The organism is Streptomyces cucumeris (assembly GCF_024295805.1).
In the GTDB taxonomy this organism is placed as follows: Bacteria; Actinomycetota; Actinomycetes; order Streptomycetales; family Streptomycetaceae; genus Streptomyces; species Streptomyces cucumeris.
The window spans coordinates 225,387-280,890 of record NZ_JANCLX010000008.1; the positions used below are offsets into that span (position 1 = coordinate 225,387).

At 71.9% G+C, this 55,504-nt stretch carries 56 protein-coding genes and 2 riboswitches (1 of these 58 running past the window's edge); of the genes, 23 read left to right on the forward strand and 33 right to left on the reverse strand.

Translation table 11 applies throughout. From position 1 onward, the window contains the following. Positions 1–102: 102 nt before the first annotated feature. The 3 genes from NMK44_RS15155 to NMK44_RS15165 form a co-directional block, all read right to left on the reverse strand. On the reverse strand, positions 103–495 hold the full coding sequence (locus NMK44_RS15155; RefSeq protein ID WP_254743136.1) for an SCO2097 family morphological protein: 393 nt from the start codon (positions 493–495) through the stop codon (positions 103–105). A gap of 272 nt (positions 496–767) precedes the next feature. Next, entirely contained in the window at positions 768–1,526 is a 759-nt protein-coding gene (locus tag NMK44_RS15160) for a methyltransferase (RefSeq protein WP_254743139.1), read from the reverse strand. Positions 1,527–1,692: 166 nt separating this feature from the next. Beyond that, positions 1,693–2,205 (reverse strand): SAV_6107 family HEPN domain-containing protein, encoded by a 513-nt coding sequence (locus NMK44_RS15165; protein ID WP_254743142.1) that lies wholly within the window; start codon positions 2,203–2,205, stop codon positions 1,693–1,695. Between the two features lie 213 nt (positions 2,206–2,418). On the opposite strand from NMK44_RS15165, the gene NMK44_RS15170 reads away from it, so the two are divergent. The 4 genes from NMK44_RS15170 to NMK44_RS15185 all read left to right on the forward strand — a co-directional run bounded on the left by NMK44_RS15170 (position 2,419) and on the right by NMK44_RS15185 (position 7,892). Next, on the forward strand, positions 2,419–3,240 hold the full coding sequence (locus NMK44_RS15170) for an ATP-binding cassette domain-containing protein (protein ID WP_374215274.1): 822 nt from the start codon (positions 2,419–2,421) through the stop codon (positions 3,238–3,240). Then, a complete protein-coding gene (locus tag NMK44_RS15175; RefSeq protein ID WP_254743146.1) occupies positions 3,212–5,296 on the forward strand; it encodes a YhgE/Pip family protein in 2,085 nt (694 codons plus the stop codon). The genes NMK44_RS15170 and NMK44_RS15175 overlap by 29 nt, the downstream gene beginning before the upstream one ends. 77 nt (positions 5,297–5,373) lie before the next feature. Further along, a complete protein-coding gene (locus NMK44_RS15180) occupies positions 5,374–5,997 on the forward strand; it encodes a TetR/AcrR family transcriptional regulator (RefSeq protein WP_254743148.1) in 624 nt (207 codons plus the stop codon). 362 nt (positions 5,998–6,359) lie between these two features. Continuing rightward, the gene (locus NMK44_RS15185; RefSeq protein ID WP_254743151.1) at positions 6,360–7,892 is read left to right on the forward strand and encodes a phytoene desaturase family protein; all 1,533 of its coding nucleotides are present in this window, start codon (positions 6,360–6,362) and stop codon (positions 7,890–7,892) included. Positions 7,893–7,916: 24 nt separating this feature from the next. Here NMK44_RS15185 and NMK44_RS15190 read toward each other — a convergent pair whose 3' ends face one another. The 5 genes from NMK44_RS15190 to NMK44_RS15210 all read right to left on the reverse strand — a co-directional run bounded on the left by NMK44_RS15190 (position 7,917) and on the right by NMK44_RS15210 (position 12,485). Continuing rightward, positions 7,917–8,930 (reverse strand): hypothetical protein, encoded by a 1,014-nt coding sequence (locus tag NMK44_RS15190; protein ID WP_254743154.1) that lies wholly within the window; start codon positions 8,928–8,930, stop codon positions 7,917–7,919. A 37-nt stretch (positions 8,931–8,967) separates the two neighbouring features. After that, positions 8,968–9,888, reverse strand: coding sequence for a methylenetetrahydrofolate reductase [NAD(P)H] (gene metF, locus NMK44_RS15195; protein ID WP_254743157.1), 921 nt, complete (start codon positions 9,886–9,888; stop codon positions 8,968–8,970). Between the two features lie 154 nt (positions 9,889–10,042). Continuing rightward, positions 10,043–10,726 carry a thiamine phosphate synthase gene (gene thiE, locus NMK44_RS15200; RefSeq protein WP_254743160.1) on the reverse strand — a complete coding sequence of 228 codons (684 nt, stop codon included), beginning with the start codon at positions 10,724–10,726 and terminating at the stop codon, positions 10,043–10,045. Between the two features lie 85 nt (positions 10,727–10,811). After that, on the reverse strand, positions 10,812–11,177 hold the full coding sequence (locus NMK44_RS15205) for an Rv2175c family DNA-binding protein (protein WP_254743163.1): 366 nt from the start codon (positions 11,175–11,177) through the stop codon (positions 10,812–10,814). A 126-nt stretch (positions 11,178–11,303) separates the two neighbouring features. Further along, complete coding sequence (locus NMK44_RS15210) at positions 11,304–12,485, reverse strand: NAD(P)/FAD-dependent oxidoreductase (RefSeq protein WP_254743396.1); 1,182 nt, start codon at positions 12,483–12,485, stop codon at positions 11,304–11,306. Between the two features lie 229 nt (positions 12,486–12,714). Continuing rightward, positions 12,715–12,828, forward strand: a riboswitch (TPP riboswitch). On the opposite strand from NMK44_RS15210, the gene thiO reads away from it, so the two are divergent. The 7 genes from thiO to NMK44_RS15245 all read left to right on the forward strand — a co-directional run bounded on the left by thiO (position 12,826) and on the right by NMK44_RS15245 (position 19,197). Then, complete coding sequence (gene thiO / locus NMK44_RS15215) at positions 12,826–14,022, forward strand: glycine oxidase ThiO (RefSeq protein WP_374215278.1); 1,197 nt, start codon at positions 12,826–12,828, stop codon at positions 14,020–14,022. It overlaps the preceding riboswitch by 3 nt. After that, a complete protein-coding gene (gene thiS / locus NMK44_RS15220) occupies positions 14,019–14,219 on the forward strand; it encodes a sulfur carrier protein ThiS (protein WP_254743168.1) in 201 nt (66 codons plus the stop codon). The genes thiO and thiS overlap by 4 nt, the downstream gene beginning before the upstream one ends. A 3-nt stretch (positions 14,220–14,222) precedes the next feature. Continuing rightward, positions 14,223–15,068, forward strand: a complete 846-nt coding sequence (locus tag NMK44_RS15225; RefSeq protein ID WP_302888216.1) for a thiazole synthase — start codon at positions 14,223–14,225, stop codon at positions 15,066–15,068. Positions 15,069–15,171: 103 nt separating this feature from the next. Beyond that, positions 15,172–15,630: an SRPBCC domain-containing protein gene (locus tag NMK44_RS15230; protein ID WP_254743171.1), complete on the forward strand. Its 459-nt coding sequence runs from the start codon at positions 15,172–15,174 to the stop codon at positions 15,628–15,630. Between the two features lie 90 nt (positions 15,631–15,720). Continuing rightward, a complete protein-coding gene (pknB, locus tag NMK44_RS15235; RefSeq protein ID WP_254743174.1) occupies positions 15,721–17,673 on the forward strand; it encodes a Stk1 family PASTA domain-containing Ser/Thr kinase in 1,953 nt (650 codons plus the stop codon). A gap of 58 nt (positions 17,674–17,731) precedes the next feature. Next, positions 17,732–18,631 carry a deoxyribonuclease IV gene (locus NMK44_RS15240; RefSeq protein WP_374215275.1) on the forward strand — a complete coding sequence of 300 codons (900 nt, stop codon included), beginning with the start codon at positions 17,732–17,734 and terminating at the stop codon, positions 18,629–18,631. A 107-nt stretch (positions 18,632–18,738) separates the two neighbouring features. Further along, positions 18,739–19,197, forward strand: coding sequence for a DUF4396 domain-containing protein (locus NMK44_RS15245; RefSeq protein WP_254743180.1), 459 nt, complete (start codon positions 18,739–18,741; stop codon positions 19,195–19,197). A gap of 16 nt (positions 19,198–19,213) precedes the next feature. Here NMK44_RS15245 and NMK44_RS15250 read toward each other — a convergent pair whose 3' ends face one another. Next, positions 19,214–19,846 carry a sulfite oxidase-like oxidoreductase gene (locus NMK44_RS15250; protein ID WP_254743183.1) on the reverse strand — a complete coding sequence of 211 codons (633 nt, stop codon included), beginning with the start codon at positions 19,844–19,846 and terminating at the stop codon, positions 19,214–19,216. A 149-nt stretch (positions 19,847–19,995) separates the two neighbouring features. On the opposite strand from NMK44_RS15250, the gene bfr reads away from it, so the two are divergent. Next, entirely contained in the window at positions 19,996–20,475 is a 480-nt protein-coding gene (bfr, locus tag NMK44_RS15255) for a bacterioferritin (protein ID WP_254743185.1), read from the forward strand. 11 nt (positions 20,476–20,486) lie between these two features. Here the strand turns inward: bfr and NMK44_RS15260 are convergent, their stop codons facing one another. The 3 genes from NMK44_RS15260 to NMK44_RS15270 form a co-directional block, all read right to left on the reverse strand. Beyond that, positions 20,487–20,738 carry a (2Fe-2S)-binding protein gene (locus tag NMK44_RS15260; protein ID WP_254743187.1) on the reverse strand — a complete coding sequence of 84 codons (252 nt, stop codon included), beginning with the start codon at positions 20,736–20,738 and terminating at the stop codon, positions 20,487–20,489. Between the two features lie 145 nt (positions 20,739–20,883). Next, on the reverse strand, positions 20,884–22,233 hold the full coding sequence (locus NMK44_RS15265) for a class II 3-deoxy-7-phosphoheptulonate synthase (protein WP_254743190.1): 1,350 nt from the start codon (positions 22,231–22,233) through the stop codon (positions 20,884–20,886). Positions 22,234–22,298: 65 nt separating this feature from the next. Next, positions 22,299–22,703 carry an ATP-binding protein gene (locus tag NMK44_RS15270; protein ID WP_254743193.1) on the reverse strand — a complete coding sequence of 135 codons (405 nt, stop codon included), beginning with the start codon at positions 22,701–22,703 and terminating at the stop codon, positions 22,299–22,301. Between the two features lie 73 nt (positions 22,704–22,776). Between NMK44_RS15270 and NMK44_RS15275 the strand changes: the two genes are divergently transcribed. Both NMK44_RS15275 and NMK44_RS15280 read left to right on the forward strand, forming a co-directional pair. Further along, positions 22,777–23,601, forward strand: a complete 825-nt coding sequence (locus NMK44_RS15275) for a helix-turn-helix domain-containing protein (RefSeq protein ID WP_254743196.1) — start codon at positions 22,777–22,779, stop codon at positions 23,599–23,601. Next, a complete protein-coding gene (locus NMK44_RS15280; protein ID WP_254743199.1) occupies positions 23,585–23,779 on the forward strand; it encodes a DUF397 domain-containing protein in 195 nt (64 codons plus the stop codon). The genes NMK44_RS15275 and NMK44_RS15280 overlap by 17 nt, the downstream gene beginning before the upstream one ends. Here NMK44_RS15280 and NMK44_RS15285 read toward each other — a convergent pair whose 3' ends face one another. Both NMK44_RS15285 and NMK44_RS15290 read right to left on the reverse strand, forming a co-directional pair. Beyond that, positions 23,780–24,124 carry an LppU/SCO3897 family protein gene (locus NMK44_RS15285; protein ID WP_254743202.1) on the reverse strand — a complete coding sequence of 115 codons (345 nt, stop codon included), beginning with the start codon at positions 24,122–24,124 and terminating at the stop codon, positions 23,780–23,782. A 173-nt stretch (positions 24,125–24,297) separates the two neighbouring features. Further along, the gene (locus tag NMK44_RS15290) at positions 24,298–25,464 is read right to left on the reverse strand and encodes a glycoside hydrolase family 88 protein (protein WP_254743205.1); all 1,167 of its coding nucleotides are present in this window, start codon (positions 25,462–25,464) and stop codon (positions 24,298–24,300) included. A 226-nt stretch (positions 25,465–25,690) separates the two neighbouring features. On the opposite strand from NMK44_RS15290, the gene NMK44_RS15295 reads away from it, so the two are divergent. From NMK44_RS15295 to NMK44_RS15305, 4 genes are all read left to right on the forward strand, one after another. Continuing rightward, on the forward strand, positions 25,691–27,304 hold the full coding sequence (locus NMK44_RS15295; RefSeq protein WP_254743208.1) for a glycosyl hydrolase family 28-related protein: 1,614 nt from the start codon (positions 25,691–25,693) through the stop codon (positions 27,302–27,304). A gap of 81 nt (positions 27,305–27,385) precedes the next feature. After that, the gene (locus NMK44_RS15300) at positions 27,386–28,453 is read left to right on the forward strand and encodes a sugar ABC transporter substrate-binding protein (protein WP_254743211.1); all 1,068 of its coding nucleotides are present in this window, start codon (positions 27,386–27,388) and stop codon (positions 28,451–28,453) included. 40 nt (positions 28,454–28,493) lie between these two features. Then, the gene (locus NMK44_RS42695; protein WP_374215279.1) at positions 28,494–28,550 is read left to right on the forward strand and encodes a trp operon leader peptide; all 57 of its coding nucleotides are present in this window, start codon (positions 28,494–28,496) and stop codon (positions 28,548–28,550) included. Between the two features lie 97 nt (positions 28,551–28,647). Next, the gene (locus tag NMK44_RS15305) at positions 28,648–30,570 is read left to right on the forward strand and encodes an anthranilate synthase family protein (protein ID WP_254743214.1); all 1,923 of its coding nucleotides are present in this window, start codon (positions 28,648–28,650) and stop codon (positions 30,568–30,570) included. A gap of 423 nt (positions 30,571–30,993) precedes the next feature. Here the strand turns inward: NMK44_RS15305 and NMK44_RS15310 are convergent, their stop codons facing one another. The 4 genes from NMK44_RS15310 to NMK44_RS15325 form a co-directional block, all read right to left on the reverse strand. Beyond that, positions 30,994–32,022, reverse strand: coding sequence for a 6-phosphofructokinase (locus NMK44_RS15310; RefSeq protein WP_254743217.1), 1,029 nt, complete (start codon positions 32,020–32,022; stop codon positions 30,994–30,996). A 167-nt stretch (positions 32,023–32,189) separates the two neighbouring features. Further along, on the reverse strand, positions 32,190–32,870 hold the full coding sequence (locus tag NMK44_RS15315) for a response regulator (protein WP_254743220.1): 681 nt from the start codon (positions 32,868–32,870) through the stop codon (positions 32,190–32,192). Next, positions 32,867–34,096, reverse strand: a complete 1,230-nt coding sequence (gene macS / locus NMK44_RS15320) for a MacS family sensor histidine kinase (RefSeq protein WP_254743400.1) — start codon at positions 34,094–34,096, stop codon at positions 32,867–32,869. Before macS ends, NMK44_RS15315 begins: the two co-directional genes overlap by 4 nt. 132 nt (positions 34,097–34,228) lie before the next feature. After that, positions 34,229–34,981, reverse strand: a complete 753-nt coding sequence (locus tag NMK44_RS15325) for a lysophospholipid acyltransferase family protein (RefSeq protein ID WP_254743402.1) — start codon at positions 34,979–34,981, stop codon at positions 34,229–34,231. 158 nt (positions 34,982–35,139) lie between these two features. Here NMK44_RS15325 and NMK44_RS15330 point away from each other — a divergent pair, with 158 nt between their 5' ends. Both NMK44_RS15330 and NMK44_RS15335 read left to right on the forward strand, forming a co-directional pair. Further along, positions 35,140–35,943, forward strand: a complete 804-nt coding sequence (locus tag NMK44_RS15330) for an alpha/beta hydrolase (RefSeq protein ID WP_254743223.1) — start codon at positions 35,140–35,142, stop codon at positions 35,941–35,943. Continuing rightward, positions 35,936–36,625: a hypothetical protein gene (locus tag NMK44_RS15335; protein WP_254743226.1), complete on the forward strand. Its 690-nt coding sequence runs from the start codon at positions 35,936–35,938 to the stop codon at positions 36,623–36,625. Before NMK44_RS15330 ends, NMK44_RS15335 begins: the two co-directional genes overlap by 8 nt. 123 nt (positions 36,626–36,748) lie before the next feature. Here NMK44_RS15335 and NMK44_RS15340 read toward each other — a convergent pair whose 3' ends face one another. From NMK44_RS15340 to NMK44_RS15365, 6 genes are all read right to left on the reverse strand, one after another. Then, on the reverse strand, positions 36,749–37,546 hold the full coding sequence (locus NMK44_RS15340; RefSeq protein ID WP_254743229.1) for an endonuclease/exonuclease/phosphatase family protein: 798 nt from the start codon (positions 37,544–37,546) through the stop codon (positions 36,749–36,751). Positions 37,547–37,560: 14 nt separating this feature from the next. Continuing rightward, positions 37,561–38,502, reverse strand: coding sequence for an ROK family glucokinase (locus NMK44_RS15345; protein ID WP_254743232.1), 942 nt, complete (start codon positions 38,500–38,502; stop codon positions 37,561–37,563). Between the two features lie 56 nt (positions 38,503–38,558). After that, complete coding sequence (locus tag NMK44_RS15350) at positions 38,559–39,029, reverse strand: DUF5304 domain-containing protein (RefSeq protein ID WP_254743237.1); 471 nt, start codon at positions 39,027–39,029, stop codon at positions 38,559–38,561. Positions 39,030–39,139: 110 nt separating this feature from the next. Then, positions 39,140–40,450, reverse strand: a complete 1,311-nt coding sequence (locus tag NMK44_RS15355; RefSeq protein WP_254743240.1) for an ArsA family ATPase — start codon at positions 40,448–40,450, stop codon at positions 39,140–39,142. 79 nt (positions 40,451–40,529) lie between these two features. After that, positions 40,530–40,970: an SRPBCC family protein gene (locus NMK44_RS15360; RefSeq protein ID WP_254743243.1), complete on the reverse strand. Its 441-nt coding sequence runs from the start codon at positions 40,968–40,970 to the stop codon at positions 40,530–40,532. A 66-nt stretch (positions 40,971–41,036) separates the two neighbouring features. Further along, the gene (locus NMK44_RS15365; protein WP_254743245.1) at positions 41,037–41,801 is read right to left on the reverse strand and encodes a metallophosphoesterase family protein; all 765 of its coding nucleotides are present in this window, start codon (positions 41,799–41,801) and stop codon (positions 41,037–41,039) included. Positions 41,802–42,056: 255 nt separating this feature from the next. Here NMK44_RS15365 and NMK44_RS15370 point away from each other — a divergent pair, with 255 nt between their 5' ends. Further along, positions 42,057–43,853: an AMP-dependent synthetase/ligase gene (locus tag NMK44_RS15370; RefSeq protein WP_254743248.1), complete on the forward strand. Its 1,797-nt coding sequence runs from the start codon at positions 42,057–42,059 to the stop codon at positions 43,851–43,853. Between the two features lie 99 nt (positions 43,854–43,952). On the opposite strand, the gene NMK44_RS15375 is transcribed toward NMK44_RS15370, so the two are convergent. The 6 genes from NMK44_RS15375 to NMK44_RS15400 form a co-directional block, all read right to left on the reverse strand. Next, on the reverse strand, positions 43,953–45,095 hold the full coding sequence (locus tag NMK44_RS15375; RefSeq protein ID WP_254743251.1) for a glycosyltransferase family 4 protein: 1,143 nt from the start codon (positions 45,093–45,095) through the stop codon (positions 43,953–43,955). 132 nt (positions 45,096–45,227) lie between these two features. Next, positions 45,228–46,505 (reverse strand): hypothetical protein, encoded by a 1,278-nt coding sequence (locus NMK44_RS15380; RefSeq protein ID WP_254743254.1) that lies wholly within the window; start codon positions 46,503–46,505, stop codon positions 45,228–45,230. Positions 46,506–46,549: 44 nt separating this feature from the next. Continuing rightward, positions 46,550–47,602 (reverse strand): C40 family peptidase, encoded by a 1,053-nt coding sequence (locus NMK44_RS15385; RefSeq protein ID WP_254743257.1) that lies wholly within the window; start codon positions 47,600–47,602, stop codon positions 46,550–46,552. A 274-nt stretch (positions 47,603–47,876) separates the two neighbouring features. Further along, a complete protein-coding gene (locus NMK44_RS15390) occupies positions 47,877–48,902 on the reverse strand; it encodes a C40 family peptidase (protein WP_254743260.1) in 1,026 nt (341 codons plus the stop codon). A 271-nt stretch (positions 48,903–49,173) separates the two neighbouring features. Beyond that, positions 49,174–50,535: an NYN domain-containing protein gene (locus NMK44_RS15395; protein ID WP_254743263.1), complete on the reverse strand. Its 1,362-nt coding sequence runs from the start codon at positions 50,533–50,535 to the stop codon at positions 49,174–49,176. A gap of 18 nt (positions 50,536–50,553) precedes the next feature. After that, positions 50,554–50,799, reverse strand: a complete 246-nt coding sequence (locus NMK44_RS15400) for a hypothetical protein (protein WP_254743266.1) — start codon at positions 50,797–50,799, stop codon at positions 50,554–50,556. A gap of 163 nt (positions 50,800–50,962) precedes the next feature. On the opposite strand from NMK44_RS15400, the gene NMK44_RS15405 reads away from it, so the two are divergent. Both NMK44_RS15405 and NMK44_RS15410 read left to right on the forward strand, forming a co-directional pair. Next, entirely contained in the window at positions 50,963–51,685 is a 723-nt protein-coding gene (locus NMK44_RS15405; protein ID WP_254743269.1) for a rhomboid family intramembrane serine protease, read from the forward strand. Continuing rightward, a complete protein-coding gene (locus NMK44_RS15410) occupies positions 51,682–51,963 on the forward strand; it encodes an Lrp/AsnC family transcriptional regulator (RefSeq protein ID WP_254743272.1) in 282 nt (93 codons plus the stop codon). Before NMK44_RS15405 ends, NMK44_RS15410 begins: the two co-directional genes overlap by 4 nt. A 45-nt stretch (positions 51,964–52,008) precedes the next feature. On the opposite strand, the gene NMK44_RS15415 is transcribed toward NMK44_RS15410, so the two are convergent. The 3 genes from NMK44_RS15415 to qcrB all read right to left on the reverse strand — a co-directional run. Then, entirely contained in the window at positions 52,009–53,394 is a 1,386-nt protein-coding gene (locus tag NMK44_RS15415) for an aminotransferase class V-fold PLP-dependent enzyme (RefSeq protein WP_254743275.1), read from the reverse strand. A 198-nt stretch (positions 53,395–53,592) separates the two neighbouring features. After that, a riboswitch (SAM riboswitch) is annotated at positions 53,593–53,710 on the reverse strand. An 85-nt stretch (positions 53,711–53,795) separates the two neighbouring features. Continuing rightward, the gene (trpD, locus tag NMK44_RS15420; protein ID WP_254743278.1) at positions 53,796–54,869 is read right to left on the reverse strand and encodes an anthranilate phosphoribosyltransferase; all 1,074 of its coding nucleotides are present in this window, start codon (positions 54,867–54,869) and stop codon (positions 53,796–53,798) included. A 222-nt stretch (positions 54,870–55,091) separates the two neighbouring features. Then, positions 55,092–55,504: the 3' end of a cytochrome bc1 complex cytochrome b subunit gene (qcrB, locus tag NMK44_RS15425; protein ID WP_254743281.1), read on the reverse strand. The gene runs 1,225 nt beyond the window's last position; the window shows 413 of its 1,638 coding nt (coding positions 1,226–1,638); its start codon lies beyond the right edge, outside the window; it ends in the stop codon at positions 55,092–55,094.

The following is a 55,504-nucleotide window of genomic DNA, read 5'->3' on the forward strand; positions in this document are numbered from 1 at the left end:
CACCGGCGCCCCGGGGGGCCCCCGGGGGGGGGGGGGGGGGGGGGGGGGCGCCCCCGGGGTGGGGGGGCCCCCCCTCGGCGTCTCAGTGGTGCTCGGTGGTGCTCAGTGGCCCTGTTCATCGCGGCGGCGCTGCCACCGCTCCTCGATACGGTTCATCATCGAACGACGCTGACGGCTCTGACGGCGGGGGGCCGCCGCGCCGGGGCGCCGTGCCTCACCAGGCTTGGGCGCCTTGCGCCAGCCCGTCACCGCGAGCACCGCACAGCCCAGCATGATCAGGAATCCCACCACGCTGATCCACGTCTTCGGGAGGATCACTCCGACCATCAGGAGCGCGATGCCCAGCAGAAAACCCGCGACCGCCAGGTAGACCCGTCGCCGGGTGTACGTGCGCAGGCCACTTCCCTCAAGCGCTGTCGCGAACTTGGGATCTTCGGCGTACAGCGCTCGCTCCATTTGCTCGAGCATGCGCTGCTCGTGCTCCGAGAGCGGCACGGAGTCCTCCTACTCGTCGGTCGCGGGGGGGGCGACCGGGTGCGACCCTTTCAGGATAGGCAGGGAATCGCCCCCGTGAAACCCGCCCCTCAGCGCCAATTCGCCCACCGTTCCATCCGTAGCGAAAGTTGACGCTGAGACGTCCATTCCCCTCCCGCCGATTCACCATGCCGGACGGTGTACCCCGATCATACGGGGCCGAGGGGCCAGTCGGGGGGCCTGTGGCCTACTCCACCTGGTCCGTCCTTCCGGCGGCCGTGCAGGTGGGAGGGTCAGTCACGCTCGGCGAGCACATGGAGCTGGGTCGCGACGGAGTGGAAGGCGGGCAGCTCGGCGGCGGCGGCCTCCAGCTGCAACAGCGCGTCCAGGGCCCCGGGCTCGGTGTCCACCAGCACTCCGGGCACCAGGTCGGCGAAGACCCGCACCCCGTGTACCGGGCCGACCTCCAGCCCGGCCCCCGCCACCAGCGCGGTGAGCTGGTCGGCGGTGAAGCGGCGCGGCATGGGGTCTCCGGTGCCCCAGCGGCCCTCAGGATCGGTCAGCGCCTGCTTGGCCTCGGTGAAGTGCCCGGCGAGCGCACGGGCCAGCACGGCGCCGCCCAGCCCCGCGGCCAGGACGCTCAGCGTCCCGGCCGGGCGCAGCGCGGCCACCGCGTTCCGCAGGCCCTCGGCGGGGTCGTCCACGTACTCCAGGACGCCGTGGCACAGCACCGCGTCATAGCCGCCGCGCTCGACCACGTCGAACAGTCCGTGGGCATCGCCCTGCACCCCGCGCACCCGCTCGGCGACCCCGGCCTCGGCGGCCCGCCGCTCCAGGGCGAACAGCGCGTTCGGGCTCGGGTCGACCACGGTGACGCGGTGGCCGAGGCGGGCGACCGGAACGGCGAAGTTCCCACTGCCGCCGCCGGTGTCCAGCACGTCCAGCACCCCGTCCCGGCCGGTGGCCTTGGCCCGCCGGTCCAGGGCCGCTTCCAGGACCTCCCACACCACGGCGGTACGGAGGGACGCTCGGGGGCGCTGCGGGTCTGACACGGCGGGTGGCTCCTCGGCGCGGTGCCGCCACCGCCCGGGGACGATGACGACGACTTACTGACGTCGGCCCCAGCCTATTGCCTCCGGGGGCCCTGACCGCCCACAGGCACCGGGCACATCTCACCCGCCGGACCGGAACCACTCCCCCCGTCCCGCCGCCGGGCGCTCACCGCTCCGGTGGCGCCTGCTGCGGGAGCACGGGCTGGAGCTGGAGCATCCGCTCGACCAGCCGCAGGAACACGGCCGCGTCACGCAGCAGGTCATCGGCGTCCCGCCGGGTGGCCGCGCCCTGTATGCCCGCCTCGGCACGGGCCCGGCGGTCGGCGCCGGAGGCGAACAGCGCGCACCATTCGGTCAGTTCGGGGGCGACCTCCGGCAGCACCTCCCAGGCGCTGCGGATACGGGCGCGGCGGCGGGCGGAGGGCTCGGGCCGCCCGTGCACCGCGAGCACGGCCGCGGCCGTGCGCAGGGCCGCCAGATGGGCGGTGGCGTACGCCTCGTTGGGGGTTTCGAGGCCGGCGGCCTCCTCCAGCCCCTGGTGGGCCTGGGCGAGCAGATCGAGGGCGGCCGGCGGGGCGGCCGCGCGGCGCAGCACGGGGTGGACGTCGGTCGCGGGGCCGGTCAACGAAGGGGCGGGGACGGCGGCATGGTGCCGGCGCGCCGCGGCGGTACTGGCCATGACGAACCTCCTGTCGTCGCGTGGCGGTCGGTCGTGTGGTAGAGCGACCGCCGTATGGGGCCATCGTGGGGCACACCACTGACAATCGGCCCTGACCTGCGCGGATGACCCCGGTGCGGCAACCGGGACGAGCTACCCCTATTCTTGCTTTTGAACTGACCGGTCAGTTCAATTTCTTCCGTACTCCAGCATGCGCAGGGGGGAGTGGTTCTTGTGGAGGGCACCCCGGACCAGGGGACCGGGGCGGCGGTGACGGCCGAGGGACTCGGCGTCAAGGGCTCGCGCGGCTGGGCGTTCCGCGAGGTCGCCCTGACCGCGGAGCCCGGAGCGCTGATCGCGGTCGAGGGGCCCTCCGGCTCCGGTCGCACCTGTCTGCTCCTCACCCTCACCGGACGGATGCGCCCCGCCGCGGGGCGGGGCAGCGTCGGTGGTTTCCGTGTGCCCCAACAGATGGCGCGCATACGCCGGATCAGCGCACTGGCCCATGTGCCCGGGGTGAGCGAGCTGGATCCGGTGCTCACCGTGGCCGAGCACCTGCGGGAACGCGCCCTGCTGCAGCGCCGGTTCGGTGACGCCGCGCGCGGGCTGCTGCGGCCCCGCCGCGAACGCGCCGCCGCCTCCCGGGCCGCGATCGACGCCGCCGTACGGGCCGCGGGGCTGGATCTGGAGACGCTGCCCAAGGGGCCGCGCACGGCCGTTCGGGACCTCGAACGGCTGGAGGGCCTGCGCCTCTCGGTGGCCCTCGCGCTGATCTCCCGGCCACGGCTGCTGGCCGTCGACGACACCGATCTGAAGCTCTCGGACACCGAACGGGACGAGGCGTGGGCCCTGCTGCGGGGCCTCGCGGCGAGCGGCACCACCGTGCTCGCGGTGTGCAGCCAGGCCCCGGAGGACGCCGTGGTGGTGTCGACCCGGCCGGTCGAGGCGGCCGACGAGGAGCGCGCGGAGACACCCGGGCTCGACAACAAGAACGAGGACACGGACAAGGACGAGGAGGGGGCGGCGGATGCGCTCGCCGAAACTGGCCGCGCTTGAGCTCAAGCGCTTCGGCAGGGGAAAGATGCCCCGGGCGGCGCTCGCCGCCCTGCTGCTGCTCCCCCTGCTCTACGGCGCGCTCTACCTGTGGTCCTTCTGGGACCCCTACGGCAAGCTGGACAAGATCCCGGTCGCCCTGGTCAACGCCGACGAGGGCGCCACCGTGAAGGGCAAGAGCCTGCACGCCGGTGACGACATCACCGGGAAGCTGCTCGACAGCGACACCTTCGACTGGCACACCACCAGTGCCGCCGACGCCCGCGACGGTGTGGCCGACGGCCGGTACTACCTCTCGCTGACCGTGCCCCCGGACTTCAGCGAGCGGATCGCGTCCAGTTCCGGGAAGTCCCCGGAGACCGGTGCCCTCCAGGTGCGCACCGACGACGCCAACAACTACATCGTCGGCCAGATCTCCCGCTCGGTCTTCACCGAGGTGCGCGCCGCGGCGTCCACCAAGGCGTCCCGCGGCTTCTACGACAAGATCTTCATCTCCTTCTCCGACATCCACGGCAAGACGGAGAAGGCCGCCAAGGGCGCCGACAAACTGGGCGACGGCATCTCCAAGGCCAGGAAGGGCGCGGGCGACCTCGCCAAGGGCCTCGGCAAGGCGAAGAAGGGCAGCAAGGACCTCCGATCCGGGCTCGGCAAGCTCAACAAGGGCGCGGACAGACTGGAGAAGGGCTCGGGCAAGGTCGCCGAGGGCACCCAGACCCTCTCCGACAAGGTCAATGACGTCTCGGTCAAGGTCGGTCCGTTCCTGAAGAAGAACGGCACGGAGATCGGCAGGGTCTCCCGGCTGGTCGCCAACGCCGCCAAGACCGCCTCCGACCAGCTCGACACCCTCCCGGAGACGACCTCCGGCGCGGCCACCAAGGCCCGCACGGCGGCCGACGACCTGGCGGCCGACTACCGGACCCGCTGCACGGGCGTGGTGACCCTCGACCCGGACTGTCCGGCGCTGAAGAAGTCGGTGGCCGCGGCGGACACCGCCGCCGATGTGGCCGAGCAGGTGGATGAGCTGGTCCAGGACAACACCGATCAGCTCGATCTCCTGGGCACCCGGCTGGACGATCTGCACACCAAGGCGACCTGGCTCGCCGACAACGCCCCGCACCTCGGCAAGGACCTCGACTCCGCCGTGCGGAAGATCAATGCGCTCAACTCCGGGGCGCACAAGGTCGCCAAGGGCGCCGGCACCCTCCACACCGGGCTGACCACCGCCAAGACCGGCGCGTCCGACCTCGACCGGGGCGTCGGCACCCTGCACACCGGCGCGAACACGCTCAACGGCGGGATGTTCCGGCTGGTCGACGGTTCCGGTGAGCTCTCCGGCGGACTGCACGACGGCGCCGCGAAGATCCCCGACTACGACAAGAACGACCGGGACCGGCGCACCGATGTGATGTCGGACCCGGTCCAGCTCGTCAACCAGGCGATGCACAAGGCACCCAACTACGGCACCGGTTTCGCCCCGTACTTCATCCCGCTCTCCCTCTGGGTGGGCGCGATGGTGGCCTACATGCTGATCCAGCCGCTCAACCGGCGCGCGCTCGCCGCGGGCGCCGCCTCCTGGCGGGTGGCGCTCGCGGGCTGGCTGCCGGTCGCCGCGATCGGAGTGCTCCAGACGGTGGCCCTGATGGCCGTACTGCACTGGGCGATCGGCCTCCAGATGGCGCGCGCGGCGGGCACCGTCGGCTTCCTGGTGCTGGTGACGGCGTGCTTCGTGGCGATCGTGCAGTGGCTCAACGCCCGTTTCGGACCGGCCGGGAGAATCCTGGTCCTGGCGCTGCTGATGCTCCAGCTCACCTCGGCGGGCGGCACCTATCCGGTGCAGACCAGCCCGCACTTCTTCAATGTCATCCACCCCTTCCTGCCGATGAGCTACGTCGTGGACGGGCTGCGCCGCCTGATCACCGGCGGTGGACTCGGCCCGGTCTGGCTGGCGTGCGCGGTGCTGATCGGCTACACCGTGGCCGCCCTCGCCCTCACCGCCTGGTCGGCGCGGAGCAAGCAGGTGTGGTCGGTCGACCGGCTGCATCCGGAGCTGACCCTGTGAGCCCCGGTCCGGTGGACGCGGCACCCGGCACCCGGCCCGTGCGCGGGGCCACGTACCCACCGGGCACAATCGGCGCCATGGACAGCAGCAACACACGCCGCCAGGCCACCCGGCAGAAGCTCTTCGAGGCAGCGGTCACCCTCATCGCGGAACAGGGCTTCTCCTCCACCACCGTGGACGAGATCGCCGAGCGGGCGGGGGTCGCCAAGGGCACGGTCTACTACAACTTCGCGAGCAAGACCGTCCTCTTCGAGGAGCTGCTGCGGCACGGTGTGGAGCTGCTGACCACCTCGCTCCAGAACGCCTCCGACGAGAACGCCGAACGCGGCGGCAGCCATGTGGACGGCCTGGACGCGATGATCCGGGCCGGGCTGCATTTCATCTCCCGCTATCCGGCCCTCACCCAGCTCTACGTGGCCGAGCTGTGGCGCACCAACCGCGCCTGGCAGTCCACCCTGATGATGGTCCGGCAGCGCGCCATAGCGGTGATCGAGGCCGAGCTGCGGGACGGTGTGGCCGCGGGCGAGCTGAGCGAGGACATCGACATCGCGCTGACCGCCTCGGCGCTGTTCGGCATGGTCCTGGTGGCCGCGCTGGACTGGCAGTCGTACCAGCCCGAACGGTCGCTGGACGATGTGCACGCGGCGCTCTCGCTGCTGCTCCAGGGCCGGGTGGGCGGCGGCGCCGTGGCCCCGGGCTGACGGCTCACCAGGGCAGGCGGACACAGCAGAAGGCGCTGTCCCGGCGCGGTTTCGACCCCCATCGGTCCCGCGCCGGAACAGCGCCTCCCCCCGTACCCCCGTAAGAGCCACCGTGGCAGCGGTGGCTCCCCCGTACGCCCCCGGTATGTCCGGGCCCCCGCCGTTCCGCCGCCCCGTGTCGGCGGTCCGGCGAGCGCCCTTCCGTGTGCTCCACTCTCCCGTCCGGAGGGGATCCGCCCCATCCGCGCGGCTACTCATCTCCCGGTCTGAGTACGCGTACTCAGACCCCCCGCGCTCCTCCCCACGGCCGTGCCCCCGACCACTGTCCACCGGTGTCCGCGGCGGCGGATAAAGTCGCGGTCATGGCACGGATTGCGGTGATCGGCGCGGGGATGGGCGCCATGGCGACGGCGGCCCGGCTGGCCGTCGCGGGCCACCGGGTGGTGGTGTACGAGCGCGGCGCGACCCACGGCGGCGGCGTCGGGCGCTTCGAGCGCGACGGCTTCTCCTTCGACACCGGCCCGGGGCTGCTGCACCTGCCCGCCGTCTACCGGGACCTGTTCGTGAAGACCGGCAAGGAGCCACTGGAGCGGAGCGTCGGGCTCGTCCAGGTGGATCCGGCCGTCCGCCACCTCTTCGCCGACGGCACCGCGCTGGTGCTGCCCAACGCCTCGCACGGCGGGGTGAGCCAGGCCATGGACGCCGCCTTCGGCGCGGGCGCGGGCGAGCGCTGGAGCGATCTGGTCAACCGGGCCCGTGAGGTCTGGGACGCCACCCGCAGACCGCTGCTGGAGGAGCCGCTGCGCGCCGACTGGCAGGTGCTGGGCCGCGATCCGTATCCGGCCGCCCCGGTGCGGCGCTGGTACGGCGCCCGGCGCCCGGCCACCCTCGCCGATGTTGCGCGGCGCGAGCTGAGGGACCCGCGGGCGGTCGCCCTGCTGGAGAGCCACGCCCTGGCCCACAGCCTGGACCCGCGCTCCGCCCCCGCCGCGGCCACCGTGCTGCCCTATCTGGAGCAGACCTTCGGCACCTGGTACGTACGCGGCGGGATGCGGGCGCTGGCCGACGCGCTGTACGAGCGCTGCCGTCAGCGGCGCGTGGAGTTCCGGTTCGGCGCCGAGGTCATCCGCGTCATCGAGGAGAACGGCCGCGCGGCCGGCCTGGAACTGGCCGACGGCACCGCCGTGGAGGCGGACGCGGTGGTCGCGGCCGTCGACCCGGCGCTGCTGCCCGGGATGCTCGGCGGACGGCGCCCCTGGGACGACGGCGACGTCTCCCCCGACCGCGGTCCCGGCAGCGCCGCCCCGGGCCGTCTCACGGTGCATCTGGCGCTGCGCGGGGCCCGCCCCGCGGGCACCCCGCACCGCACCGTGGTGCACGCCCCGGACCGGACCGCGGAGTTGGCCGGGGTCTTCGGTGACGGCCGCGCCATGCGCAAGCCCTGTCTGCGCCCCACCGTGACCGTGCTCCGCCCGGACGACCCCACGGTGTGCCCGGACGCGGACCACGAGGCGGTCACGCTCACCGCCGTGGTCGCCCCGCACGGCCCGGTGGACTGGGCCGACCGCGAGGCCGCCGAGGACGACGCGGACGGGCTGATGACGGCGGCCAAGATGGTGATCCCGGACCTCGCGGAACGGGTGCTGTGGCGGGAGGTCCGCACTCCGGCCGACACCGAGGCGGACACCGGCGCCCGTGGCGGCGCGGTGCCCGGCCCGGCCCTCGCGGGCGCCGGGGGACGTCTGCTGCGCCCGGCCAATGTCACCCGGCTGCCGGGGCTGTACCTGGCGGGCGGCTGGGCCCATCCGGGCGGGGGTCTGGCCCACACCGGAATGTCCGGCGCGCTGGTGGCCGGTCTGATCGTCGAGGGCGAGGACTTCCGCGGTTCGCAGTGACGGGCGCTCGGGCGCCTCGGGCGCTCAGTAGCGGTACTGCTCGTCGTAGCCCTGCTGGAAGCCCCCCTGCTGGTAGGGGTACGGCTGCTCGGCCGGGGGCTGGTTCTCGCCGTCGCGCTGCTGCGGGACCCAGGTGCCGCCCGGCTGCATCGCGTCGCCGCCGGGGGCGTACTGGCCCTGCGCCGGGTACCCGCCGCCCGCCGCCCAGTGGTCACCGGTGAGCGGATCGCCGCCCAACGGGTCGGTGCCGTACGGGTCCTGCCCGTAGGCGGCGTACGGATCGGCGTACGGCTGCTGGCCGTAGGGCTGCGCCTGTGCGTACGGATCGGCGTGCGGCTGCTGCTGGGGCTGGGCGCCGCCGTACGGATCGCCGTACGCCGCGTACGCCTCGTTGCCGTAGTCGTAGGCGCCCTGCTGACCTGGCTGGGCCTGCTGCTGGCCCATCTGACCCATCTGACCCGCGTCGGCGTACGCGCCCTGGCCGTAGGCGTGGCCCTGGCCGGTGTCCTGTGATCCGTAGCCGCCGTAGGTCTCGTAGGCGCTGTAGCCGTCACCGGCACCCGCGCCGTACGCCGCCGCCCCGGCGGGCTGGGAGGGCGCGAAGGGCGAGGCGTCGTCGTAGACGCCGTACTCACCGGTGTCGTCGGGCATCGGCTCGGGCCGGTAGGTGGGCGGGTCCATGGGGGCGACCGGGACGTCCTCCAGGTCCGAGACCTGGAGGATCGGCTCCGGCTCCGGTGGTCCGGCACGCTCCTCGTCCCGGCCCCGGCTCAGCCCCGGCAGTCCGCCGCGCAGTGCCCACCCGGCCGCGAAGCCGCGCCGGAACGAGAGCGTCACATAGGTCTGGCCGGTCGCGAAGGCGACCGCGCCGATCACGATCACCAGCACGGAGGGGACGAGCACCCCGGCCACCACGCCGAGGAAGCCGACGAACGCCAGCAGCCGCCAGCGCAGCCGCGCCTTGTACTGCAGCAGGACCTCGCCCAGCAGCCACAGCGCGACGATCCCGAACGCGATGTAGAGGACCGTCCAGCCCATGCCCGCCCCTCTCAGTGCGGCCGCCCGTCGGCTGCCGTTACGAGGACCGCTGATGCAGTCCCAGGTTCTCGTAGATTTCCAGCGTCGCCGTGGAGTGGTTCAGGGTAATGAAGTGCAGCCCGGGGATCTCCTCGGCCATCAACCGCGCGCACAGCTCGGTGGCGTAGTCGATCCCGATCGAGCGTACAGCGGCCGCGTCGTCCTTGACGGCCAGGATCCTCTCGGCGAGCTCGGGCGGGAAAGCCGCATTGCTGAGCTTGGCGAACCGCTCGATCTGCCGCACGTTCGTGACCGGCATGATTTCAGGGATGATGGGCGTCGTACAGCCCGCTGCGGCCACTCGGTCGCGCAGCCGCAGATAGTCCTCCGGGTAGAAGAACATCTGCGTGATGGCGAAGTCGGCGCCCGCCCGGCACTTGTCCACGAAGTGGCGGACATCGGTGTCCCAGTCCGCGGAGCGCGGGTGCATCTCGGGGAAGGCCGCGACGCCCACGCAGAAGTCGCCCGACTCCTTGATCAGCCGGACCAGCTCGATGGCGAAGTCCAGGCCCTCGGGGTGCCGGACCCACTCCCCCATCGGATCGCCCGGCGGGTCGCCGCGCAGCGCGAGCATGTTCCGGATCCCGGCGTCGGCGTACTGGCCGATGATGTTGCGCAGCTCTGCCCGGGAGTGGTTGACCGCGGTCAGATGGGCGACGGGGGTCAGGGTGGTGTCGGTCGCGATGCGCTCGGTGGCGCGCACCGTGCCCTCGCGGGAGGAGCCGCCGGCGCCGTACGTCACGGAGACGAAGGTCGGCGAGACGGCCTCCAGTCGGCGGATGGCGTTCCACAGCGTGTGCTCACCCTTCGCCGTCTTGGGGGCGAAGAACTCGAAGGAGTACGACTGCTCGCCCGACGCGAGCAGATCACGCACGGTCCGCGCGCGATCGGTCCTGGTGGAAGCGGTGCCTAGGGCCATATTGGGAAGGTTAGCCAGCGGGGTGGACCGCGCCCAGCCGAGCGGCCGATATTTACCTTTTGTCGGGGGCGCGTCCCGCAGTGCGGACACCCTTGCCGTGCGCCCTCACCTGCGTCGCAGTCGCGGAGCGGCCGTGCGGTCCATCCTGTGGGAACTATGCCGCCCGGATCCGCTTGGCCAGCCCCGCCGCCGCCTCGGCCGGGTCATCGGCGGCGGTGATCGCCCGGACCACCACGATCCGGCGCGCCCCCGCCTCCAGCACCTCGTCCAGGTTGAACGCGTCGATACCGCCGATGGCGAACCAGGGGCGGGCCGGGCGCAGCGCGGCCGTGTACCGCACCAGGGACAGCCCCGGGGCGGGTCGGCCGGGCTTGGTGGGGGTGGGCCAGCAGGGGCCGGTGCAGAAGTAGTCCACACCGGGCTGGGAGACCGCCGCGTCCACCTCCGCCTCGGCATGGGTGGAGCGGCCGATCAGCACGTCCCGGCCGAGGATCGCGCGGGCCGCCGGGACCGGGAGGTCGCCCTGGCCCAGGTGGAGGACATCGGCGCCGATGGCGTGGGCGACGTCCGCGCGGTCGTTGACCGCCAGCAGGGTGCCGTGGCGGCGGCACGCGTCGGCGAGGACGGCCAGGTGGTCCAGTTCCTCGGCCGCCTCCATGCCCTTGTCACGGAGCTGGACGATGTCCACCCCCGAGGAGAGCACGGCGTCCAGGAACTCCGGCAGGTCGCCCTGGCGCTTCCGGGCATCGGTGCACAGGTACAGCCGGGCGTCGGCCAGCCGCTCCCGGGCGGAGGCGGTGGTGGCGGAGGTGCCGGTGGACGGGCTGGTGGCGGCCATGGGTGTGGCGGTCCCCCCGGGGTCGGCGGCGTACGGGCGGGGTCCATGCCCCGCCCGTACGCCGAAGTGATGATGCGGAACGCGGTCAGACGGCCAGGGCCTGCGCCCGGCGCTTCACTTCCGTGCCGCGGTTCTCGGTCAGGGCCCGCGCCGGGGTGCCGGGCAGGGTCGGGTCGGGGGTGAAAAGCCACTCCAGCATCTCTTCATCGCTGAAGCCGTCGTCCTTCAGAAGCGTCAAGGTCCCCACGAGGCCCTTGACGACCTTGCCATCACCGATGAACTCCTCGGGCACCTGGAGGACCCGGTTCTCGCCGCGGCGCACCGCGATCAGCTGGCCTTCCTTGACCAGCTGCCGGACGCGGGTCACCTCGACACCGAGCTTTTCGGCGGCGTCGGGGAGCGTGAGCCAGGCGGGGACGAGAGCATCGATCTTTGCGTCAATCTCGGTCACGGGAACAAGCCTGCCATCTGCGACTGACAGTGGGTAGCCGGGTGTCCGCCGTGCGGGCCGCACCGCCCGTCCCGCACGGCCCCCGCCCCTCGTTGCGCCCCGCGGCGGCGGGACGCACGGGAACGGTCAGGAAACGGCGGACTTCAGCGGCACCGAGGGGTCCGTGGCCCGGGTCCGGTCCAGCCGGGCGCCGCGTTCGATCAGCTTGCGGCCCTGGGCCAGATCGCGCGGACGGCCGACGGCCAGCAGGGCGACCAGTGCCCCGTCCCGCAGCCAGCAGACCGCCCAGGACGCCCCGGCCGGATCGCCCCGCCACACCAGTTCGTCGGCCTCCTCGTGGTGGCCCGCGTACTGGATGAACCGCCCGAACTGCTCGGACCAGAAATAGGGCACCGGATCGTAGACCGCGACGCCGGTGTGGGCGGCGGTCCGGCTGCCCACCACGTTGGCGGCGACCGTACGCGGCCCCTGGAGTGCGTTGTCCCAGTGGTGCACCAGCAGCCGGGTGCCGTAGCGCGCGGAGGGGAAGGACGCGCAGTCGCCGACCGCGTAGACGTCCTCCACCGAGGTGCGCAGCCGTTCGTCGGCGGCGACGGACCGGTCGTCCGCCAGTTCCACGCCGGAGCCCGTGAGCCAGCCCGTGGCGGGCCGCGCCCCGATCCCCACCACCACCGCGCCCGCCCGCAGCCGGGTGCCGTCGCCGAGCAGCAGCCCGGTCTCGTCCACGCCGTCCACCCGCGCGCCGGTGACCAGGGTGGCGCCGTAGTCCGCGTACCAGTCGGCCATCGGTGCGGCCACCTCGGCCGGGAGGGCGCCCGCCAGCGGCCGGTCGGCGGCCTCGACGACGGTGACCGCGCAGCCCGCCTCCCGGGCGGCGGTGGCGAACTCCGCGCCGATCCAGCCCGCGCCCACCACCACGATCTCGTGCTGCCGGGCGAGCACCGGGCGCAGTCGCTCGGCGTCGTCCAGGGTGCGCAGCAGATGGACGCCGGGAACGCCCTCGCTGCCGGGCAGGGCCACCGGCTCGGCGCCGGTGGCGAGCACCACGACGTCGTAGGGCACCGGTCCGGACTCGGTCTCCAGCCGCTTCGCCCCGGCGTCCAGCGCGGAGACCGTCACCCCGAGCCGCAGGTCGATGCCGAGGGCCTGGAAGTCCACGTCGAACGCGGACCCTTCGGCCTTGCCCAGCAGCACGGCCTTGGACAGCGGGGGCCGGTCGTACGGCTGGTGCGGTTCGGCCCCCAGCAGCAGGATCTCCCCGGCCCAGCCCTCCTCGCGCAGCGCGACGGCGGTCTGCACTCCCGCCATGCCCGCGCCGACGATCACCACGCGCTGCCCGCTGCCCACCGTGGACGCCGTCCTCGTCGTCTCATCACTCACACGATCACTGTATGGCGGTACGCGGGGCGCACCGCAGAGCGCGGGGCGAGATCTCCCTTACAAGATCGGCGCGGGCATGGGCGGGTTGCCGCCGTGATTCCCGGCTCGTCCGGTTCGCCCTTCCGGGCCCTTCGGGGCTCGTACTAGGGTGGCGCCACAGAGCACTCGCGGGAGTTCGGACGCACCGGGCTGAGAGGGAGGCTGGGACGGCCTCCGACCGTACGAACCTGATCCGGGTCATGCCGGCGAAGGGAGGGGCAGTATGCCCATGCGCGCATCGGGCGGCGGGGGAACCTCGTACGACGCCCTGGTCATCGGGGGCGGCACCATCGGTCTGGTCACCGCCTGGCGGGCGGCCCAGCGGGGGCTGCGCACCGCGCTCGTGGACCCGGCACCGGGCGGCGGGGCGGCCATGGTGGCGGCCGGGATGCTGGGATCCGTCGGCGAGTTCCAGTACGGCGAGCATGCGCTGCTGGATCTCAACCTCGCCTCCGCGGCCCGCTATCCGCAGTTCGTGGCGGAGGTGGAGGAGGCGGGCGGCCAGGAGGTCGGCTACCGCGCCTGCGGCACGCTCATGGTGGCGCTCGACGCCGACGACCGCGCCCATCTGCGCGACCTCCACGAACGGCACCAGCGCCACGGGCTGCCCGTGGAGTGGCTCACCGGACGCGAATGCCGCCGCCTGGAACCGATGCTGGCCCCCGGCGTCCGCGGCGGGATGCGCATCGACGGCGACCACCAGGTGGATCCGCGGCGGCTGACGGCGGCGCTGCTGCGCGCCTGTGAACGGGCCGGGGTGGTCCTCCACCGCGTCCTGGCCGAGCGGCTGACGGTCGGCGGGGGCCGCGCCACGGGCGCCGAGCTGGCCGACGGCACCCGGCTGTCCGCCGGACAGACCGTCCTGGCCGCCGGGAGCCGGAGCGCGCGGCTGGCGGGCGTGCCCCCGGAGGTGCTGCCGCCGGTGCGCCCGGTCAAGGGCCAGGTGCTGCGGCTGACCGTGCCCGCCCCCTGCCGGCCGTTCCTGTCCCGGGTGGTGCGGGCGGTGGTGCGCGGCATGGACGTCTACCTCGTCCCGCGGCTCGACGGTGAGCTGGTGATCGGCGCCACCTCCGAGGAGTCCGGCTGGGACACCACGGTCACCGCGGGCGGGGTGTACGAGCTGCTGCGCGACGCCCATGAGTTGATCCCCGGCATCACCGAACTGCCGCTCGTGGAGAGCTGTGCCGGGCTGCGCCCCGGCTCCCCCGACAACGGCCCCTTCCTCGGGCCGACCGCGCTGCCGGGGCTCCAGCTCGCCACCGGCCACTTCCGCAACGGCGTCCTTCTCACCCCGGTCACGGGCGATGTCATGGCCGAGGCGCTGACCGGCGGAGAACTCCCGCCGGTGGCGCGCGCGTTCACCCCGCACCGGTTCGACGGCACCGCCCGGTCCCCGATCACCGCACCACAGGAGCAGCCCGCATGACCGTCTCCGTCAACGGGGAACCCCGCGAGATCACCGAGGGCACCACCCTCGACCTGCTGGTGGCCACCCTCACCCGGGCGCCCTCCGGCGTCGCCGCGGCCGTCAACGAGACGGTGGTGCCGCGCGGCCAGTGGCCGCTGACGGCGCTGGGCGAGGGCGACCGCGTCGAGGTCCTCACCGCGGTCCAGGGAGGCTGAGCCATGACCGCCACCACGAGGGACACCGCGGCCGCCGGGAACGGGGCCGCCGCGCCCGCCGCCGACCCGCTGACCATCGCCGGGACCGCGTTCGGCTCCCGGCTGATCATGGGCACCGGCGGGGCGCCCAGTCTGGAGATCCTGGAGCGCGCCCTGCTCGCCTCCGGGACCGAGCTGACGACCGTGGCCATGCGGCGTCTCGACCCCACGGTGCAGGGTTCGGTGCTCTCCGTACTGGACCGGCACGGCATCCGCCCGCTGCCCAACACCGCGGGCTGTTTCACCGCCGGTGAGGCCGTGCTGACCGCGCGGCTGGCCCGGGAGGCCCTGGGCACGGACTGGGTGAAGCTGGAGGTGGTGGCCGATGAGCGCACCCTCCTCCCCGACCCCGTGGAGCTGCTGGACGCCGCCGAGACCCTGGTGGACGACGGTTTCACGGTGCTGCCGTACACCAACGACGACCCGGTGCTCGCCCGGAAGCTGGAGGATGTGGGCTGCGCCGCGATCATGCCGCTGGGCTCGCCCATCGGCTCCGGCCTCGGCATCCGCAATCCGCACAACTTCGAGCTGATCGTCGAGCGGGCCACTGTGCCGGTGATCCTCGACGCGGGCGCGGGCACCGCCTCCGACGCCTCGCTCGCGATGGAGCTGGGCTGTGGAGCGGTGATGCTCGCCTCGGCCGTGACACGGGCCCGGGAGCCCGCCCTGATGGCGGCGGCGATGCGGCACGCGGTGGAGGCGGGACGGCTGGCCCGCCGCGCGGGCCGGATCCCGCGCCGCCACTTCGCGGAGGCATCGTCCCCGGCGGAAGGCAGGGCCGCACTGGACCCGGAGCGGCCCGCCTTCTAGCGAGCCGCACCGGGGTGTCCTGGTGCGGCCGGGGCTCTCCCCGGCCGCTTGTCGCGGCACGGGCACGGCGCCCCGCCTACCGTGGAAGCCGGAGGTGGTCGCCGTGACCGTGACCGTGGCCGACCGGATCGAGCGCGAGGTGTACGTGGCCGCGCCCGTCGACCGGGTGTGGCGGGTGCTGACGACGCCCGAGCACATCCGCGCCTGGTACGCCTTCGGGGGCTGTGAACTGGAGCTGCGCCCCGGCGGCATCCTCCGCTTCCGCTGGGACGAGCACGGCGAGTTCCACGGCCGGGTGGAGAAGGCGGTACCGGACGCCCTCTTCCGTTTCCGGCTGGCCCGGGAGCCGGACCGCCCCGGCACCGAGGCGGGCGACGCCACCCTGGTGGAGTTCCGGATCGCCCCGGAGGGCGAGGGCACCCGGCTCCGCCTGACGGAATCCGGGATCCGTGCCCTGGACGTGTCCGAGGAGGCCAGGGCGCGGCACGCCGAGTACGCCGCCCTGGCCTGGACCTCGGCCCTGGAGGAGCTGGCCGCCCTGGCCGCCGCGTCGCACAACTGACCCGCAGGTGTCACCGTTCGGCTTCAAACCGGGCCCCCACCCCAGGTGGGCGTAACGATCGCCCCCGGACGGTCCGTAAACTGCTCTCTCGTGGATACGACGCTCCAGGACCCCCTTGTCGGGCAGGTGCTCGACGGCCGCTACCGCGTGGAGGCCCGCATCGCCGTGGGCGGGATGGCGACGGTCTACCGCGCCGTCGACACCCGGCTCGACCGTGTCATCGCCCTGAAGGTGATGCACCAGAGCCTCGCCACCGACGCCGCCTTCGTCGAGCGCTTCATCCGCGAGGCGAAATCCGTCGCCAGACTCGCGCACTCCAACGTGGTCGGCGTGTACGACCAGGGCACCGACGGTGTGCACGTCTACCTGGCGATGGAGTACGTCGCGGGCTGCACGCTGCGCGACGTACTGCGCGAGCGCGGGGCCCTCCAGCCGCGCGCCGCGCTCGACATCCTTGAGCCGGTGCTCGCCGCGCTCGGCGCGGCCCACCGGGCCGGATTCGTCCACCGCGACATGAAGCCCGAGAACGTGCTGATCGGGGACGACGGCCGGGTCAAGGTCGCCGACTTCGGCCTGGTGCGGGCGGTGGACACCAACACCAGCGCCTCCACCGGCAGCGTCCTGGGCACCGTCTCCTATCTCGCCCCCGAGCAGATAGAGAACGGCACCGCCGATCCGCGGGCCGATGTCTACGCCTGTGGCGTGGTGCTCTACGAGATGCTGACCGGCTCCAAGCCGCACGGCGGCAGCACCCCGGCCCAGATCCTCTACCAGCACCTCAACGAGGACGTCCCGTCGCCGTCCGTGCTCGCCCCCGATGTGGCGCCCGAGCTGGACGCCCTGGTGGCCTCCGCCACCGCGCGCGACATCGCGCTGCGCCCCGCCGACGCCGTCGCACTGCTCGGCCAGGCCCGCTCGGCCCGTGCCGCGCTGACCAACGCCCAGCTCGACGCGGTGCCGCCGGAGGCCAGGGAAGCGGACGGGGACAGCGGTGCGGAGAACCGTACAACGGTGATCCCGCGGCCCGCCGGGGTGGCCGACCAGGACCAGCTCCACCGCACCAGCCGGTTGGACCTGCCGCAAGACCCGCCCGGACGGCGCGGACGCGGTGGTCGTGGCAACCGCGGCGGCCGTGGCGGCCGGGGCGGCGGGCGGATGCCGCGGCGCGGGATCGTGACGATCGTCGCCGCGGTGCTGCTGGCCCTCGGGATCGGCGCCGGTGTCTGGTACATCAACTCCGGTCAGTTCACCAAGGTCCCGCCGGTGCTGAAGATGAGCGAGTCGGCGGCCAAGAAGAAGCTGAGCGACGCCGGTCTCGATGTGAAGGTCGTCTCGGACTACAGCGATGTGGTCGACCGGAACCACGTCATCAGCACCAAGCCCGGCGTGGGTGCGCGGATCCGTGACACCGGCACCGTGACGATCACCGTCTCCGCGGGCCCGGAGCGGGCCGAGGTGCCCAATGTGGTCGGCACCCGTCTCTCCGAGGCGAAGAAGAAGATCGCCGACCAGGGGCTCTCGGTGGGCCGGATCACCAAGCGGTTCAGCGATGAGACGCCCCAGGGGTCCGTGCTGTCCACCAGTCCGCGTGAGGGCTCCGTACGCCGCCCGAACACCCCCGTGACGATCGTGGTCAGCAACGGGCCCGAGATCGAGATCCCGGACGTCGTCGGGGACACGGTCGGCGACGCCACCACCGCGCTGGAGGACGAGGGCTTCGAGGTGAAGCTCGCCAAGCAGCGGGTCTTCTCCGACGAGGACAAGGGCGCCGTCGCCCGGCAGAGCCCCGGGAGCGGGAAGACCGGCGCCAAGGGCGACACCGTGACCCTGGCGCTCTCCAAGGGCCAGCAGATGATCGAGGTGCCGGACGTCGAGGGCATGAGCATCGACGAGGCCACCACCGAGCTGGAGGACGCGGGCTTCGAGGTCGACGTCGACAAGCCGCTGTTCGCCGGGGACACGATCAAGGACCAGTCGGTGGACGGCGGGGACAAGGCCCCCAAGGGCAGCACCATCACCATCGAGGTGGAGGGCGTCTTCTAGACGCCCCCGCCGACAGCATCCACGGCGCCCGGGACCCCGGCGGTCCCGGGCGTCCGTCATGCCTGGGACCCTTGGAACCGTGAGTACGCACCGCACCCGCAACCCCGTCGGCGGCCATATCCGCGTCGCGGGCGGACTGGCCACCGTCGGTCTCGCCCACGCCCGGGACATCGGCGCGGAGACCGTCCAGGTCTTCGTCGCCAATCCGCGCGGCTGGGCCACCCCGACCGGCACCCCCGCCCAGGACGAGGCGTTCCGCTCCGGCTGCGCCGAGCAGTCGATACCGGCCTGGGTCCATGCCCCGTACCTGATCAACTTCGGCTCGCACACCGAGGCCACCGCCGAGCGCTCGGTGGACTCCCTGCGCCATTCGCTGCGCCGCGGCCGGGAGATCGGGGCCCGGGGCGTCGTGGTCCACACCGGTTCTGCCACCGGCGGACGGGAGCGCGGCACGGCGCTCGCCCAGGTGCGGGAGCGGATGCTGCCTCTGCTGGACGAGCTGACGCACGACGACGACCCCTGGCTGCTGCTGGAGCCCACCGCCGGACAGGGCACCTCGCTGTGCGCGCTGGTGGAGGACCTCGGACCGTATTTCGAGGCGCTGGACCGGCATCCGCGGCTGGGCGTCTGCCTGGACACCTGCCATGTGTTCGCCGCGGGCCATGACCTCGCCGCCGCGGGCGGGATGAAGCAGACCCTGGACGAGCTGGTGGCGGTCACCGGGCCTGGGCGGCTGAAGCTGATCCACGCCAATGACTCCAAGGACGTGGCCGGCGCCCACAAGGACCGGCACGCCAACATCGGCGCCGGGCACATCGGCGCGGAGCCGTTCCGCGAGCTGTTCGGCCATCCGGCGACGGAGGGGGTGCCGCTGGTGATCGAGACCCCCGGCGGTACGGAGGGGCACGCGGCGGACGTGGCGCGGCTGAAGGAGCTCCGGGACGGCGGGCCGGTGTGAGCGTGGCGCGGGCGAGGGTGAGCCTTCCCCGGGAATACCCCCCGGGGGTATAGCGTTCTCCGAGGCGACGGACCACCACCGGTCACGCGCTCCCCAGGAGGACTCCGATGGAACACCACGGCGCACCCGCCATGACGGGCTGGCCCACCGCCGTACGGGCCACCCTGCACTGCCTCACCGGCTGCGCCATCGGCGAGATCCTCGGTATGGCCATCGGCACCGCCCTCGCCTGGCACGACGCCCCGACCATGGCGCTGGCGATCGTGCTGGCGTTCACCTTCGGCTACGCGTTCACCGTCTGGGGCGTACTGCGGTCCGGACTGGGCCCGCGCGCGGCGGTCCGGGTGGCGCTGGCCGCCGACACCGTCTCCATCGCGGTGATGGAACTGGCCGACAACGGCACGATCCTGCTCTTCCCCGGCGCGATGGAGGCGACTCTGTCGGACGCGCTGTTCTGGCTCAGCCTTGCCCTGTCGTTCGTGGTCGCGTTCCTGGTGACCACACCGGTGAACAAGTGGATGATCGCGCGCGGCAGGGGACACGCCGTGGTGCACCGGCACCACTGAGCATCCCGCCGGGACCTCAGAGCTCGGGCCCGTCCCCCAGTTCCTCCTGGTAGGAGTAGCGCTGCTCCTTCCAGGGGTCGCCGAGGTTGTGGTACCCCCGCTCCTCCCAGAAGCCCCGGCGGTCGGCCCTCATGTATTCCACGCCCCGGACCCATTTGGGCCCTTTCCACGCGTAGAGATGGGGAACGACCAGACGCGCCGGAAATCCATGCTCGGCCGTCAGCAGTTCGCCGTCCTTGTGCGTGGCGAAAATCGATGTCGAGGCGGTGAAGTCCGACAACCGCATATTCGAGCTGAAGCCGTATTCCGCCCACACCATCACATGGGTGACATCCGGCGCGGGCGGCGCCAGATCCACGATCGCCGCCGTGGAGACCCCGCCCCATTCGGCGCCCAGCATGCTGAATTTGGTGACGCAGTGGAGGTCGGCCACGACCGTCGAGTACGGCAGCGCCGAGAACTCCTCATGCGTCCAGCAGTGCTTCTCGCCGTCCGCCGTCGCACCGAAGACCCGGAACTCCCAGCGCTCCGGCCTGAACTTCGGCACCGGCCCGTAGTGCGTAACCGGCCAACCGCGTTGCAGTCGCTGACCCGGAGGCAGCTGCGCGAGCTCCCCCTCGCGGCTTTCCGACTGACCCATGGACTCCATGGTCTCAGACCGCCGGGGGTGGTCGTGACCAGGGGATCATCCGCGGGGGCAACTCGCACTAAGCGTGCACTTACTGGACGCCCCACCAGCGACGATGCGACGATGCGCGCACCTGGCATTCCCCGTACTGATGGGAAGGAGCCCCTTCGATGCAGGGCGACCCCGAGGTCCTTGAGTTCCTGAACGAGCAGCTGACCGGTGAGCTGACCGCGATCAATCAGTACTTCCTGCACTCGAAGATGCAGGACAACTTTGGCTGGACCCGGCTTGCCAAATACACCCGGTCCGAGTCGTTCGACGAGATGAAGCACGCCGAGATCATCACGGACCGGATCCTGCTCCTCGACGGTCTCCCCAATTACCAGCGGATGTTCCACGTCCGGGTGGGCCAGACCGTCACCGAGATGTTCCAGGCCGACCGTCAGGTGGAGGTCGAGGCCATCGACCGGCTCAAGCGGGGCATCGAGCTGATGCGCAGCAAGGGTGACATCACCTCGGCCAACATCTTCGAGGACATCCTCGCCGACGAGGAAGAGCACATCGACTATCTCGACACCCAGCTCGGGCTGATCGAGAAGCTCGGTGAGGCGCTCTACATCGCCCAGCAGATCGAGCAGCCGGGCGACTGATCCACCCGGGCTCAGGCGGCCTCGGCCGCGGGCAGCTCGACCACGGACACCTCAGCGGTCGCCGGGGTCAGCACCACCGGATCGAGGCTCTCCCGCCGCGGGCAGGAACCGCGCCCCAGCAATGCCTGGATCTTGCGGACACAGGAGCCACAGTCGGTGCCCGCCTTGCAGGCGCCGGCGATCTGGCGTGGTGTGCAAGCACCCGTATCCGCGTGCTCGCGCACCTGCTTCTCGGTGATACCGAAGCATGAGCAGACGTACACGCGAACTCTCCAGCGTTGACCAGCATGATCAGTGAGGTAACCCTTACCTTACCTTCCATGGCCGGACCTCACAACGCCGAGGGGCACGGATCCATGTGATCCGTGCCCCACTCACGTTCTCAGCGATCTTGCGGTGCCCCAGGACTCACTGGTCCCGGTACATCTCCGCCACCAGGAACGCCAGGTCAAGCGACTGGCTGCGGTTCAGCCGCGGGTCACAGGCCGTCTCGTAGCGCTGGTGCAGATCGTCGACGAAGATCTCGTCACCGCCGCCCACGCACTCCGTGACGTCGTCCCCGGTCAGCTCCACGTGGATACCGCCCGGGTGGGTGCCCAGCTCCTTGTGGACCTCGAAGAAGCCCTTGACCTCGTCCAGCACATCGTCGAAGCGCCGGGTCTTGTGCCCGGAGGCCGCCTCGAAGGTGTTGCCGTGCATCGGGTCGCAGACCCACACGACCTGCGCCCCGGACGCGGTCACCTTCTCCACCAGGTTCGGGAGCTTGTCGCGGACCTTGTCCGCGCCCATCCGCGTGATGAAGGTCAGCCGGCCCGGCTCACGGTCCGGGTCGATCCGGTCGATCAGCGTCAGCGCCTCTTCCGGCGTGGTCGTCGGGCCCAGCTTCACGCCCACCGGGTTACGGATCTTGGACGCGAACTCGATATGCGCCCCGTCGAGCTGCCGGGTGCGCTCACCGATCCACACCATGTGCCCGGACACGTCGTACAGGTCACCGGTCCGCGAGTCGGTACGCGTCAGCGCCGACTCGTAGTCCAGGACCAGCGCCTCGTGCGAGGCGAAGAACTCCACCGTCTTGAACTCCTCCGGGTCCACCCCGCAGGCGTTCATGAAGTTCAGCGCCCGGTCGATCTCGCGCGCCAGCGCCTCGTAGCGCTGACCCGACGGCGACGACTTCACGAAGTCCTGGTTCCAGGCGTGCACCTGGCGCAGGTCCGCGTAGCCACCGGTGGTGAAGGCGCGCACCAGGTTCAGCGTCGAGGCCGACGCCTGGTACATGCGCTTGAGGCGCTGCGGGTCGGGGATCCGCGCCGCCTCGGTGAACTCGAAGCCGTTGACCGAGTCACCCCGGTAGGTGGGCAGGGTCACCCCGTCCCGGGTCTCGGTCGGCTTCGAGCGCGGCTTGCTGTACTGCCCGGCGATCCGGCCGACCTTCACCACCGGGACGGACCCGGCGTAGGTCAGCACGGCGCCCATCTGCAGGAGCGTCTTCAGCTTGTTGCGGATCTGGTCGGCGCCCACGGCGTCGAACGCCTCGGCGCAGTCCCCGCCCTGGAGGAGGAACGCCTCACCCCGCGCCACGGCCCCCAGGCGGTGCCGCAGCGCGTCGCACTCGCCCGCGAAGACGAGCGGCGGATAGGACTCAAGCTCAGCGATCACATCGCGCAGAGCCGCTTGGTCCGGCCAGTCAGGCTGCTGCGCCGCGGGAAGAGACTGCCAGGTGTTGCCACCGGCGTGGGTTTCAGCGTTCACGGTCACGCGGCCAAGGTTACGGGGTCGCTGCGGTGGTCCATTCCGGCGCCCACTGGGTGAGACGCGTTCCGTCACGCCTTGAGTTCGAACCAGACCGTCTTCCCGGGCCGGGCCGGGGACCGGTCGATGCCCCACGCGTCCGTGATCAGGTCCACCAGGTCCAGCCCCCGCCCGCTCTCCTCCCACGGCCCGGCCGTCCGCCTCGCCGGTAACGGCGGCCAGTTGTCCCCCACCTCGACCCGCAGCCGCCCCTCCTCGGCGATCAGCAGCACGGTGCACGAGCGGTCCGGCACGTGCCGGATCACATTGGCGAGGAGCTCACTGACAGCGAGCTCGGCCACCTCCGCGATGTGAGGCATCTCCCACATGAGGGCATACGTGCGGACGATCCGGCGGATGTGCCGGACGGCGTGCGGGGACATGGCGGCCAGGGTGAGGTGGTACTGCGGCGGGGGGTACGCGATGTCTTTGTTCACGCCACAAGGGTGGATCCGGTCGATTACGCTCGGCTACGCCGTGAACACAACGGGCAGGTAGTTGGGGGCCGTCATGCCGAACATCCGAAAGCTGGACCCGACCACGTCACCGATGCACCACCTCGGTGCGGAGCTGCGCCGGTACCGGGAGGCGGCGGGCCTCACGCAGGATCAGCTCGGCGGCAAGGTGTTCTGCACGGGGTCGCTGATCGGTCAGTACGAGACCGCCAAGAAGATCCCTACCAGCCGCTTCACCATGCAGTTGGACGACGTGCTGAACACGGACGGCTCGCTGCTGCGGCTGCTGAAGATGGCCCTGTGCTTCGGCGTGCCCCTCGAATTCAAGGATCACAGTGAGCTGGAGGCCGAAGCCACCCAGAAGTTCGTCTTCGAGATGACCGTGGTGAACGGCCTGCTCCAGACCCCGGACTACGCTCGGGCGGTGCTCGGCGTGCTCCACAAGGACGAGCTTGAATCCCGGCTGGAGCAGCGACTGTCACGCCAGCACATCCTTCACAGGGAGCGCCCGCCGCTACTGTGGGCCGTGTTTGGCGAAGGGGCGCTGTGCCAAGGAATCGGCGGCCGGGACGTCATGCGAGCCCAACTGGCGCACCTGTTGGGTTTCCGCGACCACCCACGAGTACACATCCAGATCCTGCCGTTCACGGCAGGAGCACATGCCGGCTTTCAAGGCGCCTTCTCGTTACTGCGCTTCAAGAACAGCCCTGATCTCGCATACGACGAGACGTACAGAGCGGGACATATGTCCGCCGATCCGGAGTACGTCGCGGATCTCAGCCTTCGTTACGCTCATCTCCAGGCTGCCGCCATGTCCGTACAGGACTCGGCAGATCTGATCGCGCACGTGATGGAGGAACGTTATGGAACGCAGTCCTGAGTGGCGCAAGTCGAGCTACAGCGGGGATATCGGCAACAGCGAATGCGTAGAGGTCGCCGAGACCTCCAACCACCAGGTGGCCGTGCGGGATTCAAAGAATCCGCACGGGCCCACCCTGCTGGTCTCCGCCACCGCCTTCGCAGACTTCGTCTCCGCGGCGGCGGCCCGCGCGCTCTGACTAGCCGGCCAACTTCTCCATGCACAGCGTGTACTGCGCGCGGCCCTTCCGCGTGACCTGGTACGTGCTCAGGCCCGCCTCGCACTCGTGGTCCAGCGGCCACTGCTCCTTGACCTTGTAGTCGGCCGCCGCACCCCCGCAGTCGACCTTCTTCAGGTCGGGGTCGCTCTCGGTGCCCTTGTTCTGCACGCAGTCGCCCTCGTCGATGGTCTGCGCGGCCACCTTCTTCTGCTGCTCCGGGCCGGTGGTGTTGCCGCGGCTGTTGTAGTACCAGACACCCGCGACGATCAGGGCCAGCGGGATCGCGATGATGCGGATCTTGGTCTGACGGCTGAGTGTGGACATGGCGAGATCCCCCGTTGCGATGGCGAGTTCCGCACATCAATTCGATGCGCGGCCATGAAAGTTAGCCCGCCCCGCCGACTCCGCAAAACGCGCCCCCGTGGTGCCCGACCTGCATAAGAACGGCGATCTCAGGACATCCCGGGGCCGCTCGCCATCACCCCGTGAAGGTTCTCTCACCGAACCGTGACACCACGGGCCAGGGCCGCCAGTTCCGTTCCGGCCAGGAGGAACGCGCCGACGCCGAAGCCCGCGGCGCTGCCCTCGGTGACCGGCGCGCTGGACTCCGGCCGGTCACCGACGCCCGGGACGTAGCCGAGGAAGCCGTCCTGCCGCACCGCCGTGCCGACCAGGCCGTTCCAGGCGCGGGCGGCGACCGGGAGATAGGTGGCTCGGTCGACCAGCCCGGTCCGGAGCGCGTAGGCAAGGGCGTAGACGAAGAGGGCCGTACCGCTGGACTCGGGGCCCGAGAGCCGCTCGGGGTCGCCGAGGTTGACGTCCCAGAAGCCGTCCGCGCGCTGGCGCTGGGCCACCGTCTGCAAGAGCAGGGCCAGGGTGTCGCGGTACTCGCCGGTGTGCGGGGCGTCCGGGGGCAGGGCCTTGAGCGTCTTCACATGGCCGGCCGCCGCCCATCCGTTGCCCCGGGACCAGAACACCGGCACACCGGACAGGGAGAGCCGGTGGCCCGGCAGGAACCGCCTGTCGCGGTACCAGAGACCGGTGGACCGGTCGTACAGCCCGGGGCCGCCCTCAGTGCGCTTGGTGTGCTGGTACAGGCGGTACAGCTTCTCCGCGTAGCGCGGGTCCTCGCGGAGAACGCTCAGCCGGGCGAAGGTCGGCATGGCCATGTGGAGGGCATCGACCCACCACCAGTCATCGTCCTTTCCGGGCCGGTCGTCATAGGTCATCCAGCGCAGACACGACTCTATGGCCGCGATTTTCTCCTCATCGGGGTCGAGCGCATGGAGATCGAGATACGCCTGCCCGGCACATTGATTATCCGCGTGCCGGGTGACCGAACCCGCGTTGAGACCGTAGTGATGTTTCTCGGCCCAGCCGCGCGCATAGCGCAGATAACGCGGGTCATAGGTCAGCGCGTGCAGGGCCATGAGTCCGCTGAAGAACGTCGCGTTCGCCCACTTGTTGTCGCCGGGGTCGGGGCGCGCGCCGATCCAGTGGTCCGCGACGCGGTGCAGTACGTCGGTGATGTCGTGCGCGGAAGGCAGCACACCGGAGGGCGGACGGTGCGCAGCCGCTTCATCGGCGTGGACGATGACCGAGGTCAGCACGGTTGACGAGGCCGCTATCGCGGCTCCGCCGATGAAGGTGCGTCGTCGATTCACAGAGGTTCCCTTCCTTTGGCGCACGAGGAGGACACAGGGCGCTCCTCCCCTGAGTGGGGGACGTGCCGAACCGCCACGCGTCCTGGCGATTTACCTGATCGTTATCGTCGTTTATTTCTCAATGCATGTTTCGTGTCGGCGTATTGACATCCACACAGATCGGAAGCTGTCATGTTCCTCCCGCTCAGGGTCAGCACAACCCCCCACGGTAAAAGGACATCCCACTATGGCCCTCAATCATCAGTCCCTCTTTTTCGAAGGGACTTCCCTGGGTGCCACCGCGAATCCGAAGGACATCTGGCAGGAATTCACGGGCAACCCCTACAAGCATCCGCAGATACCGAACGTCGCCTTCGCGGGCTATGACCGCGGCGCGGATCTCCCGCGCCCCGCGGTCGTCGTGGACGCCACCGCGTACGGCGCCAGGAACGACGGTTCCGCCGATGCCTCCGGTGCCATCAACACGGCCATCGCCGAGGCCGGGGAGCGGGGCGGCGGGGCGGTACTGCTCCCGGCGGGCAGATACCGCGTGGACGATGTCGTCCTGGTCGGCCACAGCGATGTCGTCCTGCGGGGTGAGGGGAGCGGGCGCACCACGCTGTTCGTCACCCGTCCGCTGGAGGAGATGATCGGGGCCTACGGCTCCGGGAAGTCGGCGTGGAGCTGGTGCGGCGGTGCGGTGTGGGTGAGCCACCGCGACCGGTACCGCTCCTTCACCGGCGCGGTCAGGGGCGGGGAGGATCCGCACGGGGGGTGGACGGGCAACGCGCGCGACCTCGCCACGACGCTCACCGGTATCTCCTCGCCCGCCGCCCGGGGGGACTTCGAGCTCTCGGTCGCCGACTCCCGCGGGCTCACCCCGGGCCGCCGGGTGCTGCTCCAGCTCGACGACGACCGTGAGCACAGCCTGCTGAAGCACCTGTGCGGGGACATCCCGGGGGCGTCCACGTACGACTGGTCCAAGCAGCCGAGGATGCTTCGGCAGGCCCCCTTCACCTGGCCGGTCAGCATCGCCTCGGTGACGGGCACGGAGGTCACCCTGGCCCAGCCGCTGCCACTGGACGTCCGGCTGGGCTGGAGGCCCCGGCTGACCACGATGGGTCCCGCGGTCACCGGAGCCGGGGTGGAGGGGCTGACCATCGAGATGAGGAAGGTACGGCAGGCCCGGCACCTCCAGGACAGGGGCTACAACGGGCTGACGTTCCAGTGCGCCTGGGACTGCTGGGCCGACGACGTCCGCGTCGTCCACAGCGACAACGGCATCCTGCTGTACGCGGCCAAGGGGGTCACCCTGCGGCGGACCACGATCGCCGGGCGCGGCCGCCACCACTCCTACACCTGCAACCTCCAGTCGCACGACAACCTGATCCAGGACTTCACCATCGAGCGCTTCACCGAGCGGGTGCCCGGCGGCGCCGTCCACCACGGTCTCGACGTGGAGACCCTGTCCTGCGGGAACGTGTGGTCACGGGGGGAGATGCACCAGGGCACCTTCGACACCCACCGCGGGCTGCCGTTCCACAACGTGCGCACCGAAATCACCGTCAACAACGACGGACGGCCCGCTGGAGGCGAGGACGCCGGTCCGCTCCACGGGGCACGGTTCACCCACTGGAACATCAATGTCACCAACCGTCGCGCGGGCTGTATCAAGATCGACGACGTGGCGCCGTACAGCGCCACCGTCGGCGTCTCACAGATGAGCCGGAGCGGCCCGGCCGGCCGGCCGGTCTTCGGCGGCCCCCTCCACGCCCGGCTGGCGTACGACGGGGACACCTCGCTCAGGCCGTCGAACCTGTACGAGGCCCAGCGCGCACTGCGCGGAGGCGGCCCGGACTGAGCCGGAGCCCGCGAGATGGCGGTGATTTGGTCGTGTATCTTGAGAAAAGACCCGATTTCAGATCGTACGGGACCGCGATTGATGGGATGTATCCGAGGCGTCCTCTGTTCCACCGCCTCCGTCCTCGCCGGGCTGGTGCTGCTCAGCGCCTGTGGCGAGAGCCCCGGGGACAGGGCCACGTCGGACCGCAAACCGCTGGTCGGCGTCGCCTACCCGCGCTCCGACAGTGACTTCTGGAACGCCTACATGCGGTACACCCCGCGGTACGCCAGACAGCTCGGCCTCTCGCTGAAGACCATCGAGTCGCAGAACGACGTCACCCGGGACACCGCCAACGCACAGACGCTCGTCGTCCAGGGCGTCAAGGGCATCGCGATGGCCCCGCAGGACACCGCCGCCGTCGGTCCGACCCTGCGCCAGCTCGAGGCGACGGGGATCCCCGTCGTCACGAGTGACACCCGCCCCGACACCGGCAAGGTCTACATGGTCGTCCGCGCCGACAACCGCGCCCTCGGGGAGAAGGCGTGCAAGTACCTCGGCACCAAGCTGCACGGCAAGGGCAAGGTCGTGATGTTGCAGGGCGACCTCTCCTCCATCAACGGCCGTGACCGCACCCGGGGGTTCAACGCGTGCATGAAGGCGGACTACCCGCGGATCAGGGTCTTCGGTGAGACCACCAACTGGGACGGGGCCGTCGCCGCGCAGAAGCTCCAGGCCGATCTGACCGCCCATCCGGACATCAAGGGCATCTACATGCAGTCCAGCGCCGCGCTGTCCGGCACGCTCCAAGTGCTGGAGCAGCAGGGCCTGCTGGTCGGCCCCGAGAACAAGAAGCACATCTACATCGTCTCCAACGACGGCATCCCCAGGGAGCTCCGGTACATCGCCAAGGGCACCATCGACGCCACCGTGTCCCAGCCGGTCGACCTCTACGCCAAGTACGCGCTGTACTACCTGAAGGCCGCGATCGACGGGAAGACGTTCGAACCCGGCAGGACCGATCACCACAGCACCATCGTGCGGGTCCGTGCCGGACTGCTGGAGGACCGGCTGCCCTCACCGCTCGTCACCGCCGACGGCAGGACCTACGGGGGCGTCCCCAGCCTCAGGAGCACCGATCCGTCCCTGTGGGGCAACAACCCCGGCTGAGAGACCGCCCCGGCCACCGGCTTCGTGTAGGGTCGGCGCCGTGTACGCGCGACAGAACATGAACTGGTGGTGGACCGCTCATCCGGCGGCCCACTGATCGCGCGTAGCTCCAGACACCACGCGAAGGCCGCCCGAGGGGCGGCCTTCGGCGTTTCACGCGGGCCGTTCCTCCTCCCCGGAAGGAACACCCCGCCATGCGGAACGACACCCATGCCGTGATCACGCGGCTGCTCTCCGCCGACTCCCCGTTCGCCCTGATCCACCGCCGTACCCCCGGACATGACCAGGACACCGTGGAGGTGCTGACCGGACCGGTGAGCGAGGTGGAGCGGCTGACCGACATCCCGCTGCCGACCGGCGCCCCCGAGGGCGGTACGGCGGTGGCGGACGCGCTGGCGCTGGTGCCGTTCCGGCAGATCCGGGAGCGGGGGTTCGACGTACGGGACGACGGCACCCCGCTGGCGGTGCTGCGGCCGGAGGAGCGCTACGCGCTGCCGCTCGCCGAGGTGCTGGAGGCGCTGCCCGCGCACCGGGTGGACGTCGAGGACGGGGCCTTCGACGTGGACGACGACGCGTACGCGGGGATCGTACGGCGGGTGATCGCGGAGGAGATCGGCTCCGGCGAGGGCGCCAACTTCGTGATCCGGCGGACCTTCCGGGGGCAGATCCCGGATTTCGGGAGTACCGACGCGCTCGCGCTCTTCCGGCGGCTGCTGGCGGGTGAGCGGGGCGCGTACTGGACGTACGTGGTGCGTCTTGCGGACGGGCGGACGCTGGTGGGGGCCAGCCCCGAGGTGCACGTACGGATGTCCGGGGGGACGGTCGTGATGAACCCGATCAGCGGGACCTACCGCTACCCGGCCGGCGGGGCCGACGCCGACGGGCTGCTGGCCTTCCTCCACGACCGCAAGGAGGTGGAGGAGCTGTCCATGGTGGTGGACGAGGAGCTGAAGATGATGTGCACCGTCGGCGACCGGGGCGGGGTGGTGGTCGGCCCCCGGCTGCGGGAGATGGCGCACCTGGCGCACACCGAGTACGAGCTGCGCGGGCGGTCCTCGCTGGATGTGCGGGAGGTGCTGCGGGAGACGATGTTCGCCGCGACGGTCACCGGGTCGCCGGTGCAGAACGCCTGCCGGGTGATCGAGCGGTACGAGCCCGGGGGCCGGGGCTACTACGCGGGGGCGCTGGCGCTCATCGGACGGGACGGCGGCGGGGCGCAGACGCTGGACTCCCCGATCCTGATCAGGACCGCCGACATCGACGGGTCGGGGGCGCTGGGAGTCGCGGTCGGCGCGACGCTGGTGCGGCACTCGGACCCCCGGGGCGAGGTGGCGGAGACCCACGCCAAGGCGGCGGGGGTGCTGAGCGCGCTGGGGGTGCTGCCGCGGCCGGAGGGGCGGGACGAGGCGCCCGCGGGGCCCCGGCTGGCCGACGATCCCCGGGTGCGGGCGGCGCTGGACGCGCGGCGGGCCGACCTGGCGCCGTTCTGGCTGCGGATGCGGACGGACGACACCGCGGAGGGCGGGGTGCCGGGGCACGCCCTGGTGATCGACGGCGAGGACACCTTCACCGCGATGCTCGCCCATCTGCTGCGGACGGCCGGGCTGGCGGTGACGGTGCGGCGGTACGACGAGCCGGGCGTACGGGAGGCCGCGCTCACGCACGAGGGGCCGGTGGTGCTGGGTCCCGGGCCGGGCGATCCGGGTGACACCGCCGATCCGAAGATGCGGTTCCTGCGGGGGCTGACGGCGGAACTGGTGGCGGGGCACCGGCACGGGCTGCTGGGGGTGTGCCTGGGACATGAACTGATCGCGGCCGAGCTGGGGTTGGAGATCGCGCGCAAGGACGTGCCGTTCCAGGGGGCGCAGGAGCGGATCGACTTCTTCGGACGCGAGGAGACGGTGGGCTTCTACAACACGTTCACGGCGCGCTGCGACGAGACGGTGGAGACGGAGCTGGCGATGCACCGGGTGGAGCTGAGCCGGGACGCGGTGAGCGGGGATGTGTTCGCGCTGCGGGGGCCGGGGTTCGCGGGTGTGCAGTTCCACCCGGAGTCGGTGCTGACGATGGATGGGGTGGGGGTGGTGGCGGAGCTGTTGGCGGTGGTGCGGGTCTGACTGTCCCCCACCCCGCCCCTTCCCGAACCGGGGCTCCGCCCCGGCCCCCGCTCCTCAAACGCCGGAGAGGCTGAGAGGTACCCCCGGAGGGGCTGGGTGACGGTCCGGCTGGGAGCGGCCCCGGGGCGGGGCGGGTTCCTGCCCCGGGTGCGGGGCGAGTTTCTGCCCGGGACACATGGGCCCCTCGCCGGGGCGGGGGATCCGGGCGCATGGACCGCCCACCCGGGGCGGGGATCCGTTGCGGGGGCCGGGGCTCCGCCCTTGGACCCGCACCCCCCGCAGGCCGGTGGCCGGGTGGTGGACCTGGTTGTGGGCAATCGTTCCGCGGGGCGGAACGGGTGGGCACAACCCGGCCACCGGGCCGCGGTCGGCGACGAAACCCCAGGTCCCGCACCGGGAACCGCGCCCGGAGGGGCGGAGGGCTCAGCCGAAGAAGACCCCGGCTTCCTGGTACAGCGACGGATCCACCGTCTTGAGGCGGGCCGTCGCATCGGCCAAGGGGACGCGGACGATATCCGTGCCGCGCAGGGCGACCATCGTGCCGAAGTCCTCGTCCCGCACGGCGTCGATCGCGTGCAGTCCGAACCGGGTGGCGAGCCAGCGGTCGAACGCGCTGGGGGTGCCACCGCGCTGCACATGGCCGAGGACCGTCGTACGGGCCTCCTTGCCCGTACGGCGCTCGATCTCCTTGGCCAGCCACTCCCCGATACCGGAGAGCCGGACATGTCCGAAGGAGTCGAGCGTGTCGTCCTTCAGCACGGCATCGCCCCCCTTCGGCATGGCGCCCTCCGCGACGACCACGATCGGTGCGTAGCGGATCTTGAAGCGGGACTCGACCCAGCCGCAGACCTGGTCGACGTCGAAGCGCTGTTCGGGGATGAGGATGGCGTTGGCGCCGCCCGCGAGACCGGAGTGCAGGGCGATCCAGCCCGCGTGGCGGCCCATCACCTCGACCACGAGGACCCGCATATGGGACTCGGCGGTGGTGTGCAGCCGGTCGATCGCCTCGGTGGCGATGTTGACCGCGGTGTCGAAACCGAAGGTGTAGTCCGTGGCGGAGAGGTCGTTGTCGATGGTCTTGGGGACGCCGACGCAGCGGATGCCGTACTCGCCGGAGAGCCGGGCCGCGACGCCGAGGGTGTCCTCGCCGCCGATCGCGATCAGCGCGTCGACCTCCCGCTTGGCGAGGGTGTCCTTGACCCGGCGGATGCCGTCCTCGCTCTTGAGCGGATTGGTGCGGGACGAGCCGAGGACGGTGCCGCCGCGCGGCAGGATCCCGCGCACCGCGCGGATGTCGAGGGGGACGGTGTCGTTCTCGAGAGGGCCGCGCCAGCCGTCCCGGAAGCCGGTGAAGTCATAGCCGTATTCCTGGACGCCCTTGCGGACGACGGCGCGGATGACCGCGTTGAGCCCGGGGCAGTCACCGCCGCCGGTCAGCACTCCGACCCGCATCGCTTCTTCCCTTCTCCCGTGGAGAACCCGTGATCGGGCCCGGTGAGGAGGGCAACGCTAACGGTGATCCAGGTCACAGGGGATGGGGCCGGAATCGATTGCCGCGCGCCACAAGGGAGTTGGTGCGGCAACTTCACCCGTACGAGGGGCGGGGCCGCCGTCAAACCTCAGGCGTCGTCCAGACCCCGTTCGATGGCGTACCGCACCAGCTCCACCCGGTTGTGCAGTTGGAGCTTGCCGAGGGTGTTCTGCACATGGTTCTGCACGGTGCGGTGGGAGATCACCAGCCGCTCGGCGACCTGCTTGTACGACAGTCCCTTGGCGACCAGCCGCAGCACCTCCGTCTCCCGCTCGGTGAGCTGCGGGGCGACCGGCTGGTCGGCGGCGGTGGGGGCGGGCTCTCCGGCGAGCCGCCGGTACTCACCGAGGACCAGACCCGCGAGACCGGGGGTGAAGACCGGGTCCCCGGCGGCGGTGCGGCGCACCGCGTCGAGCAGTTCCCCGGTGCTGGCCGACTTCAGCAGATAGCCGGTGGCACCGGACTTCACGGCCTCCAGGACATCGGCGTGCTCACCGCTGGCGGAGAGCACCAGCACGCGGAGCTGGGGGTGGGCGGCGACGACCTCCTTGCAGACCTCGACCCCGGGCAGCCCGGGGAGGTTGAGGTCGAGCACCAGGACATCGGGCTCGGCGGCCTTGGCCCGGCGGACGGCCTGCGGACCGTCCCCGGCGGTGGCCACCACGTCGAACCCGGCCTCGGACAGATCGCGGGCCACCGCGTCCCGCCACATCGGATGGTCGTCCACCACCATCACCGTCACCGGCCGGTCCTCGTGGTGCTCGGTCATCGTGCCGCCTTCCCCCCGTCGCTGTTCATGTCATCACTGCCCGGAGTCCCGGACGGCGCGGCCGCCTTCGGGACCGTGAGTTCCACTTCGGTGCCCTGGCCCGGCGCGGAGATCCACTCTGCCGTACCGCCGAGGTCACGCAGCCGTCCCCGGATGGACAGGGCCACCCCGAGGCGCCCCTCGCGCTCGGCGTCGGCGAGCCGTCCCTCGGGGATCCCGGGGCCGTCGTCCCGTACGGTCACCATCACGGCGTCCGGCTCGTCCTCGACCAGGATCCAGGCGCGGGCCTCCTCGCCCGCGTGGACCCGTACGTTGTCCAGCGCGGCGCCGACGGCGGCGGCCAACTCCCCCGCCGCGCGGGCCGGGAGGATCACGGGGGCGCCGGGTTCGGAGAAGGTGATCCGGGATCCGGCGTGCGGCGCCAGCAGGACCCGCAGATCGCACGGTCCGGCATCGGCGCCCCCGGCGTCGTCGTCCGGGACGAGGACCGTCGCGCCCTGCTCGGGGGCGGTGCGCGGCGGGGTGACCAGACCGGTGGAGACCAGGGTGCGCAGCGCGATCTCCTGTTCGCCCGCCATCCGGCCCAGTTCGGCCGCCTCACCGCCGATCGCGGCACCGCGCCGCTGCACCATGGCGAGCACCTGGAGCACGCTGTCGTGGATGTCGCGGGCCAGCCGCTCGCGTTCGCGGGTGGCGGCCTCGATGCGCAGCGCGCGGGCGAGGGTGCGCTCACTGGCGCGGGCCACCTCGACGACGTAGCCGATGGCCACACTGGCCACCCAGACGAGCAGCAGCATATGGACGGTGTCCTGGGCGAAGCCGCCGCGCTCGATGATGTTGGCCGCGCAGACGACGGTCGAGGCCCACGCGGCCCAGCGCCAGCCGCCCTTGACCGCGAACCCGAGGACGGCGCCCGCGGTCCATATGGACGGCAGGGTGGGCGTGCCCTCGGCGATCCGGTCGTGGGTGTCGACGAGCGGGGTGAGCAGGATGCCCACCACCGCCACGCTGAGGTCGCCGACCAGGAAGCGGCGGGTGCAGCGCTCGGCCGAGGAGACCATGCGGAAGGTCAGCGCCGTCCACACGGTCAGCACGACCATGTAGGCGCCCGCACCCAGCGGATGGTCGTAGTGGTGGAAGGAGAGGACGTAGAGGGTGAGGGCGTAGAGCAGGGTGAGCACCCGGTAGGCGGTCAGCGCCTGCCACAGCGGCTGCTCGACGGACATCCGCACCACGCGCTCGCGCCGGGGCCGCTCACGGCCGCGCCCGGAACCGTCCGGCGCGTGCCCGCTCTCCCCCGGCGCACCCGTGTGCTCGGGCTGCTGCGCCACGATCCCCCACCCCCGTGCCGGTAGCGGCTACGCCCCGGCCTTGTCCTTGTGCTTCTCCCTCTCGGCCCGCTCCGCCTTCTCGGCCTTCTCCGCCTGCTTCCGGGCGGCCTCGGCATCGGCGATCTGCCGCTTGGCGGCGGTCGCGTAGATGTCCACGTACTCCTGGCCGGACAGCTTCATGATCTCGTACATGACCTCGTCGGTCACCGAGCGCAGGATGAAGCGGTCGCCGTCCATCCCGTGGTACCGGCTGAAGTCCAGCGGCTTGCCGATCTTGATCCCGGGCCGCATCAGCTTGGGCATGACCTTGCCGGGCGGCTGGATCTTCTCCGTGTCGATCATGGCGACGGGGATCACCGGCGCACCGGTGGCCAGTGCCACCCGGGCCAGACCGCCCGGCTTGCCACGGTAGAGGCGGCCGTCGGGCGAGCGGGTGCCCTCGGGGTAGATACCGAAGAGCTCACCGCGCTTGATCACGTCGATGCCCGCGTTGATCGCGGCCTCTCCGGCGCCGCGCGAACCCGAGCGGTCAACCGGGAGCTGGCCGACGCCCTTGAAGAAGGCCGCCGTCAGCCGTCCCTTGACCCCGGGGGTGGTGAAGTATTCCTGCTTGGCGATGAAGGTGACCTTGCGGTCCAGCATCGCGGGCAGGAAGAAGGAGTCGGAGAACGAGAGGTGGTTGCTGGCCAGAATGGCCGGCCCCTCGGCGGGGATGTGCTCCAGTCCCTCCACCCAGGGCCGGAAGGCGAGCTTCAGTGACCCGCCCACCGACAGCTTCATCGCACCGTAGAACAACCGAGAACCTCCTGTATCCGACGAGGAGACCTTAACCTGCCTACCCCGTGTGCGGCGCGCCGCGTACGCTGAGGTGCCGGGCCGCCCGGCCCCGAACACCGGTTCCTCCCCCTGCTCGACTCACCCCCGAACGGAGATCCGTGGTGCCGCTCCTTCCCGGAGCCGAGCCGTTCCGCCACGACGGCGGGCAGATCGGCGTCCTCGTCTCGCACGGCTTCACCGGTTCCCCGCAGTCGGTCCGACCCTGGGCCGATCATCTCGCGGCGCGGGGCTACACCGTCTCGCTGCCACTCCTTCCCGGCCACGGCACCCGCTGGCAGGATCTCGCGGTCACCGGCTGGCAGGACTGGTACGCCGAGGTCGAGCGGGAGCTGCGGACGCTGACCGAGCGCTGTGAGCGGGTCTTCGTCTGCGGTCTGTCGATGGGCGGGGCGCTGGCGCTGCGGCTGGCCGCCCAGCACGGTGCGGCGATCAGCGGGCTGGCCCTGGTCAACCCGGCGAACAAGATCCATGACCCGCTGGCGGTGGCGCTGCCGGTGATGCGGCACCTGGTGCCGTCGGTGAAGGGCATCGCGAGCGATATCGCCAAGCCCGGTTCGCATGAACTGGGCTACGACCGCACCCCGTTGCACGCGGTGTACTCGCTGCGGCGCTTCCTCCGGCTGGTCGACGCCGAGCTGCCGCAGGTCACCCAGCCGCTGCTGGTGATGCACAGCGCACAAGACCATGTGGTGCCGCCCGCCGACTCCGAGCGGATCCTGAGCCAGGTGTCCTCCCGGGACACCACCGAGCGGCTCCTGGAGCGGAGTTACCACGTGGCGACCCTGGACTACGACGCGGAGTTCATCTTCGACGAGACGGTCGCGTTCATCACCCGCCTGACGGCGGGTATGGGAGAGGACACCGGGACGGGCACCGGAAGGGAGGGGGCGGCGGCCAGTGGCTGAGCGCGACTCGAACGAGAACGAGGCGGACGCGCGGCGCGACGACGACGCCGCCTTCGCCGAGATCGTCGCGGCGTACGGCGAGGAGCCGCCGGACCCGCCGGAGGCGGAGCGCTGGCCCGTCGCGGAGAACCTGGTCGAGCAGTGGGGGCGGGAGCCCGCACCGGCGGCCGCGGATCCGGTCCGCGAGGACGGCGCCCCGGAGGCGCCCGAGCGCACCGGCGGCGGTCCGGACGCTGCGGGTGAGGGCGAGGCGGGCGCGGACGGCCCGGCCGCCGACGGCAAGGCCGCGGACGACGTCACCAAGCCGGTCACCGGGGCCCCGGGCGACAGCGACAAACCGGTCGGCAGCTTCATCGTCTACGCACCGGGCGTCGGTCCGCGCGACTGGGAGGCCGACGAGCCCTCCGAGGACGACTTCGACGACGGCGACGAGGGCCATTTCGTACCGCCCGAGCCGCCTCCGCTGCCCGAGGCCGACACCACCTCACGCTTCGCGTGGATCGGGGTGCTCGGCGGACCGCTGCTGCTGATCGGTGTGGTGATGTTCCAGGTCGAGCTGACCTGGTGGATCACCACGCTGGGGGTCGGCGGCTTCCTGGGCGGCTTCGCCACCCTGGTGATGCGGATGCGGGACAGCGATGACGAGGAGGACGAGGACCCGGGGCGCGGCGCGGTCGTCTGACCGCCGCCGATCTCGGGGCCGGTGGGCGGATCCGGCCAAGCCGAACGGGCCGGTCCGGCCGCCGCGGGACCGGACGCGTCTCGAAGCCCTCCCCACCGACCCGGACAAACCGCTCGTCGCCGTCTAGGCGGACGGACCGCTCCGGTCCGGGGCCACCCGGGGGAGCCGTAGGGCGGCCAGGACCGGGAGGTGGTCCGTGGCCGCCCGCAGGTCCGCGTCGCTGACGCCCGGCAGCCCGGCGGGGACCCCACAGCCGATGATCTCCACGCCCTCGGTCGCGAAGACCGCGTCGATCCGCCGGCGGGGATCGTCCGCGGAGAAGGTGACCTCGCTCCCCCAGGGCTCGGTGGCCCAGCCGTCCCGCAGCCGCTCCGCGATCCTGCGGAAGGCCCGGCCGTCCGGGCGGTCGTTGATGTCCCCGGCGGCGACCGCGTACGGGACGCCGAGGGCCGCGACCCGGTCCAGCAGCATCCCGGCCTGGTCGTGGCGCTCGGCGGCGGCCAGGCTCAGATGGCAGCTCACCACGCCGAGCCGCACCCCGCCGGGCTCGCGGTGCCCGGCCCCGAAGCGCAGGACGGCGGTGGCGAAGCCGCGCCGGTGCAGTCCGGGGACCCGGGGCAGCAGGATGTCCTCGGTGCGCTCCACATGGGCGCGCAGCGAGGTGAGGATCATGGGGCCGGTGGCGGTGGCCCCGCCGGTGGTGTAGACGAGGCCGGTCTCGCGGGCCAGCCAGGCGGCCGCCTTGCGCCAGCGGAAGAAGCGCGGCGCCTCCTGTACGCACAGCACGTCGGGGGCGCAGGCCCGGATCACCCGGACCAGCGCCTCGCGGTCGTCGCGCAGCGAGCGGATGTTGTAGCTGAGCACGCGCACCACGGCCCCGTCCGGGCCGGTGGTGGATCCGGGCAGGTCCGCGAGGGCCACGGCGGCGGGCCCGGTCAGCCCTGGCGGGCCAGGTCGGCGGCTCCGACGAGCCCGGCCTTGCCACCGAGCTGGGCGGCGAGCACCTGGGCGTGGGGGCGCCACTGGTTGCCGACGAGCCAGCGGCGGAAGGACTTGCGGATCGGCTCCAGGACCAGGTCGCCCTCGTCGGAGACACCGCCGCCGACGATGAACGCCGAGGGGTCGAAGAGCGAGGCGAGGTCGGCAAGACCGGCCCCGGCCCAGCGGGCGAGCTCGCGGAAGGAGTCGATGGCGACGGGGTCGCCCTGGCGGGCGGCGTCGCTGATGTGCTTGCCCTGGATGCCCTCGGCGGTGCCGTCACCGAAGCCGAGCAGCGCCTTGGCGTTCTCCGGGGTGGCGGCGGCGCGCTGCTTGGCGTAGCGGACCAGCGCTCGGCCGGAGGCGTACTGCTCCCAGCAGCCCTGGGAGCCGCAGCCGCACAGCAGACCGTCCGGGACGACCCTGATGTGGCCGAACTCGGCGGCGACGCCGAACCGGCCGCGGTGCAGCTTGCCGCCGATGATGATGCCGCCGCCCAGACCGGTGCCGAGCGTGATGCAGACGACGTCGTCATGGCCGGCGCCGGCGCCGAAGCGGTACTCGCCCCAGGCGGCCGCGTTCGCGTCGTTCTCCACCACCACGGGCAGTCCGACGCGCTGCTCGACCTTGTCCTTGAGCGCCTCGTGCCGCCAGTTGATGTTGGGCGCGAAGAGCACCGTGGCGCGCTTGTCGTCCACGTAACCGGCCGCGCCGATGCCGACGGCCTCGACGTCGTGCCCGCTGCTCACCTTGCGCACCGCGTCCGCGATGGCGTCGACGACCCCCTCCGGCGTCGGTGGGGTCGATACCGTGCTCGTTTCGAGAATCGAGCCCTCTTCGTCGACCACGCCAGCCGCGATTTTCGTGCCGCCGATGTCGACGCCGATGGTGAGTCCCATGAGTCCCTCAGTTATTTGGTCGAACCCCGCCGTGGCCAACGGTACCGGAGAAGCGCTCAATCGAGGTCGATGTGTTCACTACTCGAACTCTCGTCTCCCTCATCGCGACCCTTGCCGCCACTTTCGGTGCCTTTGGTCCAGCGCTCCTCCTGGCCCGCAACAGCGGCGCGATAGGCGGCGAGCAGCTCTGTTCCGGCGCTGGCGAGATGGTCAAATACGTCCGGATTGCGCTCAATGACCGGTTCCACGGCCGCTTTGGCCTGTGCGATCAATTGTTGTACGGCCCCATGAACCGGGGTTCCGGCGAGCGGGGACTGTGTCCCGGTGAACCGGTCGGCCAGCGCCTCGGCCAGCTTGCGCAGCTCCTCCGCGGCACTGCCCGGCTCCTGGGCCGACTCCCCGGCCCGGCGGGCCCGCTCGGCGGCGAGGTCCTCGGCGCAGGCCCGCTCCCAGGCATCGGGATCGATCTCGGAGACCGGGATCTCGGTGTCCGGAGTGTCTGCGGGGCGCTCGGTGGCATCGCTCATGGCGAACTCCTGCGGCGGGGAGGCTGGCGGTCCGGTGCGTATCTCCGGGCTTGCCACCGACGTTACCGGAATGCCGGAGCCCGGTCAGAGCCCCAGGGTGCGGAGCCCGGTCAGAACCCCCGGGGCCACAGATCCGGGTCGGGGGTGAAGCGCACCTGGAGCGATCCGTCGCGCAGTCCGGCGCCGGAGACCGTGCAGCGGCGCAGCGCGGAGGGCAGCGTCAGCACCCGGTGGAAGGCGCCGACGGTGACGATCAGTTCATCGCCGCGGCGGACCAGGGCGAGGGTGTCCCGGTCGGCGCCGGGCAGCGGCAGCCGCCACAGCAGGATGCCGTCGTCGGCGAGCCGGTCCTCCACGGTCCAGGGATCAGCCGCGGGCCGGTCCGGCAGCGGCGGCGGCGCCCCGACGGCTTCGGCCAGGGCGTCCAGCCCGGCGGGCCGGGCGGCACCGGCGCCCTCCGGGTCCGGCCCACCGCCCGCGTCACCGGCGGGCCGGTCGCCGAGACCCTGCGGATCACGGCCCAGATGCGGCAGCTCGCGCACCGGGACGGCGGGCGCCCACTGCTCGTACAGCTCCTTCAGCGCGGCCTGCTGCTGACCGGAGAGGGCGGCGAGCCAGGGGTCGGCGGTGGCGGCGGGCAGCAGCCGGTTGGCGATGACCGCCTCCACCCGGCAGCCGTGCAGCGCGAGCCCCGCGCGGGCGGTGCGCAGCGCGCGGTCGGCGAGCGGACCGGGGTCCACCACCAGCCGGACCGTGGTGGCCTCGGAATCGATCACGTCCTGGACCGCCGCGAGCTCGCCCTCCCAGCGCTCGGCGGTCTCGTAGAGCTTCTGGGTGGGCATCGGCACCCCGGCGAGCTGGGCGAGCATCGGGCGCAGCGCACGGGCCGCCTGCCGCTCGGCGGGCAGCAGCCGCCGCAGATAACGCCGCAACTGCCCGGGCAGGGCCAGCAGCCCGACGGTCTCCGGGGCGGGCGGCATATCGACGACGAGCACGTCCCAGCCGGTGCCGGGCGGGGCGGCCTGGGCCATCCGCAGGGCGCGCAGCAGCGCGAAGGAGTCCATGCCCGGGAGGGCGGCCAGCTCCTCACCGTCCAGCGGGGTGGCGCCGACCATGTCCAGGGCGCCGCGGCCGCGCTCCTGGAGCGCGGTCAGCTCGTCGCGGAACCAGTGGTCGGTGACGATCCGGGCGGCCCACAGCCCCGGGGTGACCTGGACCGGAACGGACCACGGCAGCCGGTCGGCGGCCGGGCCCTGGGCCGGGCGCAGCGCGCCGATGCCGAGCAGGGCCTCGGGGGTGCCGTCCGGATCGGCGGTCAGCAGCAGCGTCCGCCGCCCCTCGCGGGCGGCGGCCAGGGCGGTCGCGGCGGCCACGGTGGTGCGGCCCGCGCCGCCGGTACCGGTGACGAGGACCGTACGCATGAAAGAAGCCTCCGTTGCCCCTCCGGGCGGGGTGGTGCGGGATGCGCGTGGGCGGCGGTGCCGGACGGCCCCGCCGGTGTCAGACGGTCTCGACGCGCTTCTTCAGGCCCGCCAGGGCACGGTCGATGATGACCTTCTCGGCCTTGCGCTTGATCATGCCGAGCATGGGGATCTTGACGTCGACGGTGAGCTGGTAGGTGACCTCGGTGCGCTTGCCGCCGTCCACCGGGGCCAGCCGGTAGGAGCCGTCGAGGGCGCGCAGCATCTGGGACTTGACCAGGGACCAGCTCACCTCGTCATCGCCGGTCCAGGAGTAGGCCAGGGTGTAGTCGTCCTTGATCGCCCCGGCGTCGAGGACCATCCGCACCTGCTCGGCCCGGCCGCGGTCGTCCTTGGTGAGGATGTCCGCCTCCTTCACCTCTCCGGACCACTCGGGGTATCGGTCGAAGTCGGCGATCACCTCCATCACGTCGGCCGGTGCCGCATCGATCGTGATGCTCGAGCTGGTGTGTTCCGCCATCGCCGTGGCTCCTCCGTACCGGTCCGCCGCATGGGGTGTCTGCCGCTGAAGGCTACCGCGCGCCGCTCACCACTCCAGGGTCCAGGGGGTACCGGAGGAGGCGAAGTGTCCGACGTTGACGCACTCGGTGGCCCCGATCCGCATCCTCCGTGCGAGCGGCTGGTGGACGTGACCGAAGAGGGCGTACTTGGGGCGGATCGCATGGATCGCCTCCAGCAGGGCGGAACTGCCCCGTTCGAAACGGCGGGCCACGGTGTCGTAGCAGAGCTCGGGGACGTCCGGTGGAATGTGTGTGCACACCACGTCCACCTCGTCGCCGAGCGCCGCGATCTTGGCGGCGTAGGTCTCGTCGTCGATCTCGTACGGCGTGCGCATCGGGGTGCGCAGTCCGCCGCCGACGAAGCCGAAGACCAGTCCGCCGATCTCCACGCGCTCACCGTCGAGGACGGTGAGCCCAGGTCGGGTGTACTCCGGCCAGAGGGACGGTATGTCGACATTGCCGTAGGTTGCGTACGTCGGGGTGGGAAACGCGGCGAACAGCTCGGCGTACTGGCGGCGTACGGCGGATTCGATGGCGGTTCGACGGTCGATCCCGTCCCACAGCCGGTTGCCGAACTCCCGGGCCTCCTCGAAGCGGCGGGCGGTGCGCAGCTCGACGATCCGGTCGGCGTTCTCCACGCCGAACAGATCGGGGAAGATCCCGCGGGAGTGGTCCGCGTAGTCCAGGAAGAGGACGAGGTCACCGAGGCAGATCAGGGCATCCGCTCCGTCACCGGCCTTCCCCAGGTCCTCACTGTTGCCATGCACGTCGCTCACCACGTGGACTCGCATGCGTGTCACCCTAAGACCTGCGGCCATGGGGCCGTAAGGTGTTCTGTCTCCGCCGCCCCGCGTCTACCTGCGGTTACTTAGCAGCCGTCGTTCCGGTCGACTAGTCTGCGGACAGTAAGAGGGCGGTGTGTGACGCATAAAACATCTGGGCAGAAACCCCTATCCCGGAACCCGTACCGATGGGTAACGTCCGGGCCGTCCAACCACACCCCCCTTGCCCTGCAGCGGCGTCGGCGCCCATGAGGAGCAGCAGTCTTGCGCGAGTTCAGCCTTCCGGCCCTGTACGAGGTTCCGGCCGACGGAAATCTGACAGACCTCATCCGACGCAATGCCGCCCAGCATCCGGATGTCGCCGTGGTCGGCCGCAAGGTCGACGGCCGGTGGGAGGACGTCACCGCGACCGAGTTCCTGGCCGAGGTGCGTGCCGCCGCCAAGGGCCTGATCGCGGCCGGAGTGCAGCCCGGTGACCGGGTGGGGCTGATGTCCCGCACCCGCTACGAGTGGACGCTGCTGGACTTCGCCATCTGGAGCGCGGGCGGCGTCACCGTGCCGGTGTACGAGACGAGTTCACCGGAGCAGGTCCAGTGGATCCTGAGCGACTCCGGCGCGGTCGCCGCACTGGTGGAGACCGAGGTGCACGAGGCGGCCGTGGAGTCCGTCCGGGACTCGCTGCCCGCCCTGGACAACGTCTGGCGGATCGAGGGCGACGCCATCGAGACGCTGCGCAAACTGGGCGCGGACGTATCCGACGAGGTGGTCGACGAGCGCGGCTCGCTCGCGAACGCGGACTCCCCCGCCACCATCGTCTACACCTCGGGCACCACCGGCCGCCCCAAGGGCTGTGTGCTCTCGCACCGCAGCTTCTTCGCCGAATGCGGCAACGCGGTGGCCCGGCTGAAGCCGATCTTCAACACCGGGGAGTCCTCGGTGCTGCTGTTCCTCCCCGAGGCCCATGTCTTCGGACGGCTGGTGGAGATCGCGGCGGTACTGGCCCCGATCAAGCTGGGCCATGTCCCGGACATCAAGACGCTCACCGATGAACTGGCCGGGTTCCGGCCCACCTTGGTGCTGGGTGTGCCCCGGGTCTTCGAGAAGGTCTTCAACTCGGCGCGGGCCAAGGCGCAGGCCGAGGGCAAGGGCAAGATCTTCGACCGGGCCGCCGAGACCGCCATCGCCTACAGCAAGGCGCTGGACACCCCCTCCGGGCCGTCCTTCCGGCTGCGCTTGACCCACAAGGTCTTCGACCGGCTCGTCTACAGCAAGCTGCGGGCCGTCCTCGGCGGCCGGGCCACCCACGCGATCTCCGGCGGCGCCCCGCTGGGCGCACGGCTGGGCCACTTCTACCGGGGCATCGGCTTCACGGTGCTGGAGGGCTACGGCCTCACCGAGACCTGTGCCGCGACCACCTTCAACCCCTGGGACCGGCAGAAGATCGGCTCGGTCGGCCAGCCGATGCCGGGGTCGGTGGTGCGGATCGCGGACGACGGCGAGGTGCTGCTCCACGGCGACCACCTCTTCACCGAGTACTGGAACAACGAGGCCGCGACCGCCGAGGCGCTGTCCGACGGCTGGTTCCACACCGGGGACGTCGGCACCCTCGACGAGGACGGCTACCTCACCATCACCGGCCGCAAGAAGGAGATCATCATCACCGCGGGCGGCAAGAACGTCGCCCCGGCGGTGATCGAGGACCGGATCCGCGCCCATGCGCTGGTGGCCGAGTGCATGGTGGTCGGCGACGGCCGTCCGTTCGTCGCCGCGCTGGTCACCGTGGACGAGGAGTTCCTGCCCCGGTGGGCCGCCGAGCACGGCAAGCCGGAGGGCGTCACGGTGGCCGAGCTGCGGGACGACCCGGAGCTGCTGGCCGAGATCCAGACCGCGGTGGACGACGGGAACGCGGCGGTGTCCAAGGCGGAGTCGGTGCGCAAGTTCCGCATCCTGCCGGCCCAGTTCACCGAGGACTCCGGCCATGTCACCCCGTCGCTGAAGCTCAAGCGGAACGTGGTGGCCAAGGACTTCGCGTCCGACATCGAGGCCATCTACCGCGGCTGAGGCGCCCGCGCGCTCTGTGTTCTCACGGCCGCCTGCGAGCCGCGGGGCGGCCGTGAGGACAGGTCAGAGCGGACCGGGCCCGGCAGCGGGCCCGGCGCCTCACAGCAGCGTCGTCAGCCGCTCGGCGAGCAGATCCCAGCGCCAGCGCTCCTCGACCCACTCCCGGCCCCGCTCCCCCATGCGGCGCCGCAGCTCCGGGTCCTCCAGCAGGGCCGTGATCCGCTCCGCGCAGCTCTCGGCGGAGCCGCCGGGGACCACCCAGCCGGTCTCGCCGTCCAGCACCGCGTCCGGGGCGCCGCCGGAGTCCCCGGCCACCACCGGCAGTCCGGTCGCGGACGCCTCCAGGTAGACGATGCCGAGCCCTTCCACGTCCAGTCCGCCGCGGCGGGTGCGGCAGGGCATGGCGAACACATCGCCCGCGCCGTAGTGCGCGGGCAGCTCCTCCCAGGGCACGGCGCCGGTGAAGCGCACCGACCCCGCCACCCCGGCGGTCTCCGCCAGCCGGCGCAGATCCTTGGCGTACGGACCGCCGCCCACGATCAGCAGCACCGCGTCCGGCACCCGCCGCAGGACCGACGGCATGGCCTCGATCAGCGTGTCCTGTCCCTTGCGCGGGACGAGCCGGGAGACACACACCACCACAGGCCGGTCGGCCAGGCCCAGCCGGGCCCGGACCGCGTCCCCGCCCGACCCCGGGTGGAAGGTCTTCTCGTCCACCCCGGGCGGTAGCTGGACCATCCGGGACGCGGGCCCGGGGCCGACCGCGGCGGCGATCCGGGAGCGGGTGTACTCACCGAGGTAGGTGAGGGTGTCGGTGCCCTCGCCGATCCGCCGCAGCAGCGCGCGGGAGGCGGGCAGCTGCGCCCAGGCGGCCTCGTGTCCGTGCGTGGTCCCCACCAGCCGCCGGGCCCCGGCCCTGCGCAGCGCCGGGGCCATCAGCCCCAGCGGCGCGGCGGCCCCGAACCACACCGAGGTGCAGCCGTGTTCCCGCAGCAGCGCGGTGGCGCGGCGGGTGACGCGCGGGGTGGGCAGCAGCATCGTCGTACGGTCGCGGACGACCCGGTACGGCTGCTCGGCGTCGAACCGGGCGGTGGCCTCGGCGCCCTCCTGGCCGTGCTTCCAGGTGGAGGCGTAGACGACGATCCGCTCCGGGTCCAGCCGGAGCGCCATGTTGTGCAGGAACGCCTGGATACCGCCGGGGCGGGGCGGGAAGTCGTTGGTCACGAGCAGGGTCTTGTCCATCGCCGCAGACAGTACCGGTCCCGGACCCGGGCCGGCTCCGGGTCGGGGTCGGGTCCGCACGCTCCCCCGGCTACCGCCGGGAAGCGCCCCCAGACGCCGCGGGCCGATCCGGCGCGACGTCGCGGACACGCCCTAGGCCAGCTCCTTCACCACATAGGCGCGCCACCGGTCGGTGAACTCGGCGAGATCCACGTCCAGCACCCGGCGCAGGGCGGATTCCACCGCCCCGGACCGCCGCGGCGCCTGGCCGACCTCACGGTAGAACTCCACCAGCTTCCGCCGTCCCCACCGGTCGGCGATCAGACGGCAGGCCAGCCAGCCCTGTTCGTATGCCTGGGAGAGCCGGTCCGGGTCGCTGCCGAAGCGGAAGTCGTCGTCGCGGGGCAGGGTGCGCGGCGTCCGGCCGGAGGCCACGGAGTCGGCCAGCTCCGGGGCGACCTGATCCGGGGTGCGGCCGGGGGTGCGGTAGCCCACCCAGTCGGCGAACCCCTCGGACAGCCACAGCGGGGTGGACGCGGTCGTGGCGGTGCGGGTGGCGACGTGCGCGGTCTCGTGGGTGATCACGACCTGGCGGCCGAAGTCACCGAGCACCCGGTACGCATCGGGATTGACGATCACGCGGTCGGCGGGCGACGGATCGTCGTCGTTCCCGCCGACCTCGCCCGTGGTGACGGCCGCGATCCCGCGGTAGCCGTCCGGGGAGGCGCCGAGCAGTGCGGCCATCCGGTCCAGGTCGGCGGGGACCTGGACCACCACCCGCCCGGCCCAGGCACCGGGCCAGACCCTGCTGAGGGAGGGCACCGCGCGGTCCGCGGCGTCGGCCACCTCGCGCAGCAGCCCCCGCCGCTGGCCGACGCCGAGCACCAGGCTGTGGGCGCCGCGCACCACCTCCACCGGGCCCTGGTCCCAGAGCTGTTCACCGGAGTGCTTGCCGTCGACCACACCGTCGTCGGAGGCCACGTACCAGCGGCCGGAGTGCTGGGCGAGCGTCAGGTGCTGGGCGGAGACCACCGGCGCGGTGTCGTATCCGTCCAGCCGGTAGCGGAGTTCGACCTGGGCGGCCAGCCGGCGGCCGGTGCCCAGGGACGGCTGGAAACCGCCGGTGCGCACCAGCCGGTAGTTCCAGGAGCGCAGCGGTACGTCGGCAAGCTGCCGGAAGACCCGGCGCTGCTCGTCCCGGTAGCGCCGGGAGCCGTGGTCCACGGTGGCCAGGAAGGCGGCGGCGTCCCGTTCGCGGACCGCCGCGGACCGCCGGTCGAGAAGCTGCTGTACGGCCCGGCCGTCCCGGCCCACGCCGTCGTCGGAGGAGGCCACCGCCCCGCATCCGGTCAGCGCCCCCAGCGGCAGCGCCCACACCAGCGGCAGGCACACCAGCGCCCGCCATCCACCCGACCTCCACCGACCCGCCACGCCTAGATCGTACGAGCCCGCGGGCCCGGGGTCGGACGAGTGTCTCAGACGCGTGTGACGGAAGAGATCGGCATCATGCCGACGGGGTCGTAGCGGACTGGAGCCCCGGGGTGCGGGGCGTGGATCACCTGGCCGTTGCCCGCGTACATCGCCACATGGCTGCCGTCGGCGCGGTAGACGACCAGATCACCGGGGCGGGCCTGGGACAGCGGCACCCGCTGTCCGGCTCCGGACTGGGCCTGTGAGGTACGCGGGATGGCCACCCCGGCGTGGGCGTAGGCCCACTGGGTCAGCCCCGAGCAGTCGAAGGCGGTGGGCCCGGCCTGGCCCCAGGCGTACGGTCTGCCGAGAGCGGCGCGGGCCGCGCCGAACGCCGCCGCGGCGCGCGAGGAGGACGCCGGGAGGGATCCGGCGAGGGCGCCGGGCTCGGGGTCACGTCCGCCGCGCGAGGCCCGTGCGTACGCCGACCGCTCGTCCGGGGGCAGTTCGTCGACCAGCCGCCGGGCGATGGCCAACTTGCGCCGTACCTCCCGTTTGTGACGGGCGACGGCCTTCCGCCCGGCCTCCAGCCGCACCAGTTTCCCGGCGGCCGCGGCGCGCTGCTGGCGCAGGGTGCGCTGGGCGCCCTGGAACACCCGGAGCTGGGCGTTCTGGCGGTGGCCGATGCGCTCCAGGGTGGTGGCCTTCTCAAGGTAGGCGGCGGGCTCCTCGGAGAGGATCAGGGCGAGCCCGGGGTCGATACCGCCGGAGCGGTACTGCCCGCCCGCGAACGCGCCGAGGGCCACCCGCATCCGGTTGACCCGCTCCTGGCCGCGGGCCACGCGGTCCTGGATCCGGTCCACCTGGTGGCGCAGGGCGTCGGTGCGGGCCTCCGCCGCGTTGTAGCGCTCGGTGGCCCGCTCCGCCTCGGCGTAGAGCCGCTCGACGCGGTCGCTCAGCCGCCGGGCGGCGGGGTGGCCCTCGGCGCGGTCGGACGGCTCGGCACCGGCGGTACCGGCGCCCAGCGCGGCGGCGGAGGCCGCGGCGGCCGCCGTGGCGGCGGTCCAGACGGTCACCCGGGACGGGCCGGGCTTCGGGACGCGGCGACATGACGTCATGAAAGCCGCACTCCTTCCGCGGGCCCGCTGTACCGGGTTCCGCAGTATCGGGTTCCGTGGGGCCGGAACGAACTGCGGACAGACGGTAGCCGCGCGATCACGCACGGTCCAAACGCGGGAAGCGCGGCGGACATACGGACGCCCCGCCGGAGACGCAGGTCACCGACGGGGCGGGAGCCAGGGGCAGTTGTGGGGATTCGCCCGAACGGACGGCTTTCCCGCTGTTTATGACACCTGGCCCGGAGAGCGCTCGGGCGGAGCGCCGCTCAGCGGCTCAGATCCGCACGCCGAACTGGAACGGCATGTTGTCCATCGACTCGTAGCGGACGTTGGCGCCGGGCTTGGGAGCGTGCAGCACCTGCCCGTTGCCCGCGTACAGACCTATGTGGTGCATATCGCCGTAGAAGAGCACCAGGTCGCCGGGCTTGAGCTCGCCACGGCCGATACGGGTGCCGGCGTTGGCCTGGTCCTGGGAGATACGGGGGAGCTGCACCCCGGCCTGCTGGTAGGCCCAGCCGGTGAGACCGGAGCAGTCGAACGAGGAAGGACCGGTCGCACCCCAGACGTAGGGGGAGCCGATCTTGGTCTTGGCGGCGGCCAGCGCGGCGGCGGCCCGCTGCGAGTCCGGCACGTCGTCGCCGAGGTTCACCCGCTCGTTGGAACGGTTGGCGCGCTCCTGCTCCTTGGCGGCGAGGGCGGCGCGCTCCTTGGCCGTGAGGGTGTTGAGGAGCTTCTGGGCCTTGGAGAGCTTGCCCTGGATCTGCGACTTCTTCTCGCCCAGCGCCTTGCGAGTGTCCGCCAGGTCGGTGAGCTTGGTGGACGCCTCCTCGCGCTGCTGCTTGAGGGCGCGCTGCTTGTCGCCGATCTTGCGCAGCGACTCGGCCTGCTTACCGCTCAACTGGCTGAGGGTGGACGCCTTGTCGAGGTAGGTGTCCGGGTCGGAGGAGAGCAGGAGCTGCACGGAGGGGTCGATCCCACCGGAGCGGTACTGGGCCGTGGCCATCGAACCGAGGCCGTCACGGAGCTTGTTGAGCTCCTCCTGGCCGCGCGCCACCTTGTCCTGGAGGTCGCCGACCTGCTTCTCCAGCTTCTTCTGCTTCTCCTTGGCCCCGTTGTACTTCTCGGTGGCCTGCTCCGCCTCTTCGTAGAGCTTGTCGACCTGTTCCTTGACGTCCTTCTTGTCCTGCTTGGGGGCAGCCTGGGCGGCCTGGGAGGTGAGGGCGACGGCCGCGGCGGCAGTCGCGGTCAGAACGGTCACCCGAGTACGGCTCGGCTGCTTGGGTCGACGGTGGGACGCCACGAAGGCGAGCTCCTTCTTCCTCCAGCCGCCTACCGGGTGGGTGGGGGGTCGAAACCCCGGCTCCGCAGAAAAAGGCTTGCGGACTCGGCGGTACCTCCACTGTCATCCCCGATGGATGATCAACCGCGCGGAGGTTCGAGCCGACGATAGTGACCCTGGCGTGATCCGTTCAAATCCCAACGGCAAAAAAGTGCCCCTCCGAGCACATCTTTTACAAACATCCCACGGGCAGTAACGGCCAATTGACAGTGTGCTGATAATCAGACTTCGCTCAGGTCCGGGTAAGTCGCTTCAGCAACAGGGCCGATGCCACCGGGCGGGCTCCGGCGCGCGCCACTCCGTCCGCCACCTCGCGGTCGGTCGACACCACGACCACCGGACGGCCGGGCGGTTCGGCCCGCACCAACTGCCGGATCAGCTCATCCGCCGTGACCCCCGGCTTGCTGAACAGCACCCGGACCCCGCGCGGCGGCGCCAGCAGCACCGGGGCCGCCAGCTCCGCACCGTCGAAGACACAGGTCATCTCCGCACCGGTCTGGGCCGCCAGCACCGCGAGACCGCCCAGCAGCCTCAGCCGCTGCTTCTCCAACGGCATGGTCGGATAACCCGTTTTGGTGACGTTGTAACCGTCCACCACCAAATGCGCCTGCGGCAGTGCGAGCAACTGGTCCAGCAGGGCGGGATCGGTTTCGGACAGCGCCCTGGTCGCTATGTCCTTCGGCGTCATCCGGCCCGGTTCCACCGCGTCCACCGTCTCGGCGGGGCGCATCGAGGCGGGCGGCAGCGCCAGTTCACGCCGCAGGCCCTGCGCCGCGTCCAGCACCGTGTCCAGCAGCAGCCGCACCCGCATGTCCTCCACGCTGCGGCCCTCGCGCACCGCGCGGCGGCTCGCCTCCAGCGCCGACTCGGTCTCCGCGAGCCGGGCCCGCAGCCGCCGTGCCTCACCGTCCGCGGTCGCCTGCCGCGCCGCCGCCTCGGACCGGACGGCCTCCAGCTCGGCCTCGGCCTTGCGCAGCGCCGCCGCGCCGCGCTTCACATCGCTCTGCGCGCTGCGCAGCTTGCGCTGGAGCGCGTCACCCTCCTTGCGCGCCGCCTCCAGCTCCCCGCGCACCCGCTCGGCCTCGTTACGCGCGCCGGCCCTGGCCTCGGCCAGTTCCTCGCGCAGCCGCTGGAGCTCACGGGTGGCCTCCTCACCGGCCCGCTCGGCGGAGGCGCGCTGCGCCTCCTCACCGGCCGCGTCGACCAGCTTCACCCACCCGGTCGGACGCAGGACGTAGGCCACCGCGGCGACATCCACCGGATCGGCCGCGGCGGGCGGCGAACCGCCCTCGATGGCGTCCGCCAGCTCCGGCTGGGTCTCGCGCAGCCGGGCCGCGATCCGCTGCCGGAAGACCGGGTCGCTCTCCACGGCGGCGGCCATCGCATTCCCCGCGAACTTGGCCCGGCGGGTCGGGGTGAAACGGGCGTACTGCCGCAACTGGGGAGGCAATTCGGTGACCGTCAGGCCGCCGAAGGCATCCGCGACGAGCGCCACGACACGCCGCCGCACCCCTTCCGGCAGGGGGCGGTCGAGCGCCTCGGTGACGCCCTCGGCGTCACCGGCCGCCCCGGGGCCGCCCGTCCGCTCCACCACCTGTCATCGCTCCCGTTCTCAGGCGCTCGCACCGGTACTCGGCCGGTCCACCAGCTCGATCTGATCGACCGCGTTGCACCAGCGGCAGCGCACTGACTCAATGGTCTCACTGACCACCTCGCGCTCCTCGACCTTCGGCTCCCCGGCCAGGTCGAGATGGACATACTCCACGGCCTTCGTCGAGCGGGTCACATCGAATCGGGTGAGGTTGCCGCACAGCGTGCAACGCCAGCGGGTCTCGTCGGTCGGCGTGGGAACGGCCATCGGTTCTCGCGTCCTCGCTTCTCTGCTCGTCTCTCGGGTGGCTCAGGGGGCGTCCTGTAACCCTACGGCCTGAGCCCTGGCCCGTGCCGTGCCCGTACCGCCCCTCGGCGCAGCGCGGCGAGGCGCTCTGGGCAGGTTGTGCCCGGTACGCGATGATCTGGCCATGATCGATACGTCTGAGGGTTCCGGCGAGACGTCCGGCCGCCCCCTGATGACGTACACCTTCATCGTCATCTGCTGCCTGATCTTCGTCCTAGGACCGGCCTCCGGCCTCAACCCCGAGTACGGCACGGGCGGGGAGCTGCTCCAGGCGCAGTCCACGTACTTCGAGCGCTGGGGGGTAATCCCCAGCGCCCTGTGGAGCGGTGGACCCGATCAGCCGCTGACACCGCTCACCGCGCTCTTCGTCCACGGGAACTGGCTGCACCTCCTCGGAAACATGCTGTTCCTCTACGTCTTCGGCGCTATGACCGAGGAGCGCATGGGACGAGTGCAATTCGCCCTCTTCTATCTCGCCACCGGCTATCTGGCGCTGCTGGGCTACGCCGCGGCGCATGCGGAGTCGGGTCAGACCCTGGTCGGCGCCTCCGGAGCCATCTCCGGGGTCCTGGGCGCGTTCCTGTGGCTCTTCCCGCGGGCCCGGGTGACCAGTCTCTTCCCGTTCCTGTTCTTCCTGCCGCTGCGCTTCCCCGCCTGGGCGGTCCTGGTCTTCTGGGTCGCCCTCCAGTGGCTCGCCGCCCGGGAGGCCGACGACCGTCCGGGGGTCGCCTATCTGGCCCATCTGGTGGGCTTCGCGCTCGGCTTCCTCTACGCGTGGGCCCGCTTCGGACGGACGGCTAGAGTGGGCGGCGCAGCCAGGGCCAGCGAGGGAGAAAGCCAGCCGTGATCACTTCGATCGTGCTCATCAAGACCAGCGTGGACCGGATCCCGGAGATCGCCGAGAAGATCGCCTCGCTGGAGGGCGTGAGCGAGGTCTACTCGGTCACCGGCGCGCACGACCTGATCGCGATGGTGCGGGTGGCCGAGCACGACGACCTCGCGGACATCATCCCCGGCCAGATCAGCAAGGTCCCCGGCGTGGCCTCCACCGAGACGCATATCGCCTTCCGCACCTACTCCCAGCACGACCTGGAAGCGGCCTTCGCGATCGGCCTCGACGGCTAGGCCCTCCCCCCGGGGCTCCGGGGCGGGCTACCGCCCCGGAGCCGGTCAGCCGCGGGCGGGGACGCAGCGGCCGTCCTCGGTGCGGTAGGTCCACCGCGCACCGTCGCGGACCAGCTCCTTGACCGCGCGGACGAAGCGGTCCACATGCTCGTCCGGGGTGCCGGCGCCGAAGCTGACCCGGATCGCGTTCAGCGAGCGCTCACCGGGAGCGGCCTCCGGGGCCCCGCACTCGCCCGGCTCCTCCGGCTCGCTGCCCAGCAGCGTGCGGACCAGCGGATGGGCGCAGAAGAGGCCGTCACGGACGCCGATGCCGTACTCCGCGGAGAGCGCGGCGGCGAAGTGCGAACTGTTCCAGCCGTCCACCACGAAGGACAGCACGCCCACCCGCGGGGCGTCGTCGCCGAACAGCGAGAGCACCCGCACCTGGGGCACCTCCGCCAGACCCTCCCGCACCGCGGCGATCAGCTCCCGCTCCCGGGCGACCAGACCGTCGAACCCGGCCTCGGTCAGCGCCCTGCAGGCGGAGGCGATGGCGTAGACGCCGATGACGTTCGGCGAGCCCGCCTCGTGCCGGGCGGGGGTGGTGTGCCACTCGACGTCCACCCCGCCGTCGTCCCGCCGGGCGACCTTGCGGCTGGCGCCGCCGCCCGCCAGGTACGGCCGTGCCTCCTGGAGCCAGTCGGCCCGTCCGGCGAGCACCCCGGCGCCGAAGGGCGCGTACAGCTTGTGCCCGGAGAAGGCGACCCAGTCGACGTCCTCCGCCGCGATGTCCACCGGGTGGTGCGGGGCGAGCTGGGCGGCGTCGAGGACGATCCGGGCGCCGTGGGCGTGGGCCGCGGCGGCCAGCTCCCGCACCGGCCACAGCTCACCGGTCACATTGGAGGCGCCCGTCACGCACACCAGCGCGGGGCCCCCGGCCCGCTCGGCGAGCGCCCGCTCCAGCGTCTCCACGGCCTGCCGCGGGGAGCGCGGCGCGCTGAGGTAGCGCACGCGGATGTCCTCGCGCTGCTCCCACGGCAGCAGCGAGGCGTGGTGCTCGGTCTCGAAGACGAAGACCTCGGTGCCCGACGGCAGCGCCGCGGCCAGCAGGTTCAGCGAGTCGGTGGTGGAGCGGGTGAAGACGACCTGGTCGTCCTCGCGGCAGCCGAGGAACGCAGCGACGTCCCGGCGGCTGTTCTCGAACAGATCGGTGGAGAGCTGCGAGAGGTATCCGGCACCGCGGTGGACGCTGCCGTAGTACGGGGCGTAGGCGGCGACGTCGTCCCACACCCGCTTCAGGGCCGGGGCGCTGGCGGCGTAGTCGAGCGCGGCGTAGGTCACCTCACCACCGGTGACCAGCGGCACCCGAACGTCCGCACCCAGCACGGGCAGCGGCGTACAGACATCGGCGGAGGAGGCGTGGGCAACAGGGGCAGCAGGGCGCACGGACATGGCGAAGTCTCCCGGAGGGTGAAGGCATGAATGCGTCACACGCGGATCCGGCGGCTCACCGCCGGTACGGGCGTGGGGAATCGCTCGACACGCGGAGCGGGGCACCGCGCGGAGGGTGGGGGTACGGGCCGTCCGGCCCTAAAGCATTCGCTGCGTCACGGAAGAGCTCCCTCGACCACCAGGACCCCTAGTGCGAGGGGTCCGCGCTTGCCGCAGACCTCGCTGCCTGCGGCCTGGTCATCACCCGGGGCACCCCGCCACGGACGGAGGGTTGCCGGACAGCGGGCCGGGGCCGTAGTCGCTGTCGCTCGTGACCTGGCCAGGAGTATGCCATACCGGGAAACGGCGCACCGCCCCTGTCCGGCATCCGGGCAGGGGCGGTGCGCAACACCGGGCCGCGCTCAGGCGTTGCTGGCGCGCACCCATCGCTCCAGGGCGTTCCGTGCCGCGCCCGAGTCGATGGACTCCGCCGCGCGCGACAGTCCGTCCGCGATCTGCTCGGTGAGCGTCCTGGCGCCCGGCTCGGGGTCCAGCGCGGCCAGCGCCGCCGCCGAGTTGAGCAGCACCGCGTCCCGGATCGGACCGGTCTCACCCGCCAGCAGCCGGCGCGCCACATCCGCGTTGTACGAGGCGTCCGCGCCGCGCAGGGCCTCCACCGGCACCAGCTCGATCCCGACATCCCGCGGGTCGAAGGTCTCCTGGCGCACCGTGCCGTTCCGCACCACCCACACCTGGGAGGTCGCGGTCACGGTCAGCTCGTCCAGACCGTCGTCGCCCCGGACGACCAGCGCGGAGGAGCCGCGGTCGGCCAGCACCCCGGCCACGATGGGCGCCATCCGGGCATCGGCCACACCGGTCGCCTGGGTGCGCACCCGGGCCGGGTTGGTCAGCGGGCCGAGGATGTTGAAGGTGGTGGCGATGCCCAGTTCGCGGCGGGCGGCCGCGACATGCCGCAGCGACGGGTGGAACTTCACCGCGAAACAGAAGGTGATCCCGGCTTCCCCGGCCACCTCGACCACCCGCCGCGGGGTCAGTTCGAGATTGACGCCCAGCTTCTCCAGGACATCGGAGGCGCCGCTGGCGGAGGAGGAGGCGCGGTTGCCGTGCTTGACCACCCGTGCCCCGGTACCGGCCACCACCAGCGCCGACATCGTGGAGATATTGACCGTCTTCGCGCGGTCGCCACCGGTGCCGACGATGTCGACCGTGTCTCCGGGGACCTCGATCGTCGTGGCGTGCTCGTACATGGTGCGGACGAGTCCGGTCACCTCGTCCACGGTCTCGCCCTTGGCGCGCAGCGCCACGATGAATCCGGCGATCTGTGCGTCGGTGGCCTCCCCGCGCATGATCCGGTCCATGGCCCAGGCGGTGTCATCGGCGCTGAGGTCCTGGCCGGCGAGCAGCGAGGTGAGGACATCCGGCCAGGTGCGGGCCGTCGCGGTGCTGTCGCCTCCGGCTGGGGTCACAACGTCCATGGTCCGCTCCTGGATCCGTGGGGTGGGCAGGGGAAACGGGGTCCGCGCGGGCGGCGGCGGCCCCGCCATCAGCCTATCGGCGCCACAGCCCCGGATGCCGCGCGCCCGTATGCCGGACACCGCGCGGGACCACGGGACCGCGCAACGGCCAGGGCCCCGGCCGGACCGTGGTGGTCCGGGCCGGGGCCCTGGTCTGTGGCGTCAGCGGTTGACCTGCGGGGATCAGTGGTGGCCGTGGCCGCTGGTGATCTCCTGGTACTCCTCGCGGGTCGGCTTCGGGATCTGAGCCTGCTCGCCGTAGTAGCTCTTGGAGAGCTTCGCGCGGAGCTTCTGCGAACCCTTTATCTTCCGCGCGACCCCGTTCTCGTCGACCTCCGGGCCGACCTCGTAGGGCTTCGGCTGCTCGTGCTGGGTCAGCGTGTGCAGCTGCTCCTGCGAGAGCGGCTCATGGACCTCGACGAACTCACCGTGCGGCAGCCGCTTGATGATGCCGGTCTCCCGACCGTGCAGCACCTTGTCGCGGTCGCGGCGCTGGAGACCGAGGCAGATCCGCCGGGTGGCGATGAACGCCAGCACCGGGCCGAGGAAGAAGCCGATCCGGACGAACCAGGTGATCGAGTTGATCGACAGATGGA

Bases quoted from the DNA above. Each gene is read 5' to 3' on its own strand.
- NMK44_RS15180 (WP_254743148.1), top strand. From the start codon at position 5,374: ATGGACAGCAGCAACACACGCCGCCAGGCCACCCGGCAGAAGCTCTTC.
- thiO (WP_374215278.1), top strand. From the start codon at position 12,826: ATGCGCGCATCGGGCGGCGGGGGAACCTCGTACGACGCCCTGGTCATC.
- NMK44_RS15175 (WP_254743146.1), top strand. From the start codon at position 3,212: ATGCGCTCGCCGAAACTGGCCGCGCTTGAGCTCAAGCGCTTCGGCAGG.
- NMK44_RS15360 (WP_254743243.1), bottom strand. From the start codon at position 40,970: ATGGCGGAACACACCAGCTCGAGCATCACGATCGATGCGGCACCGGCC.
- NMK44_RS15375 (WP_254743251.1), bottom strand. From the start codon at position 45,095: ATGGACAAGACCCTGCTCGTGACCAACGACTTCCCGCCCCGCCCCGGC.
- NMK44_RS15300 (WP_254743211.1), top strand. From the start codon at position 27,386: ATGGGATGTATCCGAGGCGTCCTCTGTTCCACCGCCTCCGTCCTCGCC.
- NMK44_RS15285 (WP_254743202.1), bottom strand. From the start codon at position 24,124: ATGTCCACACTCAGCCGTCAGACCAAGATCCGCATCATCGCGATCCCG.
- NMK44_RS15275 (WP_254743196.1), top strand. From the start codon at position 22,777: ATGCCGAACATCCGAAAGCTGGACCCGACCACGTCACCGATGCACCAC.
- NMK44_RS15245 (WP_254743180.1), top strand. From the start codon at position 18,739: ATGGAACACCACGGCGCACCCGCCATGACGGGCTGGCCCACCGCCGTA.
- NMK44_RS15355 (WP_254743240.1), bottom strand. From the start codon at position 40,450: ATGCGTACGGTCCTCGTCACCGGTACCGGCGGCGCGGGCCGCACCACC.
- NMK44_RS15185 (WP_254743151.1), top strand. From the start codon at position 6,360: ATGGCACGGATTGCGGTGATCGGCGCGGGGATGGGCGCCATGGCGACG.
- NMK44_RS15310 (WP_254743217.1), bottom strand. From the start codon at position 32,022: ATGCGGGTCGGAGTGCTGACCGGCGGCGGTGACTGCCCCGGGCTCAAC.
- NMK44_RS15250 (WP_254743183.1), bottom strand. From the start codon at position 19,846: ATGGAGTCCATGGGTCAGTCGGAAAGCCGCGAGGGGGAGCTCGCGCAG.
- NMK44_RS15165 (WP_254743142.1), bottom strand. From the start codon at position 2,205: ATGGCCAGTACCGCCGCGGCGCGCCGGCACCATGCCGCCGTCCCCGCC.
- NMK44_RS15400 (WP_254743266.1), bottom strand. From the start codon at position 50,799: ATGGCCGTTCCCACGCCGACCGACGAGACCCGCTGGCGTTGCACGCTG.
- thiS (WP_254743168.1), top strand. From the start codon at position 14,019: ATGACCGTCTCCGTCAACGGGGAACCCCGCGAGATCACCGAGGGCACC.
- NMK44_RS15325 (WP_254743402.1), bottom strand. From the start codon at position 34,981: ATGAAGCTGTCGGTGGGCGGGTCACTGAAGCTCGCCTTCCGGCCCTGG.
- NMK44_RS15365 (WP_254743245.1), bottom strand. From the start codon at position 41,801: ATGCGAGTCCACGTGGTGAGCGACGTGCATGGCAACAGTGAGGACCTG.
- bfr (WP_254743185.1), top strand. From the start codon at position 19,996: ATGCAGGGCGACCCCGAGGTCCTTGAGTTCCTGAACGAGCAGCTGACC.
- metF (WP_254743157.1), bottom strand. From the start codon at position 9,888: ATGGCCCTAGGCACCGCTTCCACCAGGACCGATCGCGCGCGGACCGTG.
- NMK44_RS15350 (WP_254743237.1), bottom strand. From the start codon at position 39,029: ATGAGCGATGCCACCGAGCGCCCCGCAGACACTCCGGACACCGAGATC.
- NMK44_RS15415 (WP_254743275.1), bottom strand. From the start codon at position 53,394: ATGTCCGTGCGCCCTGCTGCCCCTGTTGCCCACGCCTCCTCCGCCGAT.
- NMK44_RS15345 (WP_254743232.1), bottom strand. From the start codon at position 38,502: ATGGGACTCACCATCGGCGTCGACATCGGCGGCACGAAAATCGCGGCT.
- NMK44_RS15280 (WP_254743199.1), top strand. From the start codon at position 23,585: ATGGAACGCAGTCCTGAGTGGCGCAAGTCGAGCTACAGCGGGGATATC.
- NMK44_RS15190 (WP_254743154.1), bottom strand. From the start codon at position 8,930: ATGGGCTGGACGGTCCTCTACATCGCGTTCGGGATCGTCGCGCTGTGG.
- NMK44_RS15385 (WP_254743257.1), bottom strand. From the start codon at position 47,602: ATGACGTCATGTCGCCGCGTCCCGAAGCCCGGCCCGTCCCGGGTGACC.
- NMK44_RS15405 (WP_254743269.1), top strand. From the start codon at position 50,963: ATGATCGATACGTCTGAGGGTTCCGGCGAGACGTCCGGCCGCCCCCTG.
- NMK44_RS15210 (WP_254743396.1), bottom strand. From the start codon at position 12,485: ATGGCGGGAGTGCAGACCGCCGTCGCGCTGCGCGAGGAGGGCTGGGCC.
- thiE (WP_254743160.1), bottom strand. From the start codon at position 10,726: ATGGCCGCCACCAGCCCGTCCACCGGCACCTCCGCCACCACCGCCTCC.
- trpD (WP_254743278.1), bottom strand. From the start codon at position 54,869: ATGGACGTTGTGACCCCAGCCGGAGGCGACAGCACCGCGACGGCCCGC.
- NMK44_RS15295 (WP_254743208.1), top strand. From the start codon at position 25,691: ATGGCCCTCAATCATCAGTCCCTCTTTTTCGAAGGGACTTCCCTGGGT.
- NMK44_RS15315 (WP_254743220.1), bottom strand. From the start codon at position 32,870: ATGACCGAGCACCACGAGGACCGGCCGGTGACGGTGATGGTGGTGGAC.
- NMK44_RS15240 (WP_374215275.1), top strand. From the start codon at position 17,732: ATGCCTGGGACCCTTGGAACCGTGAGTACGCACCGCACCCGCAACCCC.
- NMK44_RS15305 (WP_254743214.1), top strand. From the start codon at position 28,648: ATGCGGAACGACACCCATGCCGTGATCACGCGGCTGCTCTCCGCCGAC.
- macS (WP_254743400.1), bottom strand. From the start codon at position 34,096: ATGTCCGTCGAGCAGCCGCTGTGGCAGGCGCTGACCGCCTACCGGGTG.
- NMK44_RS15225 (WP_302888216.1), top strand. From the start codon at position 14,223: ATGACCGCCACCACGAGGGACACCGCGGCCGCCGGGAACGGGGCCGCC.